The organism is Dysgonomonas termitidis, assembly GCF_042654545.1.
GTDB classification, from domain to species: Bacteria; Bacteroidota; Bacteroidia; order Bacteroidales; family Dysgonomonadaceae; genus Dysgonomonas; species Dysgonomonas termitidis.
In genome coordinates this window covers 1-57,671 of record NZ_JBHSGN010000002.1, presented here as the reverse complement: position 1 = coordinate 57,671, position 57,671 = coordinate 1, and the positions used below count along the sequence as shown (strand labels likewise).

General features: G+C 43.8%; 61 protein-coding genes (1 of these 61 running past the window's edge). 51 read left to right on the top strand and 10 right to left on the bottom strand.

Annotation, left to right across the window (positions count from 1 at the left end; translation table 11 throughout):
- A protein-coding gene (locus ACFO6W_RS00320) for a hypothetical protein (RefSeq protein ID WP_379993311.1) crosses the window boundary here: on the bottom strand, nt 1-363 show its 5' portion. Its footprint begins 93 nt before the window's first position; only the first 363 of its 456 coding nucleotides appear in the window; its start codon is at nt 361-363; its stop codon lies off the left edge, out of view.
- A 714-nt stretch (nt 364-1,077) separates the two neighbouring features.
- On the opposite strand from ACFO6W_RS00320, the gene ACFO6W_RS00315 reads away from it, so the two are divergent.
- The 3 genes from ACFO6W_RS00315 (at nt 1,078) to ACFO6W_RS00305 (ending at nt 6,420) form a co-directional block, all read left to right on the top strand.
- Nucleotides 1,078-4,380 carry a fibrobacter succinogenes major paralogous domain-containing protein gene (locus ACFO6W_RS00315; protein WP_379993310.1) on the top strand — a complete coding sequence of 1,101 codons (3,303 nt, stop codon included), beginning with the start codon at nt 1,078-1,080 and terminating at the stop codon, nt 4,378-4,380.
- A 462-nt stretch (nt 4,381-4,842) separates the two neighbouring features.
- The gene (locus ACFO6W_RS00310) at nt 4,843-5,037 is read left to right on the top strand and encodes a hypothetical protein (protein ID WP_379993309.1); all 195 of its coding nucleotides are present in this window, start codon (nt 4,843-4,845) and stop codon (nt 5,035-5,037) included.
- Nucleotides 5,038-5,118: 81 nt separating this feature from the next.
- Nucleotides 5,119-6,420 (top strand): redoxin domain-containing protein, encoded by a 1,302-nt coding sequence (locus tag ACFO6W_RS00305; protein WP_379993308.1) that lies wholly within the window; start codon nt 5,119-5,121, stop codon nt 6,418-6,420.
- 200 nt (nt 6,421-6,620) lie between these two features.
- Here ACFO6W_RS00305 and ACFO6W_RS00300 read toward each other — a convergent pair whose 3' ends face one another.
- Complete coding sequence (locus ACFO6W_RS00300; protein WP_379993307.1) at nt 6,621-8,144, bottom strand: TlpA family protein disulfide reductase; 1,524 nt, start codon at nt 8,142-8,144, stop codon at nt 6,621-6,623.
- Between the two features lie 27 nt (nt 8,145-8,171).
- Entirely contained in the window at nt 8,172-8,990 is an 819-nt protein-coding gene (gene epsC / locus ACFO6W_RS00295; protein WP_379993306.1) for a serine O-acetyltransferase EpsC, read from the bottom strand.
- 183 nt (nt 8,991-9,173) lie between these two features.
- Here epsC and gdhA point away from each other — a divergent pair, with 183 nt between their 5' ends.
- Together gdhA and mtgA are read left to right on the top strand one after the other, a co-directional pair.
- A complete protein-coding gene (gene gdhA, locus ACFO6W_RS00290; RefSeq protein WP_379993305.1) occupies nt 9,174-10,511 on the top strand; it encodes an NADP-specific glutamate dehydrogenase in 1,338 nt (445 codons plus the stop codon).
- 200 nt (nt 10,512-10,711) lie between these two features.
- A complete protein-coding gene (gene mtgA / locus ACFO6W_RS00285) occupies nt 10,712-11,452 on the top strand; it encodes a monofunctional biosynthetic peptidoglycan transglycosylase (RefSeq protein ID WP_379993304.1) in 741 nt (246 codons plus the stop codon).
- Between the two features lie 77 nt (nt 11,453-11,529).
- Here mtgA and ACFO6W_RS00280 read toward each other — a convergent pair whose 3' ends face one another.
- Nucleotides 11,530-12,657 (bottom strand): GyrI-like domain-containing protein, encoded by a 1,128-nt coding sequence (locus ACFO6W_RS00280; protein ID WP_379993303.1) that lies wholly within the window; start codon nt 12,655-12,657, stop codon nt 11,530-11,532.
- 387 nt (nt 12,658-13,044) lie between these two features.
- On the opposite strand from ACFO6W_RS00280, the gene ACFO6W_RS00275 reads away from it, so the two are divergent.
- The 5 genes from ACFO6W_RS00275 to ACFO6W_RS00255 all read left to right on the top strand — a co-directional run bounded on the left by ACFO6W_RS00275 (nt 13,045) and on the right by ACFO6W_RS00255 (nt 17,588).
- Entirely contained in the window at nt 13,045-13,626 is a 582-nt protein-coding gene (locus ACFO6W_RS00275; protein ID WP_379993302.1) for a PspC domain-containing protein, read from the top strand.
- Nucleotides 13,627-13,634: 8 nt separating this feature from the next.
- Nucleotides 13,635-13,970, top strand: a complete 336-nt coding sequence (locus ACFO6W_RS00270) for a PadR family transcriptional regulator (RefSeq protein WP_006798402.1) — start codon at nt 13,635-13,637, stop codon at nt 13,968-13,970.
- 12 nt (nt 13,971-13,982) lie between these two features.
- Nucleotides 13,983-15,482 carry a PspC domain-containing protein gene (locus ACFO6W_RS00265; protein ID WP_379993301.1) on the top strand — a complete coding sequence of 500 codons (1,500 nt, stop codon included), beginning with the start codon at nt 13,983-13,985 and terminating at the stop codon, nt 15,480-15,482.
- 184 nt (nt 15,483-15,666) lie between these two features.
- Nucleotides 15,667-16,143, top strand: a complete 477-nt coding sequence (locus ACFO6W_RS00260) for a hypothetical protein (protein WP_379993300.1) — start codon at nt 15,667-15,669, stop codon at nt 16,141-16,143.
- A 488-nt stretch (nt 16,144-16,631) separates the two neighbouring features.
- Complete coding sequence (locus ACFO6W_RS00255) at nt 16,632-17,588, top strand: tetratricopeptide repeat protein (RefSeq protein ID WP_379993299.1); 957 nt, start codon at nt 16,632-16,634, stop codon at nt 17,586-17,588.
- Between the two features lie 5 nt (nt 17,589-17,593).
- Here the strand turns inward: ACFO6W_RS00255 and ACFO6W_RS00250 are convergent, their stop codons facing one another.
- The 3 genes from ACFO6W_RS00250 to ACFO6W_RS00240 form a co-directional block, all read right to left on the bottom strand.
- Complete coding sequence (locus tag ACFO6W_RS00250) at nt 17,594-18,163, bottom strand: DUF1287 domain-containing protein (RefSeq protein ID WP_379993298.1); 570 nt, start codon at nt 18,161-18,163, stop codon at nt 17,594-17,596.
- Between the two features lie 77 nt (nt 18,164-18,240).
- A complete protein-coding gene (locus ACFO6W_RS00245) occupies nt 18,241-19,221 on the bottom strand; it encodes an alpha/beta hydrolase family protein (protein WP_379993297.1) in 981 nt (326 codons plus the stop codon).
- Between the two features lie 30 nt (nt 19,222-19,251).
- Nucleotides 19,252-20,022, bottom strand: a complete 771-nt coding sequence (locus ACFO6W_RS00240; RefSeq protein ID WP_379993296.1) for a hypothetical protein — start codon at nt 20,020-20,022, stop codon at nt 19,252-19,254.
- A 282-nt stretch (nt 20,023-20,304) separates the two neighbouring features.
- Here ACFO6W_RS00240 and ACFO6W_RS00235 point away from each other — a divergent pair, with 282 nt between their 5' ends.
- Nucleotides 20,305-21,027, top strand: a complete 723-nt coding sequence (locus ACFO6W_RS00235; protein WP_379993295.1) for a pirin family protein — start codon at nt 20,305-20,307, stop codon at nt 21,025-21,027.
- Nucleotides 21,028-21,083: 56 nt separating this feature from the next.
- Here the strand turns inward: ACFO6W_RS00235 and ACFO6W_RS00230 are convergent, their stop codons facing one another.
- A complete protein-coding gene (locus tag ACFO6W_RS00230; protein WP_379993294.1) occupies nt 21,084-21,908 on the bottom strand; it encodes an MBL fold metallo-hydrolase in 825 nt (274 codons plus the stop codon).
- A 797-nt stretch (nt 21,909-22,705) separates the two neighbouring features.
- Between ACFO6W_RS00230 and ACFO6W_RS00225 the strand changes: the two genes are divergently transcribed.
- The 15 genes from ACFO6W_RS00225 (at nt 22,706) to ACFO6W_RS00155 (ending at nt 34,626) form a co-directional block, all read left to right on the top strand.
- Complete coding sequence (locus tag ACFO6W_RS00225) at nt 22,706-23,203, top strand: hypothetical protein (RefSeq protein ID WP_379993293.1); 498 nt, start codon at nt 22,706-22,708, stop codon at nt 23,201-23,203.
- Nucleotides 23,204-23,269: 66 nt separating this feature from the next.
- Entirely contained in the window at nt 23,270-23,650 is a 381-nt protein-coding gene (locus ACFO6W_RS00220) for a hypothetical protein (RefSeq protein WP_379993292.1), read from the top strand.
- A 51-nt stretch (nt 23,651-23,701) separates the two neighbouring features.
- Nucleotides 23,702-24,649 (top strand): S49 family peptidase, encoded by a 948-nt coding sequence (locus ACFO6W_RS00215; protein WP_379993291.1) that lies wholly within the window; start codon nt 23,702-23,704, stop codon nt 24,647-24,649.
- 10 nt (nt 24,650-24,659) lie between these two features.
- Nucleotides 24,660-26,693: a hypothetical protein gene (locus ACFO6W_RS00210; protein ID WP_379993290.1), complete on the top strand. Its 2,034-nt coding sequence runs from the start codon at nt 24,660-24,662 to the stop codon at nt 26,691-26,693.
- Between the two features lie 107 nt (nt 26,694-26,800).
- Nucleotides 26,801-27,781: a hypothetical protein gene (locus ACFO6W_RS00205; RefSeq protein WP_379993289.1), complete on the top strand. Its 981-nt coding sequence runs from the start codon at nt 26,801-26,803 to the stop codon at nt 27,779-27,781.
- Nucleotides 27,782-27,892: 111 nt separating this feature from the next.
- Nucleotides 27,893-28,711, top strand: a complete 819-nt coding sequence (locus tag ACFO6W_RS00200; RefSeq protein ID WP_379993288.1) for a hypothetical protein — start codon at nt 27,893-27,895, stop codon at nt 28,709-28,711.
- A 77-nt stretch (nt 28,712-28,788) separates the two neighbouring features.
- Nucleotides 28,789-29,160 (top strand): hypothetical protein, encoded by a 372-nt coding sequence (locus ACFO6W_RS00195; RefSeq protein ID WP_379993287.1) that lies wholly within the window; start codon nt 28,789-28,791, stop codon nt 29,158-29,160.
- Nucleotides 29,157-29,798 carry a hypothetical protein gene (locus tag ACFO6W_RS00190; protein ID WP_379993286.1) on the top strand — a complete coding sequence of 214 codons (642 nt, stop codon included), beginning with the start codon at nt 29,157-29,159 and terminating at the stop codon, nt 29,796-29,798. Before ACFO6W_RS00195 ends, ACFO6W_RS00190 begins: the two co-directional genes overlap by 4 nt.
- A 2-nt stretch (nt 29,799-29,800) precedes the next feature.
- On the top strand, nt 29,801-31,564 hold the full coding sequence (locus ACFO6W_RS00185; protein WP_379993285.1) for a hypothetical protein: 1,764 nt from the start codon (nt 29,801-29,803) through the stop codon (nt 31,562-31,564).
- A 466-nt stretch (nt 31,565-32,030) separates the two neighbouring features.
- Nucleotides 32,031-32,291, top strand: a complete 261-nt coding sequence (locus ACFO6W_RS00180; RefSeq protein WP_379993284.1) for a type II toxin-antitoxin system Phd/YefM family antitoxin — start codon at nt 32,031-32,033, stop codon at nt 32,289-32,291.
- The gene (locus ACFO6W_RS00175) at nt 32,282-32,554 is read left to right on the top strand and encodes a Txe/YoeB family addiction module toxin (RefSeq protein ID WP_379993283.1); all 273 of its coding nucleotides are present in this window, start codon (nt 32,282-32,284) and stop codon (nt 32,552-32,554) included. The genes ACFO6W_RS00180 and ACFO6W_RS00175 overlap by 10 nt, the downstream gene beginning before the upstream one ends.
- A gap of 147 nt (nt 32,555-32,701) precedes the next feature.
- Complete coding sequence (locus ACFO6W_RS00170) at nt 32,702-32,866, top strand: hypothetical protein (protein ID WP_379993282.1); 165 nt, start codon at nt 32,702-32,704, stop codon at nt 32,864-32,866.
- 47 nt (nt 32,867-32,913) lie between these two features.
- Entirely contained in the window at nt 32,914-33,303 is a 390-nt protein-coding gene (locus tag ACFO6W_RS00165) for a DUF5053 domain-containing protein (RefSeq protein WP_379993281.1), read from the top strand.
- Nucleotides 33,304-33,451: 148 nt separating this feature from the next.
- Nucleotides 33,452-33,946, top strand: a complete 495-nt coding sequence (locus tag ACFO6W_RS00160; RefSeq protein WP_379993280.1) for a DUF4468 domain-containing protein — start codon at nt 33,452-33,454, stop codon at nt 33,944-33,946.
- Nucleotides 33,946-34,626, top strand: a complete 681-nt coding sequence (locus tag ACFO6W_RS00155) for an HIRAN domain-containing protein (protein WP_379993279.1) — start codon at nt 33,946-33,948, stop codon at nt 34,624-34,626. Before ACFO6W_RS00160 ends, ACFO6W_RS00155 begins: the two co-directional genes overlap by 1 nt.
- Here ACFO6W_RS00155 and ACFO6W_RS00150 read toward each other — a convergent pair.
- A complete protein-coding gene (locus ACFO6W_RS00150; protein WP_379993278.1) occupies nt 34,623-34,874 on the bottom strand; it encodes a helix-turn-helix domain-containing protein in 252 nt (83 codons plus the stop codon). The two genes, ACFO6W_RS00155 and ACFO6W_RS00150, sit on opposite strands and share 4 nt — an antisense overlap.
- 168 nt (nt 34,875-35,042) lie before the next feature.
- Between ACFO6W_RS00150 and ACFO6W_RS00145 the strand changes: the two genes are divergently transcribed.
- The 11 genes from ACFO6W_RS00145 to ACFO6W_RS00095 all read left to right on the top strand — a co-directional run bounded on the left by ACFO6W_RS00145 (nt 35,043) and on the right by ACFO6W_RS00095 (nt 42,418).
- Complete coding sequence (locus ACFO6W_RS00145) at nt 35,043-35,474, top strand: hypothetical protein (RefSeq protein ID WP_379993277.1); 432 nt, start codon at nt 35,043-35,045, stop codon at nt 35,472-35,474.
- A gap of 40 nt (nt 35,475-35,514) precedes the next feature.
- The gene (locus ACFO6W_RS00140) at nt 35,515-35,691 is read left to right on the top strand and encodes a hypothetical protein (RefSeq protein WP_379993276.1); all 177 of its coding nucleotides are present in this window, start codon (nt 35,515-35,517) and stop codon (nt 35,689-35,691) included.
- Between the two features lie 100 nt (nt 35,692-35,791).
- Nucleotides 35,792-36,004: a hypothetical protein gene (locus ACFO6W_RS00135; RefSeq protein ID WP_379993275.1), complete on the top strand. Its 213-nt coding sequence runs from the start codon at nt 35,792-35,794 to the stop codon at nt 36,002-36,004.
- 19 nt (nt 36,005-36,023) lie between these two features.
- Nucleotides 36,024-36,683 (top strand): hypothetical protein, encoded by a 660-nt coding sequence (locus tag ACFO6W_RS00130; RefSeq protein ID WP_379993274.1) that lies wholly within the window; start codon nt 36,024-36,026, stop codon nt 36,681-36,683.
- Nucleotides 36,684-36,793: 110 nt separating this feature from the next.
- Nucleotides 36,794-37,033, top strand: coding sequence for a hypothetical protein (locus ACFO6W_RS00125; RefSeq protein WP_379993273.1), 240 nt, complete (start codon nt 36,794-36,796; stop codon nt 37,031-37,033).
- Nucleotides 37,034-37,519: 486 nt separating this feature from the next.
- Nucleotides 37,520-37,849: a hypothetical protein gene (locus tag ACFO6W_RS00120; RefSeq protein ID WP_379993272.1), complete on the top strand. Its 330-nt coding sequence runs from the start codon at nt 37,520-37,522 to the stop codon at nt 37,847-37,849.
- 52 nt (nt 37,850-37,901) lie between these two features.
- Nucleotides 37,902-39,377: a hypothetical protein gene (locus ACFO6W_RS00115; protein WP_379993271.1), complete on the top strand. Its 1,476-nt coding sequence runs from the start codon at nt 37,902-37,904 to the stop codon at nt 39,375-39,377.
- 78 nt (nt 39,378-39,455) lie between these two features.
- Complete coding sequence (locus ACFO6W_RS00110; protein WP_379993270.1) at nt 39,456-39,647, top strand: hypothetical protein; 192 nt, start codon at nt 39,456-39,458, stop codon at nt 39,645-39,647.
- A gap of 110 nt (nt 39,648-39,757) precedes the next feature.
- Nucleotides 39,758-40,618 (top strand): hypothetical protein, encoded by an 861-nt coding sequence (locus ACFO6W_RS00105; protein ID WP_379993269.1) that lies wholly within the window; start codon nt 39,758-39,760, stop codon nt 40,616-40,618.
- Nucleotides 40,619-40,676: 58 nt separating this feature from the next.
- Entirely contained in the window at nt 40,677-41,708 is a 1,032-nt protein-coding gene (locus tag ACFO6W_RS00100) for a hypothetical protein (RefSeq protein ID WP_379993268.1), read from the top strand.
- Nucleotides 41,709-41,872: 164 nt separating this feature from the next.
- On the top strand, nt 41,873-42,418 hold the full coding sequence (locus ACFO6W_RS00095) for a hypothetical protein (RefSeq protein ID WP_379993267.1): 546 nt from the start codon (nt 41,873-41,875) through the stop codon (nt 42,416-42,418).
- Nucleotides 42,419-42,443: 25 nt separating this feature from the next.
- Here the strand turns inward: ACFO6W_RS00095 and ACFO6W_RS00090 are convergent, their stop codons facing one another.
- Nucleotides 42,444-42,605 carry a hypothetical protein gene (locus ACFO6W_RS00090; protein WP_379993266.1) on the bottom strand — a complete coding sequence of 54 codons (162 nt, stop codon included), beginning with the start codon at nt 42,603-42,605 and terminating at the stop codon, nt 42,444-42,446.
- Between the two features lie 39 nt (nt 42,606-42,644).
- Here ACFO6W_RS00090 and ACFO6W_RS00085 point away from each other — a divergent pair, with 39 nt between their 5' ends.
- From ACFO6W_RS00085 to ACFO6W_RS00020, 14 genes are all read left to right on the top strand, one after another.
- A complete protein-coding gene (locus ACFO6W_RS00085) occupies nt 42,645-43,106 on the top strand; it encodes a hypothetical protein (protein ID WP_379993265.1) in 462 nt (153 codons plus the stop codon).
- Nucleotides 43,103-43,402 carry a hypothetical protein gene (locus ACFO6W_RS00080; RefSeq protein WP_379993264.1) on the top strand — a complete coding sequence of 100 codons (300 nt, stop codon included), beginning with the start codon at nt 43,103-43,105 and terminating at the stop codon, nt 43,400-43,402. Before ACFO6W_RS00085 ends, ACFO6W_RS00080 begins: the two co-directional genes overlap by 4 nt.
- Before the next feature lie 16 nt (nt 43,403-43,418).
- The gene (locus tag ACFO6W_RS00075) at nt 43,419-43,847 is read left to right on the top strand and encodes a hypothetical protein (protein ID WP_379993263.1); all 429 of its coding nucleotides are present in this window, start codon (nt 43,419-43,421) and stop codon (nt 43,845-43,847) included.
- A gap of 142 nt (nt 43,848-43,989) precedes the next feature.
- Entirely contained in the window at nt 43,990-44,367 is a 378-nt protein-coding gene (locus ACFO6W_RS00070) for a hypothetical protein (protein ID WP_379993262.1), read from the top strand.
- Between the two features lie 5 nt (nt 44,368-44,372).
- A complete protein-coding gene (locus tag ACFO6W_RS00065) occupies nt 44,373-48,239 on the top strand; it encodes a hypothetical protein (RefSeq protein WP_379993261.1) in 3,867 nt (1,288 codons plus the stop codon).
- Between the two features lie 79 nt (nt 48,240-48,318).
- Nucleotides 48,319-50,229, top strand: a complete 1,911-nt coding sequence (locus ACFO6W_RS00060; protein ID WP_379993260.1) for a hypothetical protein — start codon at nt 48,319-48,321, stop codon at nt 50,227-50,229.
- Between the two features lie 214 nt (nt 50,230-50,443).
- The gene (locus ACFO6W_RS00055; protein ID WP_379993259.1) at nt 50,444-50,782 is read left to right on the top strand and encodes a hypothetical protein; all 339 of its coding nucleotides are present in this window, start codon (nt 50,444-50,446) and stop codon (nt 50,780-50,782) included.
- A gap of 242 nt (nt 50,783-51,024) precedes the next feature.
- On the top strand, nt 51,025-51,549 hold the full coding sequence (locus ACFO6W_RS00050) for a glycoside hydrolase family 108 protein (protein WP_379993258.1): 525 nt from the start codon (nt 51,025-51,027) through the stop codon (nt 51,547-51,549).
- Nucleotides 51,550-51,554: 5 nt separating this feature from the next.
- Nucleotides 51,555-52,034 (top strand): hypothetical protein, encoded by a 480-nt coding sequence (locus ACFO6W_RS00045; protein ID WP_379993257.1) that lies wholly within the window; start codon nt 51,555-51,557, stop codon nt 52,032-52,034.
- Between the two features lie 154 nt (nt 52,035-52,188).
- On the top strand, nt 52,189-53,337 hold the full coding sequence (locus ACFO6W_RS00040) for a hypothetical protein (RefSeq protein WP_379993256.1): 1,149 nt from the start codon (nt 52,189-52,191) through the stop codon (nt 53,335-53,337).
- Between the two features lie 133 nt (nt 53,338-53,470).
- Nucleotides 53,471-53,719, top strand: a complete 249-nt coding sequence (locus ACFO6W_RS00035; RefSeq protein ID WP_379993255.1) for a hypothetical protein — start codon at nt 53,471-53,473, stop codon at nt 53,717-53,719.
- Nucleotides 53,706-55,595 carry a hypothetical protein gene (locus ACFO6W_RS00030; RefSeq protein ID WP_379993254.1) on the top strand — a complete coding sequence of 630 codons (1,890 nt, stop codon included), beginning with the start codon at nt 53,706-53,708 and terminating at the stop codon, nt 55,593-55,595. The genes ACFO6W_RS00035 and ACFO6W_RS00030 overlap by 14 nt, the downstream gene beginning before the upstream one ends.
- A gap of 71 nt (nt 55,596-55,666) precedes the next feature.
- Nucleotides 55,667-56,758, top strand: a complete 1,092-nt coding sequence (locus ACFO6W_RS00025) for a BACON domain-containing protein (protein ID WP_379993253.1) — start codon at nt 55,667-55,669, stop codon at nt 56,756-56,758.
- Between the two features lie 251 nt (nt 56,759-57,009).
- Nucleotides 57,010-57,671: hypothetical protein (locus tag ACFO6W_RS00020; RefSeq protein ID WP_379993252.1), on the top strand; the 662-nt coding region annotated here is incomplete at its 3' end.

The following is a 57,671-nucleotide window of genomic DNA, read 5'->3' as shown; positions in this document are numbered from 1 at the left end:
GATAAGCAAAAGTTCTTCTATCACAACAAAATTCTCATCGGCATAATTGACAGAGAAAGGTTTGAACAAATCCAGAGAAGAAAACATATTTTCTTCATCCAGTTGCTCAGTCACCTTACGCAAGACGGATATAACCTTTTCATCAGGCAAATCATCGACTTTGTCTACCCAATTGAAGATCACGATCTCGGCTACCTTGTTTTCCTCGTCGTCATAGAACGCTACTTCCCCACTCTCTTTATCCACAGTGATAAAGATATCGGTCAGAGAACTGCCTTTATAATCCTTCGCCAGACTGTCGATAGCTTCTTTAAAAGTATCCTTGATTAATGTTGATGTGTCTCTGTTTGCTCCTGTTCCCATGAGGCATAATGGATTTAATTTTCACAAAGTTAGAAAAATATTATAGTAATCCAGCTTTCTGCCGCTTCTTTTTAGGCCAAACGCATCAAAACCACAAACCCTCATCCGTAGTTTGATTTTTTTTATAACAGGATGACGGATAAATCAAAAAATTATCCCTATTTTTGTCAAAATCATACATCATCCACTTCCTGAATGAACAATAAAAACCGTTTTCCGCTATGCATATAACGACGGAAACATATAGAAAAAACACAATATCACACGCCATTTTTCTTCCTGAAAATTTGGCGCTTAATTATATTTTACTAGAGAGAGAGAGAGAGAGAGAGAGAGAGAGAGAGAGAGAGAGAGAGAGAGAGACTAAGCCTTAGTATTACCTTTCCGGCGATCCTACACATTCTATACGCGCGCGCATTCAATGCATCGCTGAATATATATAACACACAACCAAATCCCGAACCGTCAGATTTATCCCGTGCTGCCAGGCAGGGTGGTTCTGCATTGTATTTTCCCACACGTTATCCCGTTACTTTACATCCCTGTATTCCCGGGGCTGCCAGGTTCCCTAAGTTTTTGCTTACTCTGAGAAACTCTGAGTACCTGCTGAGCTACATGGGGGTATATACTCCCGGTGCCTTCTCAGGGAAACTCAGTGTAACAATCCTCTTTACAACAAATATATGCAACACAATTTACCCAAAAACATGCTTTATGAAACCAAAGAAAATGAAAACCCTCATGCCGGCCTGTTTGCTGGCTGCGCTATTTGCGCTATTGTCAATGCCATCCTATGCGCAGGTAACTATCGGCGACGGTGTACCTCCCCAGAATTTTTCCGTACTGGAGATTTCCACCGCCGGTACAAAAGGGGGCTTGCGCCTGCCACATCTGACCACCGCCGAGCGTAACGCCTGGCGTGATTACTTTTTAGGAACAGCCACAACTAATCCTGCCAACCCCACGGGCAGCAGCAATGTCACCGCCGACGAATCGCTTAATGCTCCCGGGCTTGCCATCTTCAACACCGATACCAAATGCTATGAATACTGGAACGCCAGCCGTTGGGTCAGCCTCTGCGAAGGCAATTCGCTGATGGTCATCAGTCCCGATCCCTGCCAGAATGTGGCGGCTGACGGTACGGGTTGCGACGATGAATTTACCGTGACCGACCCCGACTGCCTCAACGGGCCGTTCACCATCATTATAGTGGCCGGGCAGGATTACGCCACGCTGACGGATGTAAACGAGGCTGACGGTATATTCCGCATAGCCTTCCAGCCTAACAACTCGATAAGCCAGCGTTCCGTGGTCGTTCGCGTAACCAGTAGTTGCACAGGTCTGTACAAGGACTTTTTGTTTTTACAGGATGGCCACGCATGCGATACGACCCTTGGTACAGCCCCTGAAATCACTTCCGTTCCTCCGGGAAAGAATATCGCATTCTGCACGGGCGGCGCTGTTTACCTGTCGATAGACGAAACGCAGATCACCGCTCCGGGTACGCTTGCGGACGTAATCTGGACACGTAATAATATCGAGGTTGCCCGCAGTGTAAATAACCTTGTTGTCACTCAGGAAGGAAAATACGATGTCTGGATGGGCTATATCGGCTGCAACCTGAGGGCCAATAATGCAGTGACCGTAACCAAAAGCGGTACAGGTGCCCCCCAGCCCGTAAGCATCGTAGTAAACGGTAACAATGGTATGGTCTGCGGCCCGGCCGGGACAACCAAACTGGTAGCCCTGAACCCGAACAGCGGCGGTACGGTGCTGTGGTTTAAAAACGGCATATTGCAGGACGGCACTAACGGAACAGACAATATAACGGGTACAGAGGTGACGGTAGGTATTGGCAACTGGTTCGCCGTGGTACAGGACGCGACCTGTTATTCGCGTCCGTCTGAAACGGTTGCTGTTATAGAAAATCCCAATTCGGGCGGTTCCCTTACCGAGCCTGTGATAGACAAAGGCGGCACATTCTGCGCGGGCAGCTCTATCCTGCTGTCCGTATCCGGCGGCAGTTACAACGCGGCTTATACCTATACCTGGTATGAAAACAATACGCAGATCGGCATGGGCAGCTCGGTGATGTACACCGTTCCGTCGGGCGTGACGAGCGTGGTCATCCGTTGCCGCGCCACCCAACCGGGCAGTTGCGCGCAGGAGGCGTTGGCCGTGGAGACAATCACCATCGGAACTATTCCCGCGCGGCCTGTTATCACGGGTAATACGGTTCTTTGCTCAGGTACGGCTACACTGAATGTTATCCCTTCCGGCTCGGGTAGCTTTACTTATGCGTGGTATAAAGATAACGCGCTGATCGGAACCACCCAAACGATCACCGTTACCTCCGGCGGCGACTACTATGCTACGGTAACGGATGGCTGTACCAGTCCTATGGCTCACCGCAACCTTCCCTACCTGACATCGGCAACGCCTACTGTAACACTTGACCGCAGCAATGTAAATCCGAACCTGAATGATATAGTGACCTATGCCGCAAGCATAGACTTTACTCCCGCTACAGGATACAACTGGATAATTACCAATGCCACCCTGCAATCGGGCGGCGGCAATACCCCTAATGCTGTGGTTATGTTTGATAATACAGGCGCCGCTGAAGTCCGGGTAGAGGTAACCAATGCCTGCGGAACGGGAGTGAATTCCCATGAAATAACCGATGTACAACCATTCTGTGCTACCATAACGAATGTATTCCCGAATACACTGACAGAAAAAAGTACAGTAGCCGGCACAGGCACAACATTGGGTTTGGTATCGGCGACTTTCTCTTCGGGTAGCCCTACACCGAAATACCAGTGGTATAGCAACTCTTCCAATTCAAATACAGGAGGTACCGCCATATCAGGGGCGAACACTGGTACTTACATTGCTAGTTCTACTTCGCCAGATACATATTATTATTATTGTGTGGTATCGGTCGATGGATGTCCCGGCACAATGGCATCGGGCGTATATAAAGTAACGGTATCCGAGAACCCTGCGACTATGGACCGTGGAGCCGGTACACTTAGGGGAAAGACCTGTTTTGATATAAACAAGTCGAATTGGACGACCGATTGCGGTCCGCAGTCTGCCAGGGAAACTGTTGCAACAGACTTTGCGACCCTGGGCCCTGTAACCTACACCTTTACTGCAGCGGCGAGCGGGACAAAAAGCAATCTGCGTTTCGTGGTGGTGGATACCGAAGGCTGCGTGGTATCGTATTCGGGAGGTAAAACGGGTACGATAGCCAATAATGAAGTCATCAACCTGACTGTAAATTACAAGACTACATTGAGTGAGGTCACAGATATCATCTACGGCCGTACCCGTGACCAGGCTGCCCTGGTTACCATCTACGCTATTTATAACGACGGAACGAAAGACGTATCTGTGCCGCTGCTGGTAAAAATACAGGACTGCGTTTGCTGCGGAGCTTTCGTTGCATCCGGGCAGTGGAAAGCCTTCATGTGCCATAACCTGGGAGCGGACGAAGGCCTTGACGCATATACTCCTGCTAAAGGACTGAATGGAGATTACTACCAGTGGGGACGCTCTACAGTCGTAGCTACCGTCGATACACCGGCCGGTGCTATCGCCGGTTGGAATACTACATACGCACCTAACGGCTCATGGTCAGACGCTTCAAAAACGGCTAATGACCCTTGCCCTCCGAATTATCGTTTACCAAAAAATTCTGAGTGGACAGGTGTTATCAATACCTCCCTGAATCCACAAACAATACCCCCCGGAGCTACATGGAACACAAGCGAGACAAACTTTAGTAGTGGGCGGAAATTTGGGCCTGCTCTGTATTTGCCGGCTGCCGGCTACCGCAACCCCAGTAATGGGCAGTTGAACGACCGGGGCAGCAACGGCTCCTACTGGAGTAGTACGGAGCTCAGTTCTAACATCGCGTACGGCATGAGCCTGTACAGTAGCGGCGCGAGTACGGGCTACAACGGCCCCAACCGCACGTACGGCTCTTCTGTCCGGTGTATAGCAGAATAACTCCGGTTTATTTGTCTATTTATCTATTCCTCCTCCTGCATTAAAAGCAGGAGGAGTTTAATAAATATCTCTGTACACCAATAGAGTGTTAGAAAGACACCCTCCTATAACTGAAAAAGACATAGAAAGCGGGAATAGGTATAAAATACTGATTAAATGTCAATTACATGCAATTTCCGTGAACCGGAGTTTTTCAGAAACAAGACAATGTGTAAACAAAGAAAAGAAAATCCGGGCTAACAGCTTGTAATAAAGGATTTTATCCGCTTTGCACTCTGGCAGGTTAATCATTATCCTGTAGGGGATTTGTTTTCCCTACAGGAACAAACGGGCGGGAGAAAGCCTGCACCCTCGTTCAGCATAGGCTCTGTCTATGTAGGGCTAAAAGCAAGAACTTTCTTTTTACCTTGACGCAGGCAAAGCCTACGCCAAAAGGCAGTAAAAAAATTTAATGTCGATAATATGCTGATCTATATAATGCTTTTATTCATAACACGGCTTAAAACGCCATGCGGGCGCAGCCACAGCAAAAAAGCCGTTATCCGCGACTACCTCCGGCGATGTGAACAAAGGGATGGTATGCAAAAGGTACACGCTCCCCCGACGGACGGGCGGTTAACCCAACTGATACGCCTGCAACGTGCAGGCAAGCGCTAATTGAAAGATATAGACGATAAGCCTGCCTATTAAATGATAAGAGATAAAGAACTTAAAACAATGAATAAAGCAGAAGAATAAATGAGACGTATATTTTTACTGGTTTTTACAACATTCACAATAGCCGCTGCCTACAGCCAGAGCGTGGAACTCAACTTCCCGCACTTTGCAGGGCAGAAGTGGCATTTCCGGGCATTCCGCGGTGAGGGAAAAGATACAATCGCTACCGGGACGCTCGACGGGCAAGGCAGGGCAAAGCTCGTTTTGCCGGACAGGATGAACGGTTTCCGGGGCATGACGCAGTGGCAGCTCACCGGTGGCGGAGGACTGGATATGATCTTCGCGGGCGGCGAGAATTTCTCGGTCTCCTGTCCTGAAGCCCAGCCATCGGAAGAAACGATTGTCTACACCGGTACGCGGGAGAACGTTTACCTGAACAGCCGTTACCGCCGCCAGCAGGATATCCTCGGCAGGATAGACGCCATGCGTATGGCGGCAGAAGCATATAAGGACAATAACGAATTACTTTCCATCTTTAACACAGAGCTACAGAATCAGGAGCAGGCTTATACCCTCCTGCAGGAAGAGACGGCAGCTAATCCCCTCTATGCGGCACGCTTCGCGCAGGTTGTGGATGTTACCAGGGGGCTGCCTCCTGTCCTGGCTTCCGGTCAGGAGGAAATAGCCGGGTTGCTGAAAGATTTCGTACTGGACAGATTAGACCCGGAGGCGCTTTACACCTCAGGGCATTGGGCGGGAGTGCTGGAGCAGCTTATGGATTGGTACAGCTACAAAGAAGAAAACCGCCCGGCATTTATCTCCGATATGATCCGTCTGGTCAACCGCATTTCTTCGGATGAAGCCTACGCGGCCCTGTGCGAAAAGGTAATCGTGTTTTGTGAAAAGAAAGGCTGGCATGACCAGCAGATAGAGTTTGCCTTCTTCCTGCTGAATGACGACCGTATAAAAGAACCTGAGGGAAAGGTTGCGTCAGTCTATACACTACTGAAGATAAGGAAGGGAAGTAAGGCTCCGGCTCTGTCGCAGGGCAAACTACCCGAAGGCAAAACCCTGCTGGTATTCTACGAATCGGGCTGTAATGCCTGCGAGAACGAGATGCAGCAACTGAAAGGCAACTATCCGCTCTTGCGGGAGAAAGGCTATGAAGTGGTATCTGTGGCGGCAGACAAGGACGAAGCTGTTTTTAAGAATACATCCGGGACTTTCCCGTGGAAAGCCAGATATTGTGATTTCCGGGGTTTTGGCGGAACGGATTTTACCACCTTCGGGGTTATCGGCACGCCGACCTTCTATGTGATAGACGGACAGGGGATTTTGCAGGGACGATACGCAAGGCTGGCAGACACGGGAATATTGAATTAGCAGGCTTAGAAATCTTCTGCATGAAAAAATGTTTCTGGGAAAGCTAAATTGACTTTATTCTCAAGTTTATATCCAATACCTTTCCCCCGCTCGCGCAGACGTCCCGTCTGTGTGTTGCGTAGCAAACATTTTGCTCTATCAAGCAAGGCACGGACTGGAAGTCCGCGCCAGCGGCGTAAGGTTGAATAAACAAATGATAATCAAAATAGTTCTTCAATCCATGCTTTCATATTCTGCGTACCCATAAATGAAATACTCTTTCTTTTCAGTTTGCCGTTTTTGTCGAATATCAGATAAGTAGGGATAGCCTCGAAATCGAATTGCTCGAGTATGGCACCCCATTCTTCATCAGTTATATAATAGTGCTCTCCACCTATTTCTGGAATTTTTTCCTCCCATGTGGAACGTACCGATGAAGGATTAGTAATGTAAACAAAAACCACACCTTTATCTTTCAGTTCCGATTTCACAAGTTCGGCCTGCTTCATGGCCATCAGGCAAGGTCCGCACCATGTTGCCCAGAAATCAACGAATACCACCTTATCTTTATATTTAGCTACGATGATATCCATTAATTCCTCTTTTGCCACAGCAGGTGTTTTGTTTATAACGAGCCCTGATGATTTATCTCTCGATTCTATGATTTTAACCACTTTATCATTCTCGGCTAATAACATCTCAACAAAAGCCCTGTCTTTAAAATAGCCCTCAGCATTCTTCTTCTGTTTTTCGGTCAATGGATTCATTGCATTCAGCTGTTTGGCATAAATACCCGCAACAACCATATCATAAAAAAGGCCACTATCGGTACCGGTAATTATTTTCAAGGCACCTTTTATCCGGGTCAGCCATTCTTCCGGCGCCAGTTCTTCTATTGGCTGGATATTCAGAGTTGCGTCCTTCAATAATTTCTGAATAAATATCTGGAAGTAAGAAGAATAAAAGTAAAGAGGATCGTTAAAGTTCATATATTGGAAGACTGCGTAATAATCTATCCCCGGCTTTTGCGGCTTAAACTCAGGTCTTTCACTTTCCGGTGTATCGGCATGTAGTCCCCGGTATCTCAAATGCATATTATCTTCATATTCAAGAAATAGTACATCCGAAAGGAATGCTTTCATCTCATATGCAACAATCGTCTTTGCATTATCAGACAGCTTGGCGTCCTTTTTTACCTCCTCCAGTAAATATGTGGTAAGCTCTTTTGCAGACTTCGCATATGCATCGTGTGGCATATTGCAATCTTTATCGGGATTATCGGGCTTATTCATTAGAATGGCGGATAAGGCAGGTCCCATATTCATGGTATCGTAGGCGGTAATATTCAGGCTGCCATTAACGGTCACATGGCTTTCTCCCCTTTCGTCAAAGTTTATTTCCAGCTTTGTTTCTTCGCCCGGTACCATGTAAAGATTTCCTTGAAACAGGGGGGACCTTATGATACAACCATTCACTACAAACACAGGAATACTAAGGCTAAAAGAGCCATCGTCCTTTATAGGAATTTTATAGGCTACAAAATCAAAGACGGGCCTGTTAATCATCATCTCCAATTCCGTTACTTTCCGGCCATCCGGCATATTACCCGTTATTTTTCCGGAAAGAGTTGCCATACCGTATTTTATCGGCAGAGCAGGCAGAAGATTACTTGTTTGCGCGTTGGCTACTGTAAAAAAAAGGCATGCCAGCATGCATATAAAAGACTTTATCATTCCCGACCTCATGGTTAATAGCTTTTATGGGTGTGAATACTATATATTAAAATCGATAATATGTTCTCCCGCATTAAGTGTATTATGTATCTTTATCTCTGAATTCTGCTGAACAAGTGAATAGGGTACCACGCTTTTTGTCAGCCAGGCATTACCCCCGATTGTGGAATCGTGCCCAACAACGGTTTTACCCCCCAATATAGTCGCCCCGGCATATATAACCACATTATCCTCGATGGTCGGATGCCGTTTTTCATTGGCAAGGCCTTTGGTTACAAATAATGCTCCCAGAGTAACTCCCTGGTAAACTTTTACATTATTACCGATAATTGTAGTCTCCCCTATCACGATCCCTGTTCCGTGGTCGATGTAAAAAGCCCGCCCTATCTCCGCTCCCGGATTGATGTCTATACCCACTTTCGAATGTGCGTATTCGGAAAATAACCGGGGGATAATAGGCGTATTCATCTTATAAAATTCGTGGGAAATACGATAGACCACCTGTGCGAAAAAACCGGGATAGGTAAGAATAACTTCCTCTATCGATTTGGCGGCTGGGTCATTTTCAAAGTAGACAGCCGCTTCGTCATACAGCTTATCCTGAAGTTCCGGCAACCCGGATATGAATTTATCAACCATCGCCTCCGCAGTTTTCCTATCCGACAACGCGGCAATATTTTCCACCAGAATGGAATAAAAATAATACAGTTTTTTCTCTCTGGACTTCTCCTGATCGCAAATCGGGAACAGGACTCTGTGGATCAGTGTATTCAGCGCATCTTCCAGTTCAATTCTATTGATCGGCAAGTGCTTTGACTCGGCTCTCAGTTTATTCGCAATTTCGTATATATTAGTCATAACTTCAGCTTTGAAAACAACAAATGTAATAATTAAATACAGAAAAACAGGAATTATGATTCTCCTTAATTTTTGTATGTTTTAAATCATGTATTTCTATATGAAAAACAAAACAAAATATTACTTAAAATCGTTGTTTATTTATATATTTGTATAGTCAAGAACCGATTTAATAGTTAAATCATGAAAATAAATAACATTTTATCAGAGCTGGAGGCGAAACACCCCGGCGAGCATGAATTCCTGCAAGCTGTAAAAGAAGTGCTTGTATCAATTGAAGATGTATATAACCAGCATCCCGAGTTTGAAAAAAACCGTATTATCGAACGTCTGGTGGAACCCGACAGGATTTTCACATTCCGTGTAGCATGGGTAGACGACAAAGGCGATATTCAGGTAAACCTGGGATACCGTGTACAATTCAATAACGCTATCGGCCCTTACAAGGGAGGCTTGCGGTTCCATGCATCTGTCAACCTATCCTCACTCAAATTCTTAGGATTTGAACAGACTTTCAAGAATGCATTGACTACACTGCCTATGGGTGGCGGTAAAGGAGGTTCCGATTTCAGCCCGAGAGGTAAATCGAATGCCGAAATTATGCGTTTCTGCCAGGCTTTCATGCTTGAACTTTGGCGCAATATAGGCCCTGATACAGATGTTCCTGCCGGGGACATTGGTGTCGGCACACGCGAAATCGGCTATCTGTATGGCATGTACAAAAAACTGGCAAGAGAGAACACAGGTACTTTCACCGGCAAGGGACTCGAATATGGAGGTTCGCTAGTCCGTCCTGAAGCTACAGGTTTCGGCGCATTATACTTTGTGAACGAAATGCTCAAAGCCAAAAATATAGACCTGAAAGGAAAAACCGTTGCCGTTTCGGGATTCGGCAATGTAGCATGGGGTGCCGTCACAAAAGCGACGGAACTCGGAGCTAAAGTAATTACCATTTCCGGACCTGACGGATATATTTATGACCCGGATGGTGTCAGCGGCGATAAGATAGAATACATGCTCGAACTTCGCAACAGCGGTGACGACATCGTAGCCCCATATGCTGATAAATATCCTGATTCTAAATTCTTTGCAGGTAAGAAACCATGGGAACAGAAAGTAGATATTGCTTTACCATGCGCCATACAGAATGAACTGAATCTGAAAGATGCGGAAACATTGGTTGCCAACGGTGCTACCTGTATAGCCGAGGTATCTAATATGGGATGTACCGCCGAAGCTGTGGATTTCTTCATCGAGAAGAAAACCCTGTTTGCTCCGGGCAAGGCTGTAAATGCCGGAGGTGTCGCCACATCGGGGCTGGAGATGAGCCAGAATGCCATGCATCTGCAATGGACAGAGGAGGAAGTAGACCAAAAGCTGCATCAGATAATGAAAAACATACATGCTCAGAGTCTGAAATACGGAAAAGAGGATGGCGGATATATCAACTATGTAAAAGGTGCTAATGTTGCGGGATTTATGAAAGTAGCCCGTGCAATGATTGCGCAGGGAGTTGTATAACTACTAATTAATCAATCGAGTGAGAAAAGCCCTTTGGATGCAGAAATCCAAGGGGCTTTTTGATTTATGAAGAGACTGGCTATATACCGGAATATTTACCCTTAATTTTACAGCATATATTTTTGCATATCTCAAATAATTGTCACTAACTTTGCGTTTCAAAGTAAAAAAATATAATCACCCTTTTTATATAAAGAAATATGCTGAAAAAGGTTTTTAAATGGATAAAGAGAATCGTAATATTTCTGTTTGTATTCAGCATATTACAAGTTATCGTTTTCAAATTTGTACCTGTGTATTATACTCCGCTCATGATATGGAACAATGCGACACAACTTTTTTCGGGAGAGGAGGTCGTTTGCAAACATACATGGGTTCCACTCGGTGAAATATCCAAATACCTGCCATTGGCTGTGGTCGCCTCCGAAGACAATTTATTCTTAGACCATTCGGGATTCGATTTCGACCAGATAGAAAAGGCTATGAACGAAGCTGAAAAAGGCAAACGGCAGCGGGGAGCAAGCACTATCAGCCAGCAAACGGCAAAAAATGTTTTCCTTTGGTCAGGCCGTTCCTATATCCGTAAAGGACTGGAAGTCTACTACACATTCCTCATAGAAACCATCTGGGGCAAAGAACGAATCATGGAAGTATATCTCAACTCCATAGAAACAGGTAAAAATATTTATGGCGCGGAAGCCGTTGCACAAGCCCATTTCAAAAAAACAGCAAAAAAACTGACTGCAGGCGAATCTGCCCTGATAGCCGCTACATTGCCCAATCCCATACGGTTCAGTTCGGCAAAGCCATCTCCTTATATTATAAAGCGTCAGGGAAAGATACTGGACTTGATGGGAAAAGTAAGTCCGGTTGATTTTGACAAGGAACCCGAACCCAAAAAAGATGTAAAGAAAAGTACTAAAAAGAACACTAAAAAATAGCATCGTTATGGAAACACGAACAGAAAGAAGTTGGAGAAGCTAGCCGGATAAGTACCTTCTAAATATTGAGGTTTTCCTCAAATTTTACTGACAGGAATATATATTTCCGTCAGTAATTCACTTTCAGGAACCAGCACGGGGCTATTCAGGAATTTGGAGAAAGACATATTGTCCCGTAATTCATATTCACTCTTTGGTATCCAGTACCGGTAAATGTTACAATACACCTTATCCATATCCTTATACGTCCCCCGGTAAGTAAAAACCGCATATAAACCGCCTTCTATTGTTTGCCGTCCCAGGCGCCCACCAGGTCTAACAGCACTCTCAGCATTTATACATGTGTATATCCTGCAATTCTCAGGACTTGTTATAGTAGAAATATCCCGGCTTAATGATAGATATTCATGGTTACTATCGGGTATCCCGTTCACACCGACAATACTGACCAGCTTATCCCATGCCTTGAGAAATGCGTCTGCCTGCTTGTAAGGATTTGCCACACGCAGGTAGAACACTTCTTTCGACGCTATTTTCCTTATTTCAGGTTCTAAAAAAAGGTTCTCCACAGGGCTATCCATCGACACTGTAAGATCGTCGGACTGCATGCGGTAGGCCGATGGCGTAATGCCATATCTCTTTTTAAATGCTTTTGATAATGCCTGAGGACTTTGATAGCCTGCCTGCTCTGCAATATCAGCCAGTGATAATCGCGTAGTATGCAATTTAAATGCCGTTTTTTCTAATCGTAAACGCTGTATATAATCGCCGGGGTTTTCATTCATTACAGCCCTGAATATCCGGTGAAAATGAAAACTCGAAAGCCCGGCTATGCCCGCCAGACCGGAGAGGCTAATGACTGTGGACAGATTATCGTTTATATAGTCTACAGCTTTATTTACCGATTTGTAATATTCCAGATGTGTAAACTGATGAGATTGCCAGCGCTTTAAACCTGGCAGTTTCACTCTTGTTTTTAAGCTTACCTCATTTAATGTAAGGGTGTGCCCATCCAGTTTTTCAGCTTCGTCATGATATTGCAGAGAGTCCTCGACAAATTCATCAAAACTGAAGTCATCTGTATATTTTCCATTCTGAAAACAGAAACAGCAAAAATCTTCATTCGGACTTTTATCTCCATTTGTTCCAAAATGCTCTACTGCCGCCATCGGCATTCCACAACTTTGACATATTTCGTTTCCCATATCAGGCAGACTTTCTTTATTCAACGTCTATGATTAGTAAATCCACAAAAATTCCAAATAATCATAGTATCCTGATTCATAAGCTAATTTATTCAACTCCATATTTGGACAATCATTCTTCAACCAAAAGTATAAAATATGTCTTTATTATCGCTTGTCCATTCTTGCGAAATATGGTAATAAGCAAGAATACTCCCCAACAAGAAAGTTAAATAAAGTTAATATAAGAAAACATTAAACGCATAATTAATTAATAATCAAAATAATACTTACTAACTATTAAATTCATACAGTATTATGTATTGCATGGTACTAATATTTATTTATATATTTGCAATACAAACAACAATGTATAATATAATAAGTGGCATAAAATAATAGTAGGTTATGAAAAAAGTTATAGAAGTTAGCATAGGAGGGATCAACTTCACAATGGAAGACGATGCCTATTACAGACTGAAAGAATACCTGAGACGTTTCGAGGAAACTATTTCCGACAAAAAAGAAGCGCGTGAAGTAATGGAAGACGTGGAAGCGCGTGTTGCCGAAATATTTCAGAAAGAAATGAAATTTTCGAATCAGGTAGTAGACATGAGACTTGTACAAGTTGTCATTGACCACCTGGGCGAAGTGGAACCCAAAAACCAAAATGAGAACCAGGCTTCATCGCAAAGCAGCTATGATCCGGGAGAAGAATACTCCAAGGGGAACAAAAAGTTTTATCGCGACATGGACGACAAAATGCTGGCTGGCGTATGTAGCGGAATTGCAACATATACAGGAGTAGATGTCACCATCATCAGGCTGCTGTTCGTAGCACTGGCATTTGCCTATGGCAGTACCATTCTTGCTTACTTCATTCTGTGGATCGTATCGCCGAGAGCCGAAACCATAGCCCAGAAACTGGAACTAAGAGGGTATGCCCCGACAGCAGATAATATCAGAAAATTTACATCACAACGCAAATAATATACAATATGGAAACAATAAATGTAGACAACATAAAAGCCCAGATGCGCAAAGGAATACTGGAATACTGTATCCTCAGCATCCTGTCGAAAGGCGACGCTTATGTATCGGCCATTATCAACGAACTGAAAGAATCGGAAATGATCGTCGTAGAAGGAACACTTTACCCTCTCCTTACCCGCCAGAAAAATCAGGGATTACTCAGTTATCGCTGGGAAGAATCTACACAAGGACCTCCGCGGAAATATTATACAATCACAGATAAAGGCCGTGCCGTGTTAGACGAACTCGATACCGTATGGACAGATCTGGTCAGGGTTATAGACAATATCAGAAACAAATAAAACCGAAATACGATGAAACCAACTGTAAGAGTGAGCATAGGCGGATTGGCATTCAATCTTGAAGAAGATGCTTTCCATGTCCTCGATAGTTATCTGAAAGCTTTAAGAAGGCATTTCAGCGGAAATCCGGAAGCTGATGAGATCATTGCAGATATAGAGTCGCGCCTCAGTGAGTTACTGCAAATGAGAATCAATGGAAATGACGGCGTAGTATCGATAACCGATGCTCAGGAAATCACAAAAATAATGGGCAATCCGAAGGATTTCGATGAAGCCGTATCCGGAGAAACGGAAGAAGGCATGCCTAAAAACGAATCCTACCATGATAGTGAAAACAGAGATGATCCTTCTAATTTCTTTAAAAAGAAACTGTACAGGGACGAAAATAACAAGCTTATAGGCGGTGTATGCAGCGGCTTCGGTCATTATTTCAAGATTGACCCTACAGCAGTCCGTATCTTTTTGGCAGGTATTGTATTCCTCTTCAGCTTTCTTTCATTCAAAGTAGTGGGAACAATCGTACTGGCATACATTGTGCTATGGATAGTCATGCCGGTGGCAAGGACATTCAATCAAAAACTATCCATGACCGGAGCCGATCCCTCCATTGAAAATATAGAAGACCGCTCCCAGCCTGCTCCGCGAAAGTATAAGGGCAGTGCCATAGGAACCATACTCAATATAATAATAAATATCATTGTCGGGGTCTTTGCCATTATTATCTTTTTCACCATGCTGAGTATGATTATCACATTAGTATGGCTCTATATGGATACAGAATTATTTGGGCTGAATAATTATCTGGTGCTGCTTGGATACAACTCCATCAATCTGAAAATAGCTGTTGTACTGGCAACGTTAATTCCTATAGGAGCTTTGCTCAGCTTACTGATTAAAATATTACGTCGCTCATCATTCACATCACAGACGCTGGTCAGCTTCATCATCGGACTGGTGATATGGATAGGGGCAGTAGTATATATCAGCAATAAGAGTATCAAGTTTGCCCATTCACATAGAGAACAGGCTGAAGCTGTAGAGCATTTACCTGTAAACACAAAGTCAGACACCCTGATTATAAAGCTTGGAGATGAATATCTGACTACAAACCCTCAACCGCAAAACCCGATTATGTTTTACAAAGGGGAAAAAATGAATGACAGACAGGTTTGCATCCTACCATATATAAAAGTCAAACAAGATACATCTTTGACAGATTACAAAGTGGAAATACTCAAGAAAGATTATGCCGACAACAATATTACAGCAAAAAGGAAAGCTGAAGCATTACACCTGGATTATAATATAACCGACTCGCTGATTACTATTAACCCGAAATGGTATAATAATAAAGACAAGTGGAACCTGGAATCATTTGAGGTTATTGTTACTGCTCCGAGCAACAAGAAAGTGATCATGGAAACACCCCTTAAAGAGTCCTATCATATCAATTCTATAAGATTCAACCGCTATGATTGCTTTGGTTATCATTATGATTTTGATTTTGATTGAGCTGTTCCTCAAGATCCTTCGGTGAAACGTTTTTTCATTTTGATAATAAATAGGATTTAGTTCCATCTGTTAAATCGGGTAAAAAGTAGAAATTTTACCCGATTTTCATTAAAAAAACACAACAAAACGGAGGTTTTTTCGTTTATAATATATAATTTTGTGAAATAACCTTAATTTTTGGGTTATGAAAGGTAAATATAGAGAGTACATTTTAATATCAATATTAACTCTGGGGGTTCTGTTGTCGTCGTGTGACAGGGAAGAGAGTGCCTATGCCAAAAGCATAGAAGGGCATTGGATATATACAGAAACAAAAGCGGAGGTGTACGTTACTGATCCTTCTTTAAAGAAAACAATAGAAGATTACATCAATAACAGATACAAGGCTTATAAGGTGAGTTATGAGTTCAAAAACGACAAGACCTATTATTATTATAAAAATTATGCCGAACCGCTAAAAGGCATATACAAAACAATAGATAAGAACTATTTCACAATGGATGACAAGCAAGGAATAAAAACACTTTCCTGTAAGGATTCTGTTATTTATATAGTATCTGACATAAAAGATGAAGTTGTACAAGAATTAAAGATAGACAAGAATAAGATACTGAAAGCCAATACTATGGACATTTTCGAACGTGGTTTGTTCACACACTAACGCTCCATAAACATACCGGAATATTACAGAATAAAAAGAGCTATAGAAAACCTCTTTTCCCATCACCGCAAATACTTAGATAATTAAGTAACAATAAGAGTTTCATTAAAAAATCACAAATAATTGATTTGATGTAACACATCAGTCTTTTTTGCGTTAAATATATATAGAGCATAATACACATAGTACTTTTTATTTTAGATAAAAAAATAACACTACTAATCAGAAAGCATTTATCCGTGAGGCTAGATGCTTTTACTTTTTCACACATTTATAATTAAACATTTGGCCCCGGCAATGACAATTCAAGGAGTGACAAACTATCAGCTAAACGCTAGCAGAATTATACTATCGATAAGCTTTTGAAATAATATTTACAGAAATGATAATATCAGATTATCGCATTGTCACATTATATATAATTTTTTAATATCTTTGTTTTACAATATATCGAGACTAGACGGGCTTATTAATTTCAGGTTTTAGATATGATAAAGATAAAAAACGCAACATTACAAATATTCTTAGAATCACGTATTTACATCGTAATCCTTCTGCTTTCAGCATGCATGTCGTCATGTGGACTTTTCGATAAGGAAATAAAACAAGACAAACATATAGCAGAATTCAGATACCGGATGAACCGGGTTATGGATAGCCTGGATAATCATAAAGGACGCATTAAAGCCTTTGAAGAAATCATTGAACGTATAAATGCTGACGAAGACCTTATCACTCTCCGGAAGAAAAATATACTACTGATAGAAGGGAATACTTTTATAAGTAATGAATATCTTAGCCTGGAAAACTATAAGAAGGCGATAAAGTATGCCAATATTATAATAGATATAGACTCCACTTCTCCGAAAGGATTTTACAACAGGGGATGCATTTATCAGATTATCAATGAAGACAGCCTGGCTATATTAGATTACAACAAAGCCCTTAAACTGAATCCCGACTACTCAGACGCTTATTACAATCGCGGTATTATCTACGAAGAACTGGGCGAGTACGATAAGGCTCTCGAAGATTACAACAGAGCCATTAAGCTAAATCCTTCCTACATTATCGATGTATATACTAACCGGGGAAATACCTATCTGGCTAAAGAAGCGTACGATAAGGCTATCTCTGATTATGGCAAGATACTAGCTATAGATTCTACCAACATAAAAGCGTATAGCAACAGAGCAGGAGCGTATATCATGCAAAAGGAATATGACAAAGCCCTGACAGACTGCAATAAGGCTATAGGACTGGATTCCACAAACATAAACGCCTATCAAAAACGGGCCTCAGTTTATGAAGCGCAAAAAGAATACAAACAGGCATTGGATGACTATGGGAAAATACTACATCTTGACCCGCAAAATAAGTTCGACACACACGAAACCGTAAGAAAAGCGATAAAGAAACTCAGACCTCTCTCCAGATATAAATAGCCATGCTATTTGTAACGGTAATGTCCTGTTATTCTAAAAAAACTAAACAGGCAGTCTTCCAGAACCTGGCCTCTACCTATATTGTGAACAATCAGCGGGCGTTTACTATCCGATGACTTCCGGTCGGTAACGATCCCAACATGCGTGACTCCTCCTCCCAGATCCCATGTCACTATATCTCCGGGTGAATAATCACTCCCTTTATCCGATATTTTCAGTACAATCCCGAAACGCGAGAAATACGTAGCCTGATTGGGAACCCTGCGGTGATCAATATTCCTGTCTGTGGCCTTCATCCCCCATTTCCTGGGGTACTTGCCAAAATTGGCTTTCATATCCACATGTATCTTTTGCTGCAAATCTATACCCAACTTCCGGTATGCCCTTATAATCACATCGGTACATACACCTTTACCGGAAGGCACATCTCCATTAGGATAAGGGATGGAATAATAACGGGGATCATAAGTAACTTTATCTTTTGTCAGCTCTATAGCTGCTGCTGACAGCCGCTTGTAAAAGTCATCCTGCTGAGCATAAATGCACAGATTCATGAGAGAAAACAAAAGTATCATCCGCCATCTTTTCATATACACATGCGTAGCTTAGTTATGGAATACACTATAAGACTTGTCATCATTAATTAGCCGCCTTACTCACTATACACATTCATTTTCTCCAGATTATTCACAAAGTATGAAACAACATTGCACCATTCATCGCCATATTTCAGCAAATAACTCTCATGCGGCGAATCAGGGAATATCTTCAGCTCTTTATGCTTGGAGAGAAGCCGGCTGAATATTCTTTCCGTTTCGGATTCAGGAATATTGGGATCTTTTCCCCCACACATAAGTAATACCGGAACTTGGATCTTCTGCGCGTAATCCTGCGGATTAGCTTCAAATGCGTCAAACCCGTTAATCTTGCCAAACCAGAAAGTAAACATTTTGCTTATGGGAAAGTGTGGCATCTGTAACTTGTCGAGCCGAGCATTCACTGTCTCCTGAAATGTAGCATATGGAGCTTCCAGTACAAGAGCTTTTACCAGCAGGTTATAATCGGCCTGGGCTTTCATTATGGCGACTGCACCCATCGAAAAACCTATCAGGATAATATTTTCTTCCTGAAGCTGACTAACAGCATAGCTATGCGCAAATTTCACATTCTCCGCTTCGAGATAGCCCAGTGTAGTCTGGTTGCCATACGAATCTCCTGCGCCCATAAAATTTACAAGCAGTACATCATAGCCCATATCTAAAAATACCTCTGCCCTATCCAGCATCGATGATTTTTCATCTATATATCCATGGAATGCAATTACCAGTCCCCGCTTCAGTGTATCCGTGTGCAACAGCCATGCATCCAGAAGCCGGCCTTCTCCTGCTGGAATACGAAGAGAGTCGTAGGGCTGCAACGGATATGTCTTTGTACGTGGCCTGGCCAGGTCCAGCCCGCTGACTGCAATCTTAACCGACTCGAAGAATGTCGGCTTATAGTCGAGTGTAAGCGGCCTAGCATTTTCATCGAAATGGGACAGACTATATGCCTGGGCAATAATGGCAACATTTAGTAGTATAAATATTGCAATTAATATTCCAAGCCCTATTTTAAGATGCTTTTTATATTTCATTATCAGGATAATCCACAAACTGATTCAATCTTATTTAGTGTAGAACACAGGCACAAAATAAGGCCTGTTCACCCATTTCCCGCTAAACGGGTTTAATTCGCGTATCACTCCGCCTTCTATTCCGAAGTTTTTGGTTATTTTCACTTCTATAGTACCTCCATAATAAGTCTGAGGATACATATTCATCAATGGGCCGGCCACTCCGTTGCGGTCGCCATTGACAGAATATTGCCCGTAACCATTGAGGCGGATACGGTCATGCAGGATAAATTTAACAGCCCCGTTAACGCCTACATCATTATAAGTAGCGCCAAACAAGTTATATTTTGCCCCGTAAGGTCCGGCAGAGACAACCAGCCAGTCGAGAGGTTGATAGTTGAAGTTCAGGCCTACGTTCCTTGTCGCCCCCAGCAGAGGATATGTATTGTATGACGACGACGATGATAACCACATCCTGTCAGAAAAGGTCTGTCCTCCATAAAAGCTAAAATCATTGGCGAACGGAAAACTCGTAAACGTATTGCTCTCAAGAGGCGGACCCAAATAAACATCCAGGGGCGGCAGACTTACGTCAGGGAGTCTATACATGTCATCCTCATTTATTAAAGGATGATAAAGCGGGGCTTTTGTTTTGGTTTGATTAGTCGCATTCTCATTGTTGAACTGCAGATAATTGTCAAGCTTTTCATTCAGGTTCAACGATTCTTTTTTCAAAGGAGGAAAACTATCCTTGGGCACTTCTGTCTGACTATACACAGTAGCTGAAATTGCCAGTAGTAATATAAAAACCAGTTTTTTCATAACCTTCCGTATTTAATTACTTTAACTGTAAAGTTAATAATTTATTGTTGTTAAAAAAGGCTATTTGTTATTAAATATATGTTTTTTCATATTTCCGGAAAATAAAAGAGGCGACAATGGGGAATCTATACCCATAACTATAAATATATTTATTAATATGTATAATTTTTATTATTTTACAAATACATAAATAAGCGTTAACTTTGTGGTGTAAAAAAACATTATCTCAATTAAAGTGTTTATATTCAAAATATTTACACGACAAACAGAAAGGAATATCTTATGAAGACAACATTGTACCGCGCATCTTCGAGAGGACATGCTTATCATGGATGGCTGGACACATACCATACATTCAGTTTTGCCAATTATTACAATCCGGAACGTATCAATTTCGGTGCGCTTCGTGTAGTGAACGACGATATTGTAAAAGGAGGGGAAGGCTTCGGAACACATCCTCACGATAATATGGAAATCGTATCCATACCCTTGTATGGTGATCTGGAACACAAGGACAGCATGGGACATACCGAAGTAATACGCGCCGGAGAAGTACAGGTTATGAGTGCGGGAACCGGCATCACCCACAGCGAATACAATTCGAATGAAGACAAACCTGTGAACTTCTTTCAGATCTGGGTCTTTCCCGAAAAGAGGAATGTGACGCCTCGCTACGATCAGAGGGCCTTTGACTACATACACAGCAAGAACCAGTTGGTACAGATAGTAGGCCCGAAAGATGACGCAGATAATACCGGATTGTGGATACACCAGAATGCCTGGTTCAATATCGGTACATTTGAAAAAGGAAAGGAAATAGAGTATAAGATAAAAAGAAAAGGCAACGGCGTTTTTGCCATGGTGGTAGAAGGTGAATTTTCTGTCGAAGGGCAGAAACTACATCACCGCGACGGTTTCGGCATACAGGAAACCGATACCGTTAAAATAACTGCCGATTCGGATAATGCACGTATCTTGTTAATAGATGTACCAATGGAATTTTAATGATTGGTAATGTGTAAGTAAGCGAGATGAATGGCCCGGAAAAACTCCGGGCTTTTTTATTTATCCTTATCCGAAGCTATATAATCATCGTTAAGCCTTTTTACTTTACTTGTCTTTACTTTCGCATCATGGCAATAGACCAGCGTATATCCTTTTTTTTCGGCATCAGCCAGAAATCGCTCTTTCTCGGACAATGATGTAAGCGCACAAATATCATAAGCCGAAATCCATTCCAGCGGCACATGAGCCGATGTCGGTACCAGATCGCCGGGAAAGGCATATACTCCGTCATCAGTATTGATACATACAACCAGCTGCCCTTCGCTATGTCCGTCGAAAAGTTGCAACTCAACCCCATCGCATAATAGCGTATCTTCATCTATTAAATGTAATTGCCCCGAATCGTATACAGGCAGGATATTATCTGCAAAAACAGAATCTTTCTCCAAACGGTTAGGCTTCAGATGATTTTCCCACTGTTCCCGGCTAAGCCAGTAGCGGGCATTCGGGAAAGAAGGTACAAGCTCGCCTCTTTCATCCTTACGGGTAGCACCTCCGCAATGATCGAAATGAAGATGCGTAAGCACTACATCCGTTATTTCCGTGGGTGTATATCCTGATTGTTTTACAGCCTCAACTGCATTTTGTAAGTTATACGGACGGTAATAAGATACTTTATCCAGATCCTTATCTCCCATCCCGGCATCTATCAGTATCCGGCGGTCATCTGCTACCGCCAGGACACACCGCATAGCCAGCGGGCACAGGTTTTCGGTATCAGATATGTATTTCCTCTGCCATGCACGTTTTGGCACAGCCCCGAACATGGCCCCGCCGTCGGCCATGATATACCCTGTTTCTATAATCTTAATGTCAAACATACCTCTAAGATATAAAAAAGTTATGAGTTATAAATTATAAGTAAAACAAGATACAAGTTCCTGATTATTAACTGTTGGCTAAAAAAAGAAAGAGACGGTTCTCACAACCACACTATTTACACTTATAACAATATAATTATCAATTTATTACAATCTTATAAATTACATCATATGTCAACAAAGCATCATCTTTCTCTTCAAATAATTAACTATTCTGAATCAATTATAAAGTTCGTCATTTTTTGACGAAGTAGCAAAAATGCCTTTCTAATTCTTTTTCAAGAATCTCAAAATCGAATTTAAAGCCCTTTCCGCATGTTTATTAAAGCTTGCCTAACAGAGATACAAGACATGCTTATAAATCTCACCGTAAGCCATAAAAACAGGCAAAATACCACCCGGAAATAAATAAATCTATCCCTTATAAAAATTCTTTCCTTAAAACAATCAAAAAAAAATTCCCCCTTCCAATCTTCCCCCATGGGGGATAGAGGGGGTCTTAATCTTAATCTATATATTATATAATGTGTAAGAACCACGACATAAATATTAAGTACAACCACAATTTCGACATAAACATCGCTCAAAATTGACGAAGTTTTAAAAATAATCATCTTTCTAATCTAATTCCCATCGATAAAAAGAGCAATACTGACCAGATACCTTTATTATTTTTCCTATATCTTCCCCTATTTGACAATATAATACCATATATTATCAAAATCGAATTATTAAAAGCAATAAGCCTCTAATAACTGTTATATATTTTATACTTTTGATTTGTAATTGATAAAAATATGAACTCGCAAAACTCAATAATAGTCAATATAGATTCTTATCTGGCAGCCTTTATCACAGGTTTGCTCGATGGAGAGAATTATGCGGCTGTTGTTCCTCCGGATCATTATATAGGTACGCTATTATACAGGCTTTTGAGTAAAGTACCGGAAGATTGCAAGTTTATCCCGCCCGTTCATTACCGCAAAAGACAACTGAAACTCTATATAAATTCGCTGGGTACACGCGACAATGTCCGCAAAAGACCCGATTCTTATTACTATTTTCCCCTGTCGAAACAGATTGAGTTTGAAAAAAATATCCGGATCCTGTTCGACGAATTATTTTTCCGTACCTTATCCCTTACCAGGGAGTATACGGACCAGCAAATAAAAATTCTGATAGAGCGGTTTTGCGAAATATATAAAATCGACTATGCGCAGCATTGCGATGCCCTGGTAAAAAAATATTACCGTGCCCGCATGGAAAAGGAAGGTAAACTTCGTACTTATGACTAATGTTAATTTTAATGTTAAATCCAATGTTTTTTTCGTCCACCGATGTCCTGTAAATTTTAACATTTTATGAAAGAAATATGCTCTGTTTTCGATATAATATTAATGGAAGATATTGCTTCCGCCGATAATATAAATGTATACCCGCTACCCGGACGCTCTTTTGACAAACTAACATCTGCCAGTCTCAATGTCGATATGGATAAGGATCTTACCGATTCCGGTGTCGTTTTCTCGCTTACACGCGATATTATAATAGACAAGGTTCCGGAGGCGGTCGCCGCTAAATACGGTTATGCGCGCACATGCATCATGATCGTATATTATACCGATGGCTCCCATACCGTTTATGGCTCTCCTGAATATCCCGTTGTCGCATACATAGTCAGCGGCATGCAGCAGGATATATTATCCGTAGCTCTCAGAACAACCGTTTTCCCTAGCGTATAAGTCCTTTCCACCACGCTATTGTTTGCACAATTTTGTGTCAAACAATAGTGTATGAATCCTTACCTGCAACTCATTTCCCTGCTTTCTTCGGCTTCGGCGCGTTTCTTCTGCTCCGAGGCCGAACTGGCTGCCGCGTTGTTTTCTGTTATCCATTTCGCGGATAAGTTTAATTTCTCCGGAGAAGACTATCCTTCCTACAAGGCCCGCATGGCTTTGGAGTCTGTCCCGCTATTAGCTTCGACTCCGGAGCGGGAAATTTATACTACTACCGATTACTCTTCCGACGAAATTAAGCCCGGATCCATCGCCTACCATCCGGTCAAAGGCCTGATTATGGCCGATTCTTATTGGTGGTTCTCTTCAAAGCAGTTTGTACAGGATCTTACGGCAGCCGAAGCCAATCCTTCCATCAACGCTCATTTTTTACACGTTAAGTCCGGAGGCGGCGAAGCCTGGTATCTTGACGAAGTGGCAAAAACGCTTATAGGCCTTGATAAGCCTGTTTATACATTGGTGGAAAAAGTAGCCGCCAGCGCCGCTTATTATATAGGTGTGCATGGTAAAGTCGTTAAAGCTTTGACACAAAATGACCTGATAGGCAGTATCGGCACCATGGTCGACGGCCTTAATATCATGGGATACTTAGAAAAGATCGGTATTACGCGTATCCGTGAAGTCGCGACCCGTTCCGACCTGAAAAACAAAAAATACGAGGATCTTCTGAAAGGTAAACCCGAACAATTTATCCGTGAGGAACTGGATCCGCTGCAGCAACAATTCGAGGCTGCCGTCCGCGCCGCCCGTCCGCAACTGAATGACCTTCCTGATGACGATCCTGTTTTCCGCGGCGAATCCTTTTATGCTTCACCTCCGGCTATCGAAAAAACGCTGATAGACGGTCTTACCTCTTTTGATTCCGCGCTTGCCGAAACTGACGCTATGGGGAAGGAATGGGCCACAAGGCGGAATAACCGGAAATCCCTAATGTCTTACTTATAATTATAGTAAAATGAAATTTAATTTTTTTCAAGCATTGAACACCGTTCTTCAAATACTCGGTCTGACAGATAAATCGAAAGATAAGAAGATGTCAGAAGACGACTGGAAGAGCGTAGCCTCGGAATATAATACACAAAATCCGGGGCGTGACTTTGACTCCGATGTTGCCGCGGCTCTCCAGGAGGAGAACGCCGCCCGTGCGCAGGCAGAACAGCAGCGAAACCAGATTCTTGACATTGCCAACCGCGTAATGCCTGTAGGATCTACTGGCGACGATGACGATGACAGTGGTGACGATGACGGTAAAGAGCCTCCGAAGCCTTCGGACAATACCGATCCTGTAGCTGCCGTGCAGAAAATGGCTGACGCTATCGAAGCCCTGGCGGCACGTGCCAATATGGATAAGCCGGAAGATGAAACAAAGCCTGTGTTTAATATCAACGGGCCGGGTACAAACAAAACCCATTTCCTGGGTATTACTCATTCCATGTTCTCGCTCGATAAGCGTTGGAACAAGATTGCAGCGAATCCGAATTATCTGAACCAGAGTCCGCAGCCTACTAAAGCTGAAACAAAAGAGTTTACCCGGGAATTCGAATCTTACGGGCAAAGCCTGTCACAGCGTTATGCGTATTTGAAGCAAAACAACATGCTCGACGCTACGCGCCTGATGGCCGGGGAATTTACAAACGATTATTCCGGACTAAATCCTGCCAATCTTCCGGATTACTACCTGATCCGACGCCAGGATGCCCTGATCGCCCGCCTGATTACATTGTATAACGTATACAACGTATTCCCGCGCCGCTATGGTGTTCAGGACCGCGAGATCATGTTCTCCGCATTCTTTGACACAGTATCTCAGGCATGGCAGTTAGGAGAAGTGTTTAAGGGCAAGATGGAGCTTCAGCCGGAACTGGCATACGTCGATGACGCAATGATAAAATTGCTCTTCAAGCCGATGAAGGAAATCGAGCGCATGTATATCGGTTACCTGAATACGGAAGGCTCCGACCCGATGAAGTGGTCGATTATCGAATGGCAGATACTGAATGTAATGACTCAGGCCATCAGCGAGCAGAACCATCGCCGTGTAATGGGTATTTACGTACATCCTGAAACGGGAGTGCCGGGACATTACCTGAACTCGTCCACAGGGATTATTTATACACTTATCCGCTATGCGCATGAGTTCAAACTCAAAATTCATGACGATGCAGCCTATATGGGCTATACTGAAGCTACATTCCTCGAAACCGTTCAGGATATGCTGGAAGATATCAAACTGGCAATCACCGAGGACTATACAGTACCTTTCGAAAGGCTTTCCGTTATCCTGAATGCCAATCACCGCCTGTGGTGGAAAAAGAACTGTCGTGCAAAATATGGCAAGGATCTTGACTTCACCGGTCCCGACAATATGATGAACAAGGTACCGGATATCGACACGCCTATTATCTGGTTGCCTAATGAGGGTAATCTTCCGTTTATCCTGATAGAGGAACCGGGCAACCTGCAATGTATTGAATACCTGCCGGGCGAAATGCTTGCCTTGCAGTTCGAGCGCGGAATGGAGATATACAAGGCATGGAGCGTATGGAAAGAAGGCTCTTCCGCCTCTTTCGTCGGCATTAAGTTTAATACCAAAGCCGCTCTCGATGCCAACAAATTCATGCGCCAGCGTATATTTATGAATAAACCGGCTTCCTTCCTTGTCGATGGATCTACCACTATCGACGGGTCTAAAGGCTTCTGGTTCGTTACGCAGGACAATACCGCCGCTACAGCTCTGGCCGATATCACTACTCCGCGCGACGGGGTAGCCTATATCCTGGAGATCGGAAGCGATACTAATCCTACGACAATAGCCAAGGCCGGCAAGTTCTCGGAGATCACTGCCGCATTCAATCCTACAGCCGTAGGCGACTATATCATGCTGGTTCCGAATTCGGATAAAACGAAATTCTTCGAGCTCGAGCGTACAGTCGGAGGCGTCCGCACTATCAATGCCGCCCTGCAACCTAACGTACCGGGAGTACGATAATAAATAAGAGTGAAAAGTGTAAAACGAAGAACGAAAAATTTTTCACTTTTCACTTTTAATTTTTCACTTTTAATTTAATTAAAAATATGACTCACTTAGATAAACATATGAAATACGTTAATCGGAAAGCCGCAGCGCGCCGCCATATGCTGCTGTCTCGCTTTCTGATGATCATTGGCTTTGTTTTTATTGCCCTTACCGTGTACGGGGCTGTATCCGAGCCTGACAATGCCCTGTATAATATCCTCATTGGTTCCGGTACCGGAACTTACGCCATGTGCGCCATGGTATCTATAAATGATGTTCCGGATCGCGAAGTCGCCGGATCCGCCATCGGGGATAAGATATACCCGATACCTGTGCAGGATATCGATGATAGCGTTCCTTTCCCTACTGTTAATGCGAATCGGGAGGTCACGACTATTCCGATGCTGCCCGGCAAATTCATGCATGCATTCGATACGCATTCCGTACCTACGTTTTTATCCTCCGGTACCAAAGATGCCGGCGCGATAGTGGCAAACGGGACGAATACCTTTACTGCCGTAATGGGTGGTACCCGCGACGAGCTGAAGAATTTTGTGGAAGATTATTTCGGGTTGAAGTTCGTAATAATCTTCAAGCATTGCGAATCCGGTAATATGTACGGTATAGGCAATGCCTGTAAAGGTGTCGTATTTAGCGGCTATGAATACAAGGATGACGCCGACGGCCAGTACCTGACCATGACATTTACCCAGATAACCATCCAGTTGCCATGGACATACATCGGCGCCATTGTACAGCAGAATCCTGCAACCAATGCAGCCGACAGTACCACATTGGCAGTAGTTGCCGGCAACAACCGCTATATCATTCCTGACGGCACGGCAGCTACATATGCTATTAACGCGGTATCCGGCATAACAGCCGCCGACGTGGGAAGGGTTATCACCCTGATTGGCGACGGTGAAACCTATGCTGCTACTGTTCCCGATGGTGGTCCGTTCCTCCTGGTGGATGGCGCCACATGGACGGCATCCAAAGGCTCTCAGCTGAATCTGAAGGTATTCGACGCCAATACGCTGATAGAAGTAAACAGGATATAAATTAACTAATTAGTTACGAGTTACTACGCCCTTCGGGCAGTTACAGTTACAGGAAAAATGTTACTCGTAACTTGTAACTTGTAACTCGTAACTCATAACTATTTAAAAATTATGGTTTCACTAGATAGAGAAAAAAGAGGACAATTCAACATGCTCCGGTCTGTCTCCCACCTGGAGGCAGACTTAGCCCTGTTGAAAACGATCGATAAGCGTCATCCCCTGATTTCGGCACCTTCGGGCAAGGACCAGAAGTACGCGGACGACGTATTGTATGCTCTGCTTGGCCTTACTGCCAATTGCGACATAGTTGCATTCCGCCGGCAGTTTGCGAAGGAGAAGTTCCAGAAAGCACAGGCGGAAACCCTCAGGGAGCGTTTTGCCCGTTATATTGCTAAGGTGGATATCGAAAAAGCGATCGATATAAAGCATCTTATTGATGAAATATCAAAAGGCTTGCTTTTGTTTATTGCTGCTTTGGATTGGCCTATAGACGAAGATATTTTTCCCGGAGAGATCGAACTGGTTCTTGTCGAAGGCGACAAATTTAACATCCAACTGACTGCCGAAGCCATTACTACCCGTGAAACTGCCGCCAAGCTCAAAAAAGAGCAGGAAGAGGCAGAACGTAAAAGGCTTGAAGCCGATGCCGCAGAAAAACTCAGGAAAGAACAGGAGGATGCGGAACGTAAAAAACTTGAAGCAGAAACTGCTGCTAAAGCTCTGAAAGAGAAAGAAGCGGTACTGGACGAAAAGGAAAGCGAACTGTCGGATAAGGAGGAAGGTCTCGAAGATAAGGAAGCAGATCTGGATGAAAAAGAAAGCGAATTAGCCGAAAAGGCCGCCGAATTAGCAGTTAAGGAAGCCGACCTGGAGAATAAGGCCACCATTGAAAAAAAAAGCGTCTCAAAGAAGAAGAGTACCCCCAAATAAAGTGGAGAAATTACCTCGATGATGACGTTAAAACGGCGACCCTGATTTACTCCGACAGGATAAATACACATAATCAGATGAAGGTTCTTGATGTACTGCTCGATACCAGGCCGACCGAAAGGGCTGTAATGGAAATGGCAGAATTGCGCATCAGGAACCTTCTTTGTTTCAGGGAGCTCCAGGCATTCAACGATACCGGCAAGTGGATCCAGAAACATCCGCTGATTACCCACCGGAGTACATATGCCAGGCTGGAGGAACTGTTCGCCCTCGATCATACCCGCTTTATGGACGAATATAACCGCTGTTGCTGCAACATCTCACGATACGAGTCTTATCTCCGTAGCGATAAGCGGATCGATCACCGGGATACCGACAAAGCCCTCCTGCAAAAGCATACCGAAACGAAATCTGTATTTGAATCTGTAATAGAGAACAATAGACTATGACACATTTCGAAATATTATCCAAACTGGATCCGGCCATAATTTCCCATTTTCTTGAAACGGGAGAATCCGAAGGTATTCCTCCTGAAACTCAGCAATGGCTTCAGGAAATATCCATGGCGTACCAGGAATATGATAAGAACCGGAATATCTCCAAGGCTGCCGAAAGCCTTAAAGTCCGTATTGTCGCCAAGTTCAAAAAGAAAATAAGCCTGCGGACCTGTCAGGAGCGCATCTATTCAGCCATAGAATACTTCCATGTCGATAATGTTGTGTCGGATAAGGTCTGGTATATAGATTTTGCCAATAAATACGAGGAAGACGCCGAAAAAGCCATCCAGGCCGAAGATTTCCGTGCCGCATACATGTTCCGCAAAGCCGCGGAAGAATGCCGGGAGAAATCAAGTATTGCCGCCAGCCTTGATACGGGCTTTGTACCGGTATTCCTTCTTTCGCCGAATATAAGCATTATAAATCTGGGATTTGAGCAAAAAAGCCTTAAAGAAATCGCCCGGAAGGACAATGAAGGTTATTATCTCAATCTTATAAATAGCCTGCCTGTCGACGAACCTGAGAAAAAGAGGCTGCGTATAGACGCGGATTTACCGGATACTCCATACGAAGTAATAGAAAGCGACTGATTATGATTTGGGATGAACAGGTAGACTGGACGCAGGAATATTACATGAACATGGCGCAGCTCCGCGCCACGTTGATCGACCCGAATGTTCTCATAGCCGAGATAGCCCGTGCCGGAGGTAAAACGGAGGGCGTTATGGGACCTCGTATATTACGTGTATCTGAGGCTATGCCCCGTGAATTAGCTTTCCTGGTACATAAAACATATGCAGCCCTGTTGTCAAATATTGTTCCTAACCTTTTATCCTATTTCAATAAACCTATTCTTAACGGTAAACGGTGCATGTTAGAGGAAGGTATCGACTATGTAATAGGCACGGCCAAGCTACCAAAGCATTTTTCACGCCCACGCTATCCGATACATTACCCGCGCCATTCTATTGTGCTCCGCAATGGTTTTAACCTCCAGCTGGTGTCATCCGATCAACCCGATTCCGTAGCTGGCCGGTCCGGCGTACATGCTTTCATAGAGGAGATGAAGCATAATAAAGGAGAGAAACTTAAAACACGTCTTTTCCCTGCGCTTCGTGGTAGTGACAACCGCGATGTTCGCAATCACCATTTGTATCAGGGTATAACCGGTGTTTCGGATACGGCTCGCGTCGATCTGGGTGAAGATAACTGGTTTGAAGAATACGAATCCAATATGAATATCGATCTGATTAACGAAATTGCTTCCGTCGCCAAGCCTGTCAATGATGCTATGGCTATAAAAATGCATTTCGAGTGGCTTCAGAACGAAATTAAGGCAAAGCGCCGCCATATTTCGGAAATCACTCCCTTATATCCTCAGTACGAAAAGGCTCTTAAAACTTTATATCTATGGCAGGACCGGCTTCGCAGAATGCGCACACAGGCTTCTTATTACATGCGTGCATCTTCATTCGTAAATAAAGACTTCCTGGGACAGAAGTATTTCAAAACGCAGCTGGAGACACTCGATATGGAAGAATTCCTGACGGCTATTTGTGCTATCCGGATCCGGGCCGTTGTCGACCGCTTCTTTGCAAACTACGTTCCCAAGGTACACCAGTTTAGCGACAGTTATAAAAACGACATGTTGCTGAAGGTAGAGCTCATGGGAGGCTTCCGCATTACTGCTGGCTATCTCAAATATTACAATCCGGACGATGAATTGCTTCTTGGCTATGACCCCGGCAAATTCCAGAGCCTCACGGTATCCCAGGAGAAACGGTTCGGGGAGGAAGTCCGTACGATCAAAGAGTTCACATGCTACTCTCCTGCAGATCAGACACACCTTGCTCTCGATTTTTACAACTTCTTCGGTGATGATGCCCGCAATAAACATCTCAAGTTGTACTACGACCGCGCCGGGAATAAGACAAAGGAGGAACTGGAGCAAATAACCACAGACGCCCGACTTCTGAAGGCCGAACTCGAACGTTACGGGTTCTATGTAGAACTAATGAACGAGGGACAGCCTACGATCTACTACTGGCAGCAAAAGAAGTTACTGGATTATATCTTCAGTAACAAGTTCGCAGCCTTTCCGCGCCCTTACATTTGCGAAAACCAATGCCCGAACCTCTGTTCTTCCATCATGCTTAGCCCTATGAAAAAGACTATAGACGGCAAAATAGAGCTTGATAAGACATCGGAGAAGAAAATACCAATGAAGTTACAGGCCGGAAGATCCACGCAGCTACCATCGGCGCTTATCTACTTCTATTTTGGCCGTTATGGACACTTATTACCTAACGAATTCAGCTCAATCCCCGACAATTTACCTGAAAACACTGTCATTTGAGGCATTTTATCCTCTAAAATTTATCTTTTTAGCTATATAATCATACCTGTTTTACATCGGCTGACTTATCAACCCGTTAAAAATCAATCTTTATTTTGAAAAATAAAAAAGATAAAACTTTTTACATCTTTCGAGACAGCCGCGAACGCTAATTCAATCCGGCGCATTTCAGGAGGGGTGGATCCCTGGAAATGTGATTTAAGTTAAAATTAACATTTTCAATAAAACATTAACATTCACATGATATTTTACTCTGATACACAGATGTTTATATATACATTACATATATGGTTATTGATTACCATTTTTTTTGTGTGGACAATAGGAAATGATATAGATATACCAGGGAGGGCATTAATATCTGATGCCTGGCATATTTATTATAATCTGTAAAAAAAATTATCAAATAACTTGTAAGTACATAATATTGTACTTACATTTGTACTTATAAATAAAATATAGAATTATGAAAACAGCAAGTTACACAGAATTAAGGAATAATCTTAAAAGTTATCTTGATAAGGTTATTAATGATAGTGAGCCTTTAATTGTACACAGATCCGGCAACGAGAGCGTTGTAGTTCTCTCCCTGGATGAATACAATTCTATAAAAGAAACCGAGTATATTAAGGTTTCGCCGATTATGGTAGATCGGATAAAAGCCGCTGAAAATGACTTGAAAGCTGGTAAGGGTAAAGCTATAAAAACACCTGATCTATGGAAATGATTTATTCCCCTCAGGCGTTGGAAGATATCGAGTACTGGAAGAAAAGCGGCAACGTTGGTATTATGAATAAGATTACCCGCCTTCTGGAAGATATAGAAGAACACCCATTTACCGGTATAGGAAAGCCGGAGCCTTTGCGGCATGATCTTACCGGCTATTGGTCGCGACGAATAAATGCAGAGCATCGTATTATATATTCCGTACATGAAGATATGATAGAGGTATATATATTATCCCTTAGATACCATTATACGAAGAAGTGATAAATAACTGCCCGGGATCTTATCCGGGGAAGGCGCCAGAACCGGCGCCTTTTTTATATCAAAAAAACTGAAAATAAACAATGAAATTCTTGCATAATAATGAAAACATTATTATATTTGTATAGTCAAATATAAAAGCTATTTAACATGTTGAACCGGGAAATGAGAAAAGAAAAGAAGGAACTTGAAAAAGAACTTATCTTTCTTCTATCCTATTACAAAGAAGTATCTGCCAGGTCTGAAAAGCTAAAGCAATACTTTGACGAGCAAATAGAGATAATAACAGAGAAATTAAAAGAAATCGGACATTAACAAAAGCCCCCCTTCTCCATCAGGAAGGGGGACAAAAACAAAATCCTATGAAAGAAAAGATAAATGAACTGAAAGCAGCATTTGTAAAAGCGTCTACAGATAAGGAACGCGATGATATAGACCGGCAAATGCAGGAACTAATAGATATAGATGGTGACAAGTTCGCCGCCTCCCTGGTAGAATCTGCAAAGGATACCGCCGACAAAGCTACAGAGCTGGCAATGAAACAAAAGCTACAGGATATAATACCCGCCGTCTCCCTGGTATATATTGCAAAGACTTATTTCAATAAAACGGATGCGTGGTTATACCAGCGCATAAATGGCAATACGGTAAACGGCAAGCCTGCCAGGTTTACCCAGGCAGAAATAGATAAACTTAAATACGCCCTGAATGACTTATCTAAAAAATTAGGCTCGGTAAGCATTTCTTTATAAATAGCTTATATTTGACACTAAGCCCCGTATCGAGCCGTACGGGGCTTTTTTTGTTGTTCAAGGTCGCAAATTGTGACCTTAAATATATGATTGTTAAATTTTTTTATACTTTTGCTAAAACTTAATATAAACTAAAATTAAACTATTTATGAGAAAAGTATTATTAATACTATTATTATTTGCAACAATTGCATCTAAATCACAAAATATTGATTGTCAAAAAATTGTACCATTTAAAGACGGACGGGTATTTTATGAGGGTGTTGTAATAGTGGATAATGCATCTTCTGCAACCTTATATAGCAATGCTAAATTATGGCTTGGTAAAACATTTGTAATCTCAAAAGATGTTGTTCAAAGTGAAGTTGTTAATTCTGTAATTGTAGCTAAGGGTATTATTGATAAAATATATACTTTCACTTTAACTATACAATTTAAAGATGGAAGATATAAATATGAAATATCTGATTTCGGAGTTGATACCTTTGTTCCAGGATTAAATAAACCCATGAAAGGATCTATTGAAAGTTTCCCTTTATTTAAAAATTGTAAAGAAGCCCCATTAATACTATTTGACTCGAAAGTAAAAAAAATAATCGCTAGTTTAGAATCTGGCATTAAAGCAAATAATGATGATTGGTAATGAAAATTATTGCCTATGTGGTATTGCTTTTCTTAATATTTTACTCTATATATATTCTATTCAAGCCATATAAAAATAAGAAAAACAAAAAAGAACATAATAGTAAAAATATCCCGGTATCTCAAACTGAAGAGCCTATAAAGGTTTATCCTGATGGTAGAATAGATTTTCCTAAGAGAGAGAAAAATAATACTAAAGAGCCACCTTTAAAGGATGGATATAAACGGTTTTATACAACAAAAGGTTTTATAGATTATAAGCCGCCAAATCCAAGTAGGGGAAACCCTATAGATGATATACTATATTCTACTTTTATTGAGGAGAGAGAAAAACAAAAAAAGAAACCAAAGAAATTTAAAGTAAGAAAAATTGAATGCTGGGTAAATGGTATATATTACAGATCATATAACGCAAAATATGTAGCTCGATACTTGAGAGTTGGTGATCCTGTACACTTAAAAAGAGAACCTACAAATAAACATGATCACTTCGCCGTAAAAGTTATAAGTAAAGGAGAACATATAGGATATATACCCGCCTCGCTATCTCCAGAAGTGACAAATGGTATTATTAAATATGGTTACAATGTATATGTATCGTATAAAAATGCCTATGAAGACAATGAAGATATAAGCCTTAAAATTATGTTATTTCCTAAAGATAAGAAAAGCGATGATTAACCATCGCTTTTTTCTTTTACTTCCATTTTATTACCACACTTAGGACATATTATTATATTTTCCTTTAAAGGCTCAAAAAATTCTGATGCGCTACATCCTATAGCCTTTGCAATTCTTACCAACACTTCAGAGGAGGGATTGCCATTTATGTGCTGTGATAGCCCTACCCTAGATATTCCCATTATTTCAGCTACTTCATTTATCGATAAGCCTTTTTCTTTCAATACTTCCTTTATACGTAAACTCATAAATATACATTGTTATTGATACAAATGTACATAGTTATAGTTTTGTAAAGCTATCGCTTTTCATAAATAATGTTAACGTAAAGCAAATAGTTATCAAATAATTTGATAATGAAAAGTGATAACTTTACATTTGTATCAGAAATAATAACTAACTAAAATTAAACAACAATGAAAGCAACAGAGTTAAACAGAAACGAAATCCACGCTACAGATTTTAAGAATTGGGCAAAATCCCGTAATATAAACGTATTGGATAGCCTCCCCGGAGTTGATTTAAAAACAGGTGATAAGGTAACCTTTACGAACGGTTACGGCGTTAAGTTCGAAGGACATACAATTTTAGGTTTTCGTACACCTCTTGAAGATGGCAGATGTGTATATCTCGATATAGATTGCTATTGGTTTGCTGTGAAACCTGAAGAATTAACTGTAGAGAATAAGGAAGATGAACCGGCGACCCCTGTCATCGGACAATACGTATTCGACACATATTATAATTGTAAAAAACAAGTGAAAGGCATCGCGAACGGATTGTTTTACATCGGATCTGATCACGAACCAGTACACAGGCATGAATTTATTTTCCCTTTACCAAGATAATTAACCCCGGCCCCTCCGGGGGCCAAAAACATACAAACATATGAAAGCAAGATATTTTTTAGACGGCAAAGAAATAAGCGAAAAGCAAGCGATAGAAATCGAGGCCCTTAACAAAGCCTATATGAGTAGCAACGATATGAACGACTGGCTAAAATGCCAGTTTATCACAAAGGTAAACGATATAAGGGACTGGATCCCGGAGCCTAATTTTAATTAACCCCCGCCGTCCAAAGTCGGCAATAATAAATTGTGATGGGTTGCAGCTCCCGGGGGCTGCAATTAAACAACGGGAATAACTAATTAAAAATAAATAATATATGAAAGCAATACAAATAGGTGAGAGAGTAGAGATAGTAGCAATGCCGGAAGGTTCATTTTATAAGAAAGTGAAAGGTATTGTAACCGAAATAAAAAACGGTTTTGTAACCGTTCAGGCTGACGAGGTAATGAGCAAATGGGGCAATGAATATAAGAAACACCCTTCTACATGTTCAACGGCCGGGCGAATCGAAAATGTAATAATATTATAACTCATAACTTATACCCCCTATGAACCCTGTAACTCTCTCAATCGGACACACTTACATATACAACACCAATTGCGGCGTTATGGAAGTAAACTACATAGGTCCTTTCCCGGCTATGCCCGGCGATGACTGGCACGACTTCCGGATAACCGGCAAGTACCAGGACGAAATAATAACCGTGTCCGGCGCCTCCATCAGCCGGGACTTGCGCCCGTCAATAGTGGACAGTGGACAGTTGATAGTGGAAAATGAAAAAAAATCTCCGGAGGTTGCCGCGGATGGAGCGCTCGCCCCTGCATATATGGCCGGTGAATCCATTTTGAAACCGGAGCCGGAGGCAATCAGTGAACAGTTAAAGCCCCTCCAACCTCCCCAAGGGGAGGCTACAGATAAAGTAGAAAAAGTTCCCCCTACGGGGGATAGGGGGCCGATATCTCCGGAGCTGAAAACACTGGATATAGCTTTCACATCCAAAGGCGGGCGCCTGATGACACATACTATAGAGGGAACTTGCACACAAAACGCCGTATTACATGCCTATTCTTACCTGTACCGGGAAGCGTTTCGGGGCGCGTCGGATATCCGGATACACGCCGGAGGCCACAGGGTCGGTATCCATGACATCCGAAAGCTCACGCCGCTTACGCTGTTATATCAGTTGGTAGGCGTCCCCGGTAATTAAAATTTTTTCCGGCACTGTTAACTGATAACTGATAACTGTTAACTGATTTACATATATGGCAGCAAAAACGCATTTTTTTTTCTAACTCATAACTTCTAACTCATATTCATATGCTTACCAAAACACCAAAATCAAAACCCCTTGCAGATAACAAGGCGCTCAGGTTCCGCGCTATGATAGCGTATATACATTCTTATTTCGCTTTTGTCGGCGAAATGCAGGCCAAGACTGACGGCCTGGGAGAAGGCGACTGTTTCCAGGTATCGCGTACCAAGTCGCCCGGATGTGATACGCATATATTCACCGGGAATAAATATACGGTGGAGATAACTATAAGGGAGAATAGTTAATTAGTTACAAGTTACTGTACCCTTCGGGCAGTTACAAGTTACAAGAAAAAGTAACCCGTAACTCGTAACTAAACAATTAACTTTATCTTTGTAAAACAATAATCTTTCGATGTATAATAAGTTTAAATTTTAGTTTGTTGAAGTCCCTGCCTGTGAAGGTCGGGGCTTTTTTCAGTTAACAGTAAACAGTTAGCGTTTTTTTTGAAAAATTTTTCCGGCACTGTTTACTGTTAACTGATCACTATTCACTGTTTCCGCATATATGGCGGCGATTTTGCATTTTTTTTCGGAACCGACTGTTTACTGCTAACTGTTTACTGTTAACTGATTCCTATATATGGCAGCAAAAACCGATTTTTTCCTGAATCGACTGCTTACTGCTTACTTTTACTGTAAAGCCCCCCGCGCCATTTTTCACCTTTCACTCTTCACTTTTCACCTTTTTTTGTCCTTTCCCTTTTTACAGCCGTCTCCTACTTTCGCTGCATGGAAGAAACGATCAGCATATCCGAAGCCGTGCGCCTGGCGCGTGAAGTATCGCAATTGCCGGAGCCGCAATGCAGGTTTACGATCTGCTTTTTTCCTTATTCGAGATCGAAGGGGAAAGCATCGGCAAAGCTGGTAACGAAGGAACATTGCACCTTCCGTACCCAGTTGCCGAAAGACAAGTTCAGCATCGACTCCGATAATTTCTTCCTGTACAGCGATGCCGACGGCCAGCCCCGTACCTGTTACCGGGTGCTGATGCGCTATATCGGCTTCGCTGTGGATAATTATAGATTGAGGAAAATCATATCAGTTAGCAGTAAACAGTAAACAGTAAACAGTAAATTTTTCACTTTTAGTTTTTCACTTTTCACTTAAAAACATGGAAATCTCCACCCTTGGCAACTATGGCCTGTGCATCGCCGAAGACACGGTAACGACGTTCCAGATCGGCGACCGCCCGATGAACAGCTCCGTGTTGAACGATCCCGGATTTGAAAAGGCCGTGATGCAGCCAGTTATCCCGATGTGGCTCAATGTGAACGGGTATAACGTATACGCCCGCGGCGAGCACAACCTCCAGTGTGAGGAAATCGAGTATACCATCAAGCGTAACCGCCTGCATCCCCGGCTGATCGATAAGCAGGTGAAGTTCCTGTACGGTAAAGGCCCGCACGGCTATTATATCACCACGGGCGAAGATGGCACGCTCCAGCGCAAGTGGTACCGCGACCCGGAAGTATTCCGCTGGCTGGAGTCGTGGCAAAAGAACGGTATAGAGGCCTCATATACCGATTTCGCCATGAGCCTTATCCGGCGTTTCTATACGTTTTACGATTATTTTGCCAAGCACCGCTTCTCCATAGGCGCGCAGTTCGGCATCGGCTACCCGATTACAGGCATCGAGCTTGCCGAAAACAAATACTGCCGCCTGGCCACGGCCAAGACCTTCGATGCATTGATGGAAATTCCCAACTACAGCGATTTCCGTTACATTGCTTTCGGCGCCTGGGGACTGGCCACTACCAAGTTCAAGATCTATCCGCGCTTCGATATCGCCGAAATTCATCGCTACCGGTATGCTGCCATCTCGCACCATAAGCAAAGCACGGTAGGCGACTTCTACGGCTGTAATGAAACGTACTTAGGTACCAAACCCTGGATACAGGGCGCGAACGACAGCCCCGACTATATCAACTCGTTCCTGAAGAACTCGCTTTCGGCCAAGATACATATCATTATCCCGGACGCGTGGATCGTATCCAAACGCAGCCAGATAAAGGCTATCTGCGAGGAAAACAAGAAGCGCAAGGCTGATGGCAAGCCCCTGCTTACCTACAACGGCATAGACATAGGCACCGACTACAGCGAGTCGTTCCTGGTGCGCTATATGAACTCGGAGATAAAGAAAGCTACCGAATTCCTGTCCGGGAAGAACAACCAGGGCAAGAGCTTCGTATCCTATTCGTTCCGTACCGGCGCGAAGGAGGAAGAGCGCTGGCGCTTCGAAACCATCGACATGAAGTACAAGGAATATATCGATGCTCTGATCGCCTATGACAAGCGTGTCGATGGCGTGCTCGTGTCGTCGATGGGGCTCGACCCTTCCATTACGGGCATATCGCAGGAGGGCGTTATCTCCAAGTCGGGAGCCGATGTATATTACAACTACATCGTATATCTGGCCTCGCTTACCGCCGACGACGAAATTTGCAGCGAAGCATTCAATTATGCACTTCAGGTGAATTTCCCGAAGAAGTACGAAGCCGGATACAGGATCGGCTACTACCGGGAAATACCGAGCCGGCAGAGCCAGGTGTCGGAGAATAAACGGATGGATTCGCTGAATGTCAGTTAACAGTAAACAGTAAGCAGTAAACAGTGAAAAACTAAGAGTGATAAGTGATAAATTAAATAATTTTAAAAAAAAAGCAAAATGAAAAAGATTGATTTTGAAACAGTGAAAGGAAAACAGGCAAAAGATTCCATATCAGGATTCGAAGGTAAAATAACCGCTATAGCTGAGTATATTGATGGTTATGTATCTGTTAGATTAACCCGGTTAACGTCTGACGGACGAATAACAGAACCTTGGTTTAGCTCCGATTCCGTAGATATTGCTGAATAATATTTAATTAATGTGCCAATGAAAAAGCTATTGGCCATTAGCTAACAGCTATTAGCTTAAAACATTGGCAATTTTTCATTCTTAATTCTTAATTCTTCATTCTTAATTATATGTTAGTTCTCACCCAACTCTTCCCTACCCTTGCCGACTTCACCGAAGCGGCTCCCGGCGTCGAAAAAGCGGGCGTTAATTTCGCTTCGCTGAATGCCATGGCCATCTCCGCGCGGAAGTCCATCACGGGCGTTATCTCCGAAAGCATCTGGACACAGATAGCCGGGGAAACGGATACCGATGCCCTGATGTATTTGCGATCCGCCTGGGCCAATCGTATCATGTACGGCTATCATATATTTATTACCGTCAGCAACCGGCACGAGAAAAAAGCTGATACTTACAAGTACGAGCTGGAGGCTATGCGCCGGCAGTATATCGACAACTACCACAACGCGATGGATTCGCTCCTACATATCCTGAGCGAAGATCCGGCCTATAACTGGAGCAATACATGGATAGCCCGCCAGATGGACGGCCTGCGCCTGCTTACCGTGCTCGACTTCGAAGCCTTTTACAGCATCGATACGTCGTACCTGTACTTTATGCGTACCGTGCCGATTCAGAAGAAAGAGCTGCTGATGACTTTCAACGGATATTACGAAAAACTGAATGCCGCCGGACGGAATGATTTACTGCCTAACCTCGATACAGCGCTCGTATATACCATCATTGCCCGCACGCTGCTGCAATTCGACATCATAGAGCTGCCGCCGACCATACGTAACTATTTCGACGACAACACCCTCTCGCGCAACGGTAAGGACGAACGCGACGCCCTTACCAATATGGCCGACAACTTCCTGTCCGACGCCGACAGCCTGCTGGGTAATATAGACCTGGCACTTACGGATAGTTCCGGCGATGTGGATACCGGGACCAACCTGAATGATGAAGGGAATAAGTATTATTTAATGTAAGGCCCCTCCAACCTCCCCGGAGGGGAGGCTTAGCCCCTACCCTAAAAAATAGAATAATATGAATGATTTAAAAACAAATACCCTCTCTGAAAGCCCCCTACGGGGGGTTGGGGGGCTGGATATAGAAATCAAAGGTAAACCCTACACCATCCCCAACAGCTGGGAGGCATTGACTCCGGAGCAATTCGTACACCTGGCGGGGCTGCTCAGGATGTATGCTGCCGGGGTGCTGTCCATGTCAGACGTGCGCCTGCGTTTCGTTATCTTCGTGCTGAGCGTGGATATGCGTTATATCCCCCGGAAACATGAGGACACCATCGCGCAGAACCTGTACCTGCTGCAGTCGAAAATCACATTTATTTTCTCCATCAGGTACCCGAAGGATGTATGGGCCAGCTTGTCTCCGGAACTGCGCCGTATAGCACGTAAAACGGAGCCGGGCGACCTGCCCGATTCACCGGAAGGCCGCGTCCTGCGCCGTGCGGAATATATATATGAACTCGATGCCTGCTTTGCCGCGCAGTTGTTGCCAGATCTCACCATTGGCGAAAGCTCCTATCCGGGCTATACCGTCAATACTTCCTGCGCCCTGCTGTCCGTATCGCTTACAGCCCGCCAGTATGTCGACGCCTCGGAATGCCTTTCGGGCATAGCCAAAAATCCGGAGCTGCTGCCCCTGCTGGCAGCGATACTCTATTGTCCATGCACGTATTCACCAGACCGGGCACACGGAAATGCCGCCCTGTTCGCATCTGCCGATCCGGCAACGCTCGAAGCCGTGGCACTGAACTTCCAAGCGCTGGTACTGATGCTATTTACCAAAACACACTTCAGCATCCTGTGGCAGCGGGGAAAGGATACAGGTAAAAACAAGCTCTCGGTCGGACTAAAGGAAGGTATCTACGCGCTGTCGGAAGACGGTTACGGCGATATCGACAAAGTAGGTGATATGTCGCTGACCGAATACCTCGAAATCCTCCGGAAGAAAAAAATAGATGCCGTGCGCACCCTGCACAGCGCGGATATGAAGCTGTCGGAGATAGCGGAGAAGACAGGGCTGGATATTAATACAATTAATTCGATAATTTAAGTAGTTACAAGTTACTGCGCCCTACGGGCAGTTACAAACAGTAAACAGTAAACAGTAAGCAGTGAATAACTCGTATCTCGTATCTCGTCTACTCGTAACTTATAACTCGTAACCTGTAACTCGTAACTCGTAACTAAAAAAGTAACTCGTAACTAAAAAAAACTATGCTGGTAAAAGATATATTTATGTTCTTCGCGCGGTTCCCGCAGAAAGCCGGGGTACTGCAAGTATTTAACAACGGACGCTCGGAGCTTCCGGAGTATGCGCAGTGGATGCAGGAGGTGAACGACCTGCCTCCGGCCCTGCTTCCGGATGTGAAACATTATATTTTCGGACCCGACACGCAGAACGTGGCAAGCGCCATCTCCGCCGCCCAGGACTGCTTTATGTTTGTCGACTACGGACAGATCGAGAACGAGATAGCCCCGCCGAACGTGCGCCGCGAATCGTTCCTGATAGCCATCACGATAGCCTTTCCGGGGCGCGACAGCAATAACGACCTGGCAGAGCGAGCCATCAAATCGGACCGTGCGCTCGATATGCTTTGCCGGATGCGCCACATGATGATTCAGGAAGAAAAATGTGTTCCCTGGCTGAAGAACTTCCAGGCCGACCATATTATCACGCCCTGGCTGTCCTACGATATGCCTTCATATGGCTGGACGGTCATGATACGCCGGCAGGGATATGATATGCTGAAGGGGAAGTAATCAGTAAACAGTTAGCAGTTATCAGTTAACAGTAGACAGATAATTGCATCGCCTTTGCTTCAACGAATGTTGTTTCTTCATTTTTCGTTTTTTTCATGGTTTGTGTTAGGTTTTTATTGATTCTGCCGCCTTGCTTGTGATAAGTAGGGCGGCTTTTAGTTAGTCGCACATTTGTACGTTTTTCCATAAATTAGTACATTGCACTGTTATTTTAAAAACCGGGAATATGAAATACAGTCCTTCGAGTACATACCAGATATTTTCTTACTTCCTTGTCCGCATGCAACTTAACCGTGCGGATATTATCATGCATAGCCCACGCCGATGTAATGACCAAACAGAGTCTTTAGATACGTTTATATCTGAATTAGAGTCTTATGGTTTTGCCCGCGAAGAGAGGCCTTTTGATGATGTTATCTTCCAATATGTATTAAGGGAATATCCGTTCGATTATATTGTAAGGTACCGGGACAATATGCGATTGCAATTCTTACTTTATTATACATCTGCCGCCGGGATTAGAGTTATGGCTGAATATAATAATTATGTCGACCGTACTATACGGTATTTTCACTACACGGAAGAAGTGTTTTATCACCTGACCGTAGAAATAGCCAAAATCGTATTAAAAAGTGAAGACGAGAGAGACGTAGAATATTTGCTGAACAGAAAACTCACTATAAAATGATACTTGAAAACGCCATAAAGGAAATTGCCAACTTTTATAAAGCAGATTATAATTACCTGCTTGCTGTAACTGAACTATGCCGACTGAAGGGTGTATTAACTAAACATGAACTTATGCAGTTTGATAATAACGGTATACCAATGTCAATCGTTTTGAAAAGCATTCTATCTATATCTTCTGTAGACGGATTAAAGGTCCTACTCGAAAACAATAAGATAAGCTTTAGTGATATTTCTTGTATTCTGGGTATTATCGCCCAGGACGCTAAACTTCAATTACAGAAAAGGAAGATTTAAGAAAATTAATTTAAAAATGAAATCAAATGAATTACGAATAGGCAATAGTATTCTGTTTCTAGGTGAAATTGTATCAGAGATAGGTTATGGTGTAATACAAGACATGGCAATGAAAGAAAAAGGAGTAAGAAATGAATATCTGGATAAATTAGTATTCGAGCCTATCCCCCTGACAAAAGATATACTATTGAAGTGTGGTTTAACAAAACATAATGATCCTGAGACTAGATATGATTATTTACACTTACATGTTCAAGGCAGTACAGCCAGAGATTCTTCTCACATAAGGTTTTATATTGAAGATAATGGTTCTATAATATGGAAAGGATGGATATTTAACCAAAATCAGGTAGATTTTTTTATCCCTTATGATTTAAAATATCTTCACCAACTTCAAAACCTCTATTTTTCATTAACAGGTGAAGAATTGAAAGTGCAATTATAAATATATACTAAAGAACATATCAGCCCCGCCCATCCCGGCGGGGCTTTTTCTTTCCCGCTTCGCGCCATTTTTCACTTTACACTCTTCACTTTACACTTTTTTTGTCCTTTCCCACTCCCTCCCCCGCGGCTAATTTAGCCGTATGATAACAGAAAATAATACATATACGATCAATATGCCGGAAGCATTCTCCAAGGCGGGAAAAGAACTGTCAGGCATACAGTCGACCATTGCCGGGCGCGATACCGTCAGGCGCACAGGCGCATTGTCGGCCCATATGAAATCGAATCCTTACAGCGTCACTTCCGGAAGCGAAGGCACTACCCTTACCATCACCTATCCGCTCTATATGCGCTTCCTCGACCTGCGGCTACGGGGCGATAAGCCTAAGAAGAGATACACGCCCATCTACAATAAATATGTATGGGGCTTCCTGATGGGATATATATACAGCCGTACCCGCGGCGGACTGGCACGGTTTATCGCCGAAAAACTCAAAGAAACAAAAATCGAAATCTGAATCCTATGATAACAAAAGATTTAGTAACGCTAGTCATCAAAAGCGAAGGCGTAGACAAAGCGACTATCGACCTCGATAAGTTGGCCAAGGGTGTCAAGGAGATAGAACTGGAGGCAAAAGATGCCAAAGCGGGTATCCGCGGGCTGAAGGATGAGAATAAAGAGCTGCAGCAGGAAATCAAGGAAGACGAAAGGCTGATTAAGCAGTATAACGCGGAACTGAAACTACTCCGTGAACAGGCACAGGGCGCCAGCGACAGGGCTAAGCAGTTATCCCAGAATATACAGAGGTTAACCCAGCATATCGATAATAATACTACACAGATAAACAAGAATAACACCACTATCAATACCCTGCAAAATACGAGCGAAGCCCTGAACCGCACGATGAAGGTTACGGATATGACCGTAATTCAACTTTCGAATCGCGCTGAATACCTACAGGGTAAACTTGCCAGCACGTCACAGGCGCTCGATCCGGCGAAGTGGGAAAAATACCGGTACCAGCTTCTCGAGGTCGAAACCCAAAAACAAAAACTGATAGTGAAATCCGAGGCTATGGGTAAATACATAAGCCTCGAAGGCAAGAGTATGGACCAACTGGCTGCCGCTGCCGACAGGCTCAGGAACAGGCTGGCCAATATGAATAAAGAAATGACGCCTGCCGCGTATGCCAAGGCATCGGCCATGCTGAACCAGGTGGAGACGCAGATGATAAAAATGTCCATGCCGGGCGAAAAGTTTATCCGTACAATCAAAATTACGGATATGACGATGAACCAATTGTCTGCCAGCGCCGAATACCTGCGCTTCCGGCTGGCCAATATATCCAAATCGCTAAACCTGGCTGAATGGAATAGATACAATAAACAGCTTCAACTGGTCGAAGCCCAGCAAAAGAAAGTAGCCGCCGGAGGCGATATAATAAAAACCCGCTTCGGCCAGTTGGGAAAAGCAGCGCAGGAAGCCGGCAAAACGATAGGTAAAGTTTTCCTACTGATGATGGTCTATCAGGTTATCCGTTTCTTTACCGACCTTATCAATAAAGCCCGTGAATGGATAGGCACGTCGATAGAAGTGGCATCCAAGGCCGAAGGCGTCATCCGTGCTTTCCGTGGCCTGGGCGATACAAAACTGCTGGACAAGCTGCGCGAGCAAACCCGGGGGCTTATTAACGATTTCACCCTGATGCAGGCGGCAGTCAAGGCTGATAAATACAAAATTCCTGTTTCGGAAGTCGGCAACCTGCTTGATTTTGCGGCCCGCCGGGCTATCGATATGGGCAAGGAAGTAGACGATTTCCAGAGGAGGATTATCGACGGTATAGGCCGCCAGTCGAAACTGGTACTGGATGACCTTGGTTTTTCTTCGGTAGAGATAAGCCGGGCGATGGCAAAAGAAGGATCCTTTGCCAAAGGTGTGATCGCTCTGGTTAACAAGGAACTCGAAAAACAAGGACCACGGGCGCTTACTGCAGCTGATATGGCAACCAAAGCAACTGTGAAGTGGGAGAATGCACAGCTCAAAGTAGGGAATCAATTTTTATGGATAAATAAACTATGGAGTCAGGTATCGGGTAAAATAGCGGACTGGGTAACACGGTTCGCCGAACGGCAGCTGCCCGATATAATGAATAAGCTGATAGATCTGTACAATCATTTTGTCACTGCGTACAATGGATCTGAACTGCTCAGGATATCCGTAGGTGGGGTTGCCTTTGGATTCAAATTGCTATATAATAATATGAAGCTGGCTTTTGATTTTGGAATAGGCCAGGCTATATTGCTAGGGAAGACTATAGAGGCAGCGTTATCCGGAAATATAGTTAAGGTAAATGAAGCTGTTGTAGAAGCTGCTGTTCGTAACAAAAATGCGTATAAGGATTATTTGAAATCCGTCAAAGAAGATTTTAAATCTCTTACCGAATTTACAAAAAACAGCAAACTGGAATATATTACACCCATAAGTGAAGAAGAAGTAAAAAAAACAGGAGGCGGTACCGGAGACGATGAAGATAAAAAGGAATTGCAAAAACAGAAAAAAGAACTGGCTACCCGCCTCGAAAATCTCGAAAACGCGCATAAAGACGAAATACTTGCCCTGAAGAAATACGCCTTCGAAAACAACCAGACGGATGAAGAATTGAAATATGAAACCCTGAAAAGCGACTATAAATACTATGCCGACAGGATGCAGCTTATAGGCAATTTTCTGGACGAGTTCAAGGTGAAAGATGAAAAATTCCTGGCCGATATCGGGAAGATGCAGGCCGATACGCGTAACTCGCAATTCGAACTTCTCCCCCAGTTCGACGCCAATAAGCTGGCCGAAGCCGAACATGGCCGTGATATTTCCCTGCAGATACTTCAGGCATGGGTAGACGGTGAAAAGAAAGCCCTGGAAGAGCGTAACCTCGGTGAAGAGCAAAGGGCCCGGGAACTGGAGCTGATCGATATCGCCGAAACCGAAACCCGTCTGGCCATCCTGCAAAAGTACGGCATGGATGTAGAAGCCCTGGAACTACAAAACGGACGTATCAAGGCCGAGGCCGTTAAGAAAGCAAACGCGGATACGCTAAAAGTTGAAGCTGATGCCGAAGCCAAACGCAGGGCCTTGCAGCGCTCCGACCGTGATAAAAACTATGATGTGCGATCCGGGTATGGTTTAACTACCGTAGCTGAAGATAAATCCCGTGAACAGCGCGGCCTTCAGGATTTACTGGCGGCTGACCTGATAGATTATGAAACCTATCAGAAGCTGCTTACCCAACTCAATAAAAAATACGAAGACGAGCGACTCGCTGTCAGGGAGCAGTATGGATTAGCCTCTGTCGGCGAACTGTACAACAGCGAGCTGGAGAATCTGAAACTACAGCACGAACAAAAATTACTCTCCGAAGAAGAATTCGAAGAAGCCAAGTTCAGGCTGAGAATGGAATATGCGTCTAAATATGTAGAAGAGCAACAGCATTGGAACGAAAAAAGTTCTAATCTTGTCTCCGCCCTGATGGAAGCCGAAACCGCCAAGCTCGACGCCGAATACGACGTGCGCATCGAAGCGGCTAAAGGCAATAAGGAAGAAACCGAACGGCTCGAAAACGAAAAGGCGCAGAAAAAGCTCGACATTGAGAAAAAATATGCCGATGTGCAGTTTGCCGTAAAAGCCTCGGAGATTATCGCGAATACGGCTGTGGCTATTATGACAGGCTATGCCCAGCTCGGGCCTATCGCCGGCACTGTGGCAGCTGTAATGCTGGCGGCTACCGGAGCAGCACAGTTGATCTCCGCCAATGCCGAACGCCAGAAAGTAAAAAATATGACCTTGGGAAACAGTAACTCCGACAGCAATACGAAATACGAGCGTGTACTTTCCACGCCTAAAGAGGAAGGCGGTTACTTTGTCGAGGCCGAAACCGACGCCGGCAAGAAATATAAGGCGCTCTACGATCCTGATAAGCGCGGGTTTGTGGATAAGCCTACTGTATTGGTCGGCGAAGGTCCTGCCGGGCAAAGCCGTGAATGGGTAGCCAGCAACGCTGCTTATAAAAACCCGACCATCCGCCCCATCATTGACCTTATCGACGCCGAACAGCGTGCCGGCACCGTGTCCACCGTGGATATGAACCGCCTGATACGCGCCCGCATGGCCGGATTAGATACGGGAGGTTTTATAGCCCGGTCTGAGCCTGGCCAATCTTCCCGCGGGGGACAGGGGGCTTCATCGACAGCAACCGTACCCGGCAACCGAGACATCCTGATGGAGATATACGACTTCATAAAAAACAACCGCCTGAAGGCCGAAATAAACTACCAGGAGCTGATGGATACAAAGCAAAAAATGACCGATTACGAAAGTTTCGGCACGAAATACTAATCAGTTAACAGTTAGCAGTCATCAGTAAACAGTAAAATTTCACTTTCAACTTTCAATTGCCAACTTTCAACTAAAAAACATGCACATCCGACTAAAAGATACCGGCGCCGTATTAGATATGAAACCGAATACAAAGCTAAGCGTTACGCTGAATAACCCGATGCTGAAGGAGCAGGCCTCGATGTCGCTGCCCCTGACCCTGCCGCGCACGCCTACAAATGTGCGCAGCCTGGGAGACGTGGATATCACTTCTTTGTATAAATACAAGCGTACCCGCGACGCGCTGGTCGAGGCCGGCGTATGGCAAAAACAGGGACTGCTGCGCATCGGATCAGGCAGCAGGGAGATAGAAGGAGCCGTCTATCTGGACGAATCGCCCATGTATGCCCGGATGAAAGAAACGGAGATGTCGCAGGCCTTCGATATCACGCGCCCGGCTTCGGACTTCCATGTTTCAGGGACATTCACCAGCGACCTGGACATGATGATCAAGTACATGGAGCTGGTGATGGTAGGTAATATAGAGGATGATTTTTACCTGTTCCCGGTAGCGACGGATCATTTCGACCAGGATATCACAAATTCCGAAGGTACTACGAACTATACGTTCTATCAGGTATTGAACGAACAATATTCAGCTCTGTATCCTGTAGCCGGCGATATGGATACGGATATGAACGGCAAGCCTTACTTCAAGCTCTGCGGACGCATCCCCCGCAAATATTACGAGGGCAGCAAATTCATAGACGCCCCGAAAGGTTATGCCATTAGCCCGTTCCTGAAGCAATCGTATGTATTGCGCCGTATTTTCGCATATTTCGGCTATGAGCTGCGCGAATCCATATTCGATACAGATCCGGAAATGAAGAAAATAGCCGTGCTGAATAATACTGCGGATTCAATTGTACATTCACAGTTGAAATATTCGCAACTGGTGCCGTCGGTGAAGATCAGCGACTACCTGCAGTCGGCGCGTACCGATTACGGTTGTGAGTTTTTTATCAGTCCCGATTATAAGTATGTGGATGTAAAGTTCTGGAACGATATACTCGACAATAAGGATTATATACCGCTCGACGATAAGATCAGCGACATACCGGAGATCAACCTTTCCGATTCGAAAATGATAAAGCTCACAAATAACCGTTCCATAGAATATTCTGATGTAAGCTTTGATACGCTGGAAAAATTCGAAGCGAATAAAGGACCTTTGATAAATACGCCGTATCCTCCCGTATCCGGCCCTGAGGGATATTATTTTATGCAGGAAGTAGGGCAGATCTGGCAAAAGTCGGTCAATGAGGCCGGGCAGACGGAATGGAAATACGATTCGCAATACCTGTTCGATGAATACAAGGATAAGGAAGATTCCGTAAACGATGATTACGACACCAGGGACAGCAAGCGCGAGCATATAGCTTTCCTGACGGTATTTGTGCGCTATTTCCGTATCGATACTATGCTTCATATAGGTACTAATTACTATATGCTGTACATCGGTAAGCGCCGGCATATGAATACGACACTCAAGGCGTTGAACGGCGCCGGAACAGATGACGACAAAGTAGTAGAAAGTAATAAGGATACGATGAAATGCCCTATTATGACAGCCTTTTATCGCGGGCGTTCATCTAATTACGAAGCGCAATATGCATATAAATGCGTGTACGGGAATATACACGGGTACAGCATGGCTGATGAAGGGCTTCCGTATCCCGGAGGCTTCGATCTGATATTCGGAGGCACCAACGGCCTGTACCAAAAATTCTGGACCAAATACGCCGCCGTTATCCGCGATTCGTTCAATGAGGTAAAACTTCCGCTGCGTCTCGGCATACAGGATGTGATGAATTTCCGTTTCGACAATATTTATATGTTCGATAACCAGCCTTTACTTCCGGAGAAGCTGGCATTCTCCATCGACCGGGACGATAAGGTAATGGTGAGCGAAGCTGTATTCAGGACAATTAAGTTGTATCTGGACAGTTAGCAGTTAACAGTAAACAGTAAACAGTTAGCAGTAAACAACTTGTATCTTGTATCTCGTATCTCGTTTACTTGTAACTCGTAACTGCCCGGAGGGCGCAGTAACTTGTAACTGTTTATTCTTCATTCTTCATTTTTAGTTTTTCACTTTTAGTTTTTCACTTTTTTTTGTCCTTTACCTTTCCCTCCCAAATCCTGACTTTTGAAACAAAAAAGTCATGCAACAATTAAATTTAAATCACAGTGAAATAGCAGTAGGCCTGATTTGTCTGGCCTGTTTCCTGCTCTCTACATTCTTTGTCGGCAAGTTTTGGGTCAAGTTCCGGAGCCGCCGGTGGATCGTTACTGTTTTCTGGGGAATACTGGCCGCCTGGTGTGTTATTGTCGACGGCGAACGGATCAGGGAGACTGCAACGATAATCGTTGTAGCCTGCGGTGCCGCACAGAGTATTATTTTTCAGCTAATGTCTACTTATGAACGCCTGAAGATCAATATCGGCAATCAGGTAAGTATAGAAGCGAATAATGATGTAAATAAAAAAGAAGAAGAATTATAAAACTAAAATAAAATGGAAAAGATAATTTATATTTTATTAAGCATTGCCTTCTGTTGGGGGGCTATCTTTATCAGTGTCACTCTTACGAGTATTAGATACAACGGACGTAAGGCCGAAAACAATAAACAGTCAACAGTTAGCAGTCAACAGCAAGTTGATTCAAAGATTTAATATTTAAATATTTAAACATTGAATTTTTAAACAACTCATAACTTTTCACTTATAACTCATAACTTAAAAACATGGCAAAAATTGAATTACTGATCCCGGTTATATTTAAATGGGCAGGCGGATGGGCCGACCATAAGAACGACAAAGGTGGTAAAACGAATATGGACGTCACCCTGGCGACATGGAAACAGGTGGGCTATGACAAGGACGGCGACGGCGATATCGACGCCGATGACCTGAAGCTGATCACCCGCCAGGACGTGGTGGACGTACTCCGGAAATATTACTGGAACAAGTGGAAAGCCGACCAGATAAACAACCAGTCGATAGCGAATATCCTGGTAGACTGGGTGTGGGGTTCCGGTATTCATGGCGTCAAAATCCCGCAACGGATACTGGGTGTAACAGCCGATGGTATCGTAGGGCCTAAGACACTGGCCGCACTGAATAGCTATCCGGATCAGGCCGGATTATTCACAAAAATATTCCAAGCCCGGAAAGTTTTTATTGACGATCTGGTAAAGCGTGATCCTACACAAATGGTATTTTACAAGGGCTGGATCAACAGGCTGAATGATTACAAATATTCAAATTAAAACATATGAAATATGCTGTTCTTATTCTACTTTCCATCGTTTTTACTTTCTGCCGGAGTAACCGGAACCTTGATAGCTTTGTACAAACAGATACAGAAAGCGCTTCAACAGCATCATCAGTACAGAAAGACAGCGCGGCCTCACAAACCCATCGCCGCGACAGTACATCGGATATCGCCTCCGAAAGACAATATATTCGAACAACCTGGTACCGGCCTGACGGTACTATACGCAAAGTACAGGAATCAGGGCGGGAATCTGAGCGAACTAGCATGGCTGTTAGCGATACAGGATCATCTGCTGTACACGTAAGCGAGAATAAGGCCGACAGTACGAGGAAGATAAAGCTGAAGAAACTGGAGACACAGCAGCTCAAAGAATTCACCGATTCGCGACCCGTACAGGGCAGTGAATGGGGCTGGTTCGCCGGAGCATTCGTGCTGATAGTCGTTATTTTCGGATATATAGAATACAAAAAAAAGTGAAAAACTAAAAGTGAAGAACATTTTTAAGTGAAGAATGAAAAACGAAGAGTGAAGAACGAAAAATATTTTTCACTTTTAGTTTAAATATATTTTTCACTCTTCACTTTACACTTTTCACTTACTGCTAACTGTTTACTGCTAACTGTTCACTGATATGATCACTATCACCAAAATACCCCGCCCCAATGTCTTCGCCGGCAATCCCGTTGTCTTCGAGCTGGAGAGCGACAGCGATGCTGTTGTCGTTGTGGAAACCATCGTTAACGGGCGTAGCTATTTTTCATCTTACTTCCCGTACCAGGATGAAGGCATATACCGGGTGAAGATGGAACTCTCCGGCTACCTGAATCCACCGGATACTCCCCTGGTTATTCCTTCAGGAGATATCGTAGCGTCTCTCGACGGCTTTATTATTCCCTATACCGTCAGGATCGGCGACAGCTACGAGTTTACGGGCAATGCCTTCCGGGGCGGCATCAGTAACAAAGTGTTCGCGCGCCTGGCGGATAACGGATATGACATATTTTCTTACCGTCTGAGTTCGCAGCGCCGCCAGTTCCTGTTCACCACCAGGACACATGACAGCGAGGTACGCCTCCGGGATACGGAGCTCTATCCCTTTGTCTTCCTGAACGGACAGTTGTCGCTTAGTTTCGTATCTCCATCCGGGAATGCTATCGATGTAAACACAGCAGGATTCGGCCCTGTCTGCGTGATGGATATAGAGGCCCTGCGCGCGGCATTCGATGAACAGTATGGCGAGATCCCGGATGTGATAAAAGTATATGCATCCGGAAACCTCGCCTTCAGCTTTGTAATCACTCCCGGAAAGCTGGCGGAAGAAAAATACAGGCTGCGCTTCCTGAACTCGCTGGGAGCATATGAAGTGATCGAGGTCACTACCCGCGCCTCCCGATCTTCCGAGTTCGGCGAGGAAGACCTGTACAACGTGATGAACGACTACGACTTTTTTGAAGAACGCAAAACACGTACATCGTCCAGGGACAAGATCGAAGTGGAGACAGGCCACCGGCTACGGCATGAGATGCCTTTCATACTCGATATGATAAAAAGCGAGGAAGTATATTTTATCCGGCCAAACGGGCAGGAGTTCCGGTGCCGGGTGACGACAGACGCCTTCAGGTATCGCGAACGGATCACCGAGCCTACGAGCATCCCGCTTACGATTACCGAGCTTACCGACGAACGCTTTGCCCTGCCGCCGATAGACTCATTCCCGGCTAGAATACAGGTGATACCGGTGGCGTCGATGTGGGACGCGGAAGGAAACGTAATTCAGTAAACAGTTAGCAGTTACGAGTTACTGCGCCCTCCGGGCAGTTACAAGTTACAAGAAAAATATTACTCGTAACCTATAACTCGTAACTAAAAATGTAACTCGTAACTTTTAATTAATAACTTATAACTAAAAAAACATGATCTACCAGGTAACAAAAGACAACCAGACATTGGAGATAGATGACAATGTATTCTTCGACAAACAGCCGAAAGAGTTCCGGCAGATGTACCAGACTGTGCGAATTATCGAAACTAAGGATGTAAAAGGCAATGTAATAACTACTATGCAGACTAACAATGCTGAATTTGATAACTGCTTTGTAGAAGTGTTTGAAAATGGTCGGGTAATAGTTACTTTAAAACAAGACAAAGATGCTACGATATAATTTCAAAGATAAGTACACGGATATTTTTGGCGTGGATGTCTCAAATAATTCGGCAACAAAGTATTACTCGCCTCTTGCTATAGCAGGAGACGGCACAAGGAGAAATCCTGCTAATCCCGCTTCGCCCACTATTTCCGGAAATCCCGGAGTAATGATACTGAGTCAGGGAATACATAGATATAATATAATTGAAACCGGCGCTTCAGGGTATATGGAAATTATAGGTTCCGGCATCAACGGGACAACATTAATCGGAACTGTAACCCAAAACGGATCAGTGCTAGGGTGGTATTTCAAGGATATGACATTAGATAATCTTATATTCAACTCGGCAGTTGGCATTACCATCGAAAAGTGTAAAATCATCACCATACTATCCAATACAACATCTAATAAGGCTTTTACAGTGAGGTCATCCCTTAGCTATGCCTTATTTCCCATCAATAATACGACAGTCACTTACCAGAATAATAATTCCTTTGCCGGCATTTCTTCTACCATAGGCTCAATGGCCGGTAATCTGCATACATGGGAAAAATGCAACCTGATTATCACACAGGCATCGCTCGACAGCTACAAAAACAATTACTATGCGTTCGACAACTGCAATTTCCGCATAGGCACGGAAACCGGCTATACCCCGCTGACCGGCACAACCGCTGAAGATTTAAGGACAGACTTTGTAAACAGGTGTACGGCTGCCGGGCTGATAGTTCCCCCGGATATTACCGACTACGGCATCACATTGCCATTGGGGCGCTGGATTTTTACCAAAAATCAAATTTTCGAGGGTATTACCTGGGCGGGATCAGAGATTAACCTGTTCGAAATACCAAGGTTTATTTTATTCGGCTATTCTGCTGCCAGAGGTACTAAGATACCAATCACGGCAAGCAATAATATTCCCGCCAGCTTTGCGCCGGCTAACCCGCATAGCCCGGAACTGGACATCGCCGATGACTCGCTCTCCGTAGACGAAACTGTCGATATCACCCAGCGCCAAAACTTCTTTATCGACTCCAAAATAATATGGCTGGGCGGCAAAAAGAAGCTGACGAACATAGATATCCCGAACGACCTGCCTTCCAGGTTCGGTGTATTGATAGACAGCATCCCGAACCTGCTGTGTGACGCCGGGCAGGCAGTGGCAAGCGGAAGCATAGAAGCGGGTGAGATCTATATGGTACGTTCATCCGACACAAATAGCGCATCTGTAACCTATAACGGCACGGCTTACAATTCAGCCCTGAGCGCCAGGAATAATATTTTCAAAGGCGTGGCCGGTGTAACGGCATTTACAGTCGCTTCCGGAAACCCGGTAGTGTATAAGGTAAACGATATACTGAACTACCAGTCCATCCAGGTGCGAATAGTAAGCAAGATACCGGAAGATATTATCACCTCCGGAAACCTGGCCGCAAACTACTGGTATATCGTGGAACACGACACGGACCAAGGTAATACGACCGATTATGTGACAGTCGGAGGCGTCAATTACTATGTAGGTGATTCGTTCCTTGTACCGGCAGGTGGGGCGGCTGTTGGAAGCGTTACCGGTACCGTACATCTTCGCCGTGTCTGGAATCAGGATTTCGATATAGCGGCGGAAGCCATCGACGCCGATTTCTGGCAGAACAAGCAAAAGCCGGAATGGTGCGATACATTACCCGAAGATCCCCGCTGTCTGATGAAAGACAATCACGCACTGGCGCACGAGATGGCACGGGGCGCCGACGGCAGGTATATCACGTCCGGGCATCCGGAGTATTATAACCTGATATTAGCCGAATCCGGAATACTATGTCCTGACAATATCTATATGTCCGGCGCATATATGCAGGTACGGCTGCCGGTAACAACTGTAAATCCGATGTAATAAACGAAAAATGATAAGTGAAAAACTAAAAATATTTATCACTTATCACTTTTAGCTTTTCATTTAAAAATATGGCAGATTTCGATAACGGCCTCCCTCCTTACGGGACAGATATATCAGGGGACAGCGTTAGCAGCGTAAATATCACCGGCGCGGTCGCTGAAGATCCGGAGATTGAGGATATCAACAGCGTAAATGTCAGCAGCTCGGATTACGAAGAACCGGAACTGGAGAATATAAAAGGCGTATTTGTGACATCCGAAGAAAGCGAAGATACGTCTTTCCCTATACAAGTCTTCTGTGATGAAGCGTGGGTAATGGCGGAATGGCCTGAATGGATCTGGCCGGACACACTGGCCGGAAACGGCAACGGAACGATACATATTGCCGTGTACAAGAATACCGGGCATGAACGCACGGGCATTATCGTTGTGCAAACTATCGACGGTCTGGCCAAGGCGACGCATACAGTCACCCAGGAAGCAGGCGGCACAGTTTATATAGCGAATATAAATATGACGCTGGCGGCTAATCCGGAAATTACTTCCGGACAACTGCTATTGCGTGATATAAAGGTGAACCGGCACGACAGCGAGCTGATCGAAGAAGTAGGACCGTTCAATGTCCATTCCGGGAAATCGGAACGGCAGGCGATTTCCTATTCGTCACTGGAGCCAAAGCCCGACGCGGTGACCTGTACGGTGTGGGTAGCCAATATAACGCCTGTGCCTGCAAACAGACAGGTGAATATTTTGTCCGCCGGTGTACTCGTGGGCACAATCATTACCGATGCGAACGGGATCGGCTCCATGGAGATGGCAATTCCGATCGTGAATACAGACATGGATAATTATACGATGGATATACAAGCCGTGGTAACTGAGGATTATGTCACACTTGATCCGGCGGCCCATCAATCGCCCGGAGCAGGGGATACATTCACATTACGTGTTACGTCGAACGCACGCTGGAGTATTTATGACCTGCCGGCATGGGCGCACGCGGATATCACCTCAGGAGGAGATGCGTATGGCGTCACGGTAACGGATGTGCATATTACGGTAGATGCCAATAGTGGCGGGCCAAGATTCGCACCGTTCTCGGTAATAACGGACAGCGCGGTAGCGACTGCGTATTTCCAGTTGTTTCAGAACGGGGCATAATGCAAGAAAGGCCCTGTCTCCCGACAAAGCCTTTACTTATAACCTTAAACACATTAATTAAATAATTTATTTAATTAATCTCATTGGGGGTAAAAGTACAAATATTTAACGGATTAAAGAAATAAAAAAAATAGGGCACAAACCTCACGGTCATGCCCTGAATTTAAACACTAACATTACATGGCAGATAATATCTGCCTCAAAAAACATAATGTAAAAGTAAAATAAATTTTTAATTAAAAGTAAATGATATGCTGATAATTACAACAGACAACAATTCAATAAAAGCGGAAAGAAACGGGAGTACGCTTTTTGTAGTCGCTAAGAACGCGGTTTCTTATAGATATGACAGTGCGAGGGTATTGCTCTATCCACCGGATACTGTATGTATCAGTGAGTCTTTTTCGAAAGGCGTCACGATGAACGGCACGCCCATCACGGCGGATAACATAGAGGCTGAATTTGCAGACTTTTTTGAAGTACAGGGCGGCGGGGGGGTAACGGATCATACATTATTAACCAATCGCGATGCGGCCGATCAGCATCCGATCTCCGCTATTACGGGGCTGACAGCTAGCCTGCAAGCCCTTGCTGCCATGCAGGGCAACTGGCTGGGGGTGGATTTTCCTACCTATGCCGACCTACTGGCCTATGATGCTTCGCTTGCTGAAAAACCAGCCGATAAGACATGGACGCGCGTCCATGCAGATGAAAACCCGCTAGGAGGCAACGGAAACCCATCGGTGTATGCGTGGCTTCGTAGCGAGATATCACCCGATACATTCGAAAATATACTTACATTCCAGTATGCAGTATATATACCGGATACGGAAATAGACCCGGTATTTACGGCGTGGAAAGGAGATACTTCTGTAAGAGCCGGAGCCGGTTCCAGTACTGCCGGGCCTTATTC

What these genes read in the sequence shown, in the direction of transcription:
- ACFO6W_RS00030 (WP_379993254.1), top strand. Translation starts at nt 53,706, where the DNA reads ATGCTACGATATAATTTCAAAGATAAGTACACGGATATTTTTGGCGTG.
- ACFO6W_RS00310 (WP_379993309.1), top strand. Translation starts at nt 4,843, where the DNA reads ATGCTGATCTATATAATGCTTTTATTCATAACACGGCTTAAAACGCCA.
- ACFO6W_RS00305 (WP_379993308.1), top strand. Translation starts at nt 5,119, where the DNA reads ATGAGACGTATATTTTTACTGGTTTTTACAACATTCACAATAGCCGCT.
- ACFO6W_RS00250 (WP_379993298.1), bottom strand. Translation starts at nt 18,163, where the DNA reads ATGATACTTTTGTTTTCTCTCATGAATCTGTGCATTTATGCTCAGCAG.
- ACFO6W_RS00120 (WP_379993272.1), top strand. Translation starts at nt 37,520, where the DNA reads ATGGAAGAAACGATCAGCATATCCGAAGCCGTGCGCCTGGCGCGTGAA.
- ACFO6W_RS00200 (WP_379993288.1), top strand. Translation starts at nt 27,893, where the DNA reads ATGGTTTCACTAGATAGAGAAAAAAGAGGACAATTCAACATGCTCCGG.
- ACFO6W_RS00260 (WP_379993300.1), top strand. Translation starts at nt 15,667, where the DNA reads ATGAAAGGTAAATATAGAGAGTACATTTTAATATCAATATTAACTCTG.
- ACFO6W_RS00050 (WP_379993258.1), top strand. Translation starts at nt 51,025, where the DNA reads ATGGCAAAAATTGAATTACTGATCCCGGTTATATTTAAATGGGCAGGC.
- ACFO6W_RS00240 (WP_379993296.1), bottom strand. Translation starts at nt 20,022, where the DNA reads ATGAAAAAACTGGTTTTTATATTACTACTGGCAATTTCAGCTACTGTG.
- ACFO6W_RS00125 (WP_379993273.1), top strand. Translation starts at nt 36,794, where the DNA reads ATGCTTACCAAAACACCAAAATCAAAACCCCTTGCAGATAACAAGGCG.
- ACFO6W_RS00235 (WP_379993295.1), top strand. Translation starts at nt 20,305, where the DNA reads ATGAAGACAACATTGTACCGCGCATCTTCGAGAGGACATGCTTATCAT.
- ACFO6W_RS00185 (WP_379993285.1), top strand. Translation starts at nt 29,801, where the DNA reads ATGATTTGGGATGAACAGGTAGACTGGACGCAGGAATATTACATGAAC.
- ACFO6W_RS00130 (WP_379993274.1), top strand. Translation starts at nt 36,024, where the DNA reads ATGAACCCTGTAACTCTCTCAATCGGACACACTTACATATACAACACC.
- ACFO6W_RS00100 (WP_379993268.1), top strand. Translation starts at nt 40,677, where the DNA reads ATGAATGATTTAAAAACAAATACCCTCTCTGAAAGCCCCCTACGGGGG.
- ACFO6W_RS00230 (WP_379993294.1), bottom strand. Translation starts at nt 21,908, where the DNA reads ATGTTTGACATTAAGATTATAGAAACAGGGTATATCATGGCCGACGGC.
- ACFO6W_RS00080 (WP_379993264.1), top strand. Translation starts at nt 43,103, where the DNA reads ATGATACTTGAAAACGCCATAAAGGAAATTGCCAACTTTTATAAAGCA.
- ACFO6W_RS00165 (WP_379993281.1), top strand. Translation starts at nt 32,914, where the DNA reads ATGAAAGAAAAGATAAATGAACTGAAAGCAGCATTTGTAAAAGCGTCT.
- ACFO6W_RS00155 (WP_379993279.1), top strand. Translation starts at nt 33,946, where the DNA reads ATGAAAATTATTGCCTATGTGGTATTGCTTTTCTTAATATTTTACTCT.
- ACFO6W_RS00265 (WP_379993301.1), top strand. Translation starts at nt 13,983, where the DNA reads ATGAAACCAACTGTAAGAGTGAGCATAGGCGGATTGGCATTCAATCTT.
- ACFO6W_RS00045 (WP_379993257.1), top strand. Translation starts at nt 51,555, where the DNA reads ATGAAATATGCTGTTCTTATTCTACTTTCCATCGTTTTTACTTTCTGC.
- ACFO6W_RS00110 (WP_379993270.1), top strand. Translation starts at nt 39,456, where the DNA reads ATGAAAAAGATTGATTTTGAAACAGTGAAAGGAAAACAGGCAAAAGAT.
- mtgA (WP_379993304.1), top strand. Translation starts at nt 10,712, where the DNA reads ATGCTGAAAAAGGTTTTTAAATGGATAAAGAGAATCGTAATATTTCTG.
- ACFO6W_RS00135 (WP_379993275.1), top strand. Translation starts at nt 35,792, where the DNA reads ATGAAAGCAATACAAATAGGTGAGAGAGTAGAGATAGTAGCAATGCCG.
- ACFO6W_RS00215 (WP_379993291.1), top strand. Translation starts at nt 23,702, where the DNA reads ATGAATCCTTACCTGCAACTCATTTCCCTGCTTTCTTCGGCTTCGGCG.
- ACFO6W_RS00245 (WP_379993297.1), bottom strand. Translation starts at nt 19,221, where the DNA reads ATGAAATATAAAAAGCATCTTAAAATAGGGCTTGGAATATTAATTGCA.
- ACFO6W_RS00150 (WP_379993278.1), bottom strand. Translation starts at nt 34,874, where the DNA reads ATGAGTTTACGTATAAAGGAAGTATTGAAAGAAAAAGGCTTATCGATA.
- epsC (WP_379993306.1), bottom strand. Translation starts at nt 8,990, where the DNA reads ATGACTAATATATACGAAATTGCGAATAAACTGAGAGCCGAGTCAAAG.
- ACFO6W_RS00065 (WP_379993261.1), top strand. Translation starts at nt 44,373, where the DNA reads ATGATAACAAAAGATTTAGTAACGCTAGTCATCAAAAGCGAAGGCGTA.
- ACFO6W_RS00070 (WP_379993262.1), top strand. Translation starts at nt 43,990, where the DNA reads ATGATAACAGAAAATAATACATATACGATCAATATGCCGGAAGCATTC.
- ACFO6W_RS00225 (WP_379993293.1), top strand. Translation starts at nt 22,706, where the DNA reads ATGAACTCGCAAAACTCAATAATAGTCAATATAGATTCTTATCTGGCA.
- ACFO6W_RS00105 (WP_379993269.1), top strand. Translation starts at nt 39,758, where the DNA reads ATGTTAGTTCTCACCCAACTCTTCCCTACCCTTGCCGACTTCACCGAA.
- ACFO6W_RS00175 (WP_379993283.1), top strand. Translation starts at nt 32,282, where the DNA reads ATGGAAATGATTTATTCCCCTCAGGCGTTGGAAGATATCGAGTACTGG.
- ACFO6W_RS00040 (WP_379993256.1), top strand. Translation starts at nt 52,189, where the DNA reads ATGATCACTATCACCAAAATACCCCGCCCCAATGTCTTCGCCGGCAAT.
- gdhA (WP_379993305.1), top strand. Translation starts at nt 9,174, where the DNA reads ATGAAAATAAATAACATTTTATCAGAGCTGGAGGCGAAACACCCCGGC.
- ACFO6W_RS00275 (WP_379993302.1), top strand. Translation starts at nt 13,045, where the DNA reads ATGAAAAAAGTTATAGAAGTTAGCATAGGAGGGATCAACTTCACAATG.
- ACFO6W_RS00180 (WP_379993284.1), top strand. Translation starts at nt 32,031, where the DNA reads ATGAAAACAGCAAGTTACACAGAATTAAGGAATAATCTTAAAAGTTAT.
- ACFO6W_RS00315 (WP_379993310.1), top strand. Translation starts at nt 1,078, where the DNA reads ATGAAACCAAAGAAAATGAAAACCCTCATGCCGGCCTGTTTGCTGGCT.
- ACFO6W_RS00035 (WP_379993255.1), top strand. Translation starts at nt 53,471, where the DNA reads ATGATCTACCAGGTAACAAAAGACAACCAGACATTGGAGATAGATGAC.
- ACFO6W_RS00140 (WP_379993276.1), top strand. Translation starts at nt 35,515, where the DNA reads ATGAAAGCAAGATATTTTTTAGACGGCAAAGAAATAAGCGAAAAGCAA.
- ACFO6W_RS00300 (WP_379993307.1), bottom strand. Translation starts at nt 8,144, where the DNA reads ATGAGGTCGGGAATGATAAAGTCTTTTATATGCATGCTGGCATGCCTT.
- ACFO6W_RS00210 (WP_379993290.1), top strand. Translation starts at nt 24,660, where the DNA reads ATGAAATTTAATTTTTTTCAAGCATTGAACACCGTTCTTCAAATACTC.
- ACFO6W_RS00075 (WP_379993263.1), top strand. Translation starts at nt 43,419, where the DNA reads ATGAAATCAAATGAATTACGAATAGGCAATAGTATTCTGTTTCTAGGT.
- ACFO6W_RS00090 (WP_379993266.1), bottom strand. Translation starts at nt 42,605, where the DNA reads ATGGAAAAACGTACAAATGTGCGACTAACTAAAAGCCGCCCTACTTAT.
- ACFO6W_RS00025 (WP_379993253.1), top strand. Translation starts at nt 55,667, where the DNA reads ATGGCAGATTTCGATAACGGCCTCCCTCCTTACGGGACAGATATATCA.
- ACFO6W_RS00115 (WP_379993271.1), top strand. Translation starts at nt 37,902, where the DNA reads ATGGAAATCTCCACCCTTGGCAACTATGGCCTGTGCATCGCCGAAGAC.
- ACFO6W_RS00220 (WP_379993292.1), top strand. Translation starts at nt 23,270, where the DNA reads ATGAAAGAAATATGCTCTGTTTTCGATATAATATTAATGGAAGATATT.
- ACFO6W_RS00255 (WP_379993299.1), top strand. Translation starts at nt 16,632, where the DNA reads ATGATAAAGATAAAAAACGCAACATTACAAATATTCTTAGAATCACGT.
- ACFO6W_RS00195 (WP_379993287.1), top strand. Translation starts at nt 28,789, where the DNA reads ATGAAGGTTCTTGATGTACTGCTCGATACCAGGCCGACCGAAAGGGCT.
- ACFO6W_RS00270 (WP_006798402.1), top strand. Translation starts at nt 13,635, where the DNA reads ATGGAAACAATAAATGTAGACAACATAAAAGCCCAGATGCGCAAAGGA.
- ACFO6W_RS00085 (WP_379993265.1), top strand. Translation starts at nt 42,645, where the DNA reads ATGAAATACAGTCCTTCGAGTACATACCAGATATTTTCTTACTTCCTT.
- ACFO6W_RS00060 (WP_379993260.1), top strand. Translation starts at nt 48,319, where the DNA reads ATGCACATCCGACTAAAAGATACCGGCGCCGTATTAGATATGAAACCG.
- ACFO6W_RS00145 (WP_379993277.1), top strand. Translation starts at nt 35,043, where the DNA reads ATGAAAGCAACAGAGTTAAACAGAAACGAAATCCACGCTACAGATTTT.
- ACFO6W_RS00095 (WP_379993267.1), top strand. Translation starts at nt 41,873, where the DNA reads ATGCTGGTAAAAGATATATTTATGTTCTTCGCGCGGTTCCCGCAGAAA.
- ACFO6W_RS00190 (WP_379993286.1), top strand. Translation starts at nt 29,157, where the DNA reads ATGACACATTTCGAAATATTATCCAAACTGGATCCGGCCATAATTTCC.
- ACFO6W_RS00205 (WP_379993289.1), top strand. Translation starts at nt 26,801, where the DNA reads ATGAAATACGTTAATCGGAAAGCCGCAGCGCGCCGCCATATGCTGCTG.
- ACFO6W_RS00055 (WP_379993259.1), top strand. Translation starts at nt 50,444, where the DNA reads ATGCAACAATTAAATTTAAATCACAGTGAAATAGCAGTAGGCCTGATT.
- ACFO6W_RS00160 (WP_379993280.1), top strand. Translation starts at nt 33,452, where the DNA reads ATGAGAAAAGTATTATTAATACTATTATTATTTGCAACAATTGCATCT.
- ACFO6W_RS00170 (WP_379993282.1), top strand. Translation starts at nt 32,702, where the DNA reads ATGTTGAACCGGGAAATGAGAAAAGAAAAGAAGGAACTTGAAAAAGAA.
- ACFO6W_RS00280 (WP_379993303.1), bottom strand. Translation starts at nt 12,657, where the DNA reads ATGGGAAACGAAATATGTCAAAGTTGTGGAATGCCGATGGCGGCAGTA.